Raw genomic sequence first — 55,872 nt, 5'->3', positions numbered from 1 at the left:
GTGGCGGTTTGCCTCGCCTGGCTGCGGCAGGTGGGCATCCACTGGGTCGCGCGGCCGAGCGATGACGAGGTACGTGGTGAATATGACCAGATCGCGTTGCGGGTAGGCGCGCGTAGCATCGAGCAGTTGATTGACCTGCCGCTGATGGAGGACGCGACCTCCCTGGCCACCCTGGATGTCTTGTGCAAGCTGTTCGCCCCGGCTGTGCAAACCAATGCCAACCTGGCCTGCCTGACCATATGCAAGGCTGTAAGTTTGAGCCTCGAGCATGGCAACTGTGATGCTTCGTGCATGCTCTACGCCAATATCGGGCGGGTGTCCCGGCGCTATGGCGACTACCAGACCGGTTACCGATTCGGGCGTCTTGCTTGCGAGCTGGTCGAGCGGCGCGGCCTGCAACGCTTTGAAGCCAGTACTTTCCTGTGTTTCTCGATGTTCGTGGTGCGCTGGACGCGGCCGGTCAGCGAGTGTCGCGAGTTGCTGCGCCGGGCCTTCGTCGCGGCCAACCGGGTTGGTGACCTGCCGTATGCCGCTTATGTAGGCAATGGGCTGATATCCGATCAGTTGTTCACTGGTGAACCGCTGGGCAGCATGCAACCGGAGGCCGAGCAAGGATTGGCCTACGCAGAAAAAGTGCATTTCGGGCTGGTGATCGACTTCATGAACACGCAGCTGGCGCTGATCCGCACGCTGCGCGGGCAAACGCCGGTGTTTGGAAGTCTGAACGACGAGCACTTCAATGAAGCGCGCTTCGAGCAGCACCTGGACGCTGCTCCGGACCTTGCCTTGGCGGCCGGCAAATACTGGGTGCGCAAACTGCAGGCGCGCTACCTGGCAGGCGACTATGCGGCGGCCGAAGCCTGTGCGGCGCGGGCCAAGGCGCTTAAATGGGTGATCACCTCGTTTTTCGAGGAGGCGGAGTACCACTTCTTTGCCGCACTGACGCTGGCGGCCGGGCAGAGCGTTGATGATGTCACGTTGCAGGCGTTGGCCGAGCACCATCACGAGCTGCAGACCTGGGCCCGGCAGTGCGCAGAAACCTTCGCCAGTCGGCAGGTGCTGCTGGAGGCCGAAATCGCGCGCTTGCAGGGGCACGTGGTCGACGCCGAGCACCTCTATGAGCAGGCCATCCAGCTCGCGCGTGACAGCGGCTTTGTGCATGTCGAGGCGCTTGCAAACGAATTGGCATCGCGCTTCTACGGCAGCCGCGGGCTTGCCCGGATTGCCCGCGTCTACCTTCGAGATGCGCGTTATGGCTACCTGCGCTGGGGTGCCGATGGCAAGGTGCGCCAGTTGGACAGCCGTCATCGTTATCTGCGCAGCATCGAGCCAGAGCCAGGCCCCACGGTTACCATCGCCACCCCGGTCGAGCACCTGGACCTCGCGACGGTGCTCAAGGTGTCCCGCGCCGTGTCGGGCGAAGTCGATCTGCAGAAACTGATCACCCAAGTGCTGCGCACGGCGATCGAGCAAGCCGGTGCCGAGCGGGGCGTGTTGGTCCGCGCCCGGGGGAGCGAGCCGCATATTGTCGCGCAGGCAAGTGTGGGGCAGGGTGAAGTGATGATTTGCAACGAACCGGTGAGCAGTACGCTGCTGGCCGAGTCCGTGCTTTACCAGGTACTGCGCACCGGGGAAAGTCTGTGCCTGGACGACGCCATGGGTGACGCTGCGTTCATGGCTGACGACTATATCCGCCGATGCTCGGCTCGGTCGCTGCTATGCCTGCCGCTTAGCAATCAGGCGCGACTGGTTGGGGCGCTGTACCTGGAGAACAATCTCAGTGCCGGCGTGTTCGACCCCGCGCGTATCGCGGTGTTGCGGCTGGTCGCGTCACAGGCCGCCATCTCGCTTGAGAACGCCAGGCTGTATCACGAGGTAGCGGAACGGGAGGCCAAGAATCGCCAGGTACAGGCCGAACTGGCGCATGCCAACCGTGTCGCTACCATGGGCCAGTTGGCCGCTTCGATCGCCCATGAAGTCAATCAGCCGATCGCTGCCACGGTCACCAATGCCAATGCCGCCATCCGCTGGTTGAGCGCAAAGCCACCGGCGCTGGATGAAGTAGGCCTGGGGCTGGGACGGATCATCAAGGACGCCAACCGCGCGGCGCAGGTGCTGGGCCGTATTCGTGAGTTGATCCGCAAAGCCCCGCCGCAGAAGCAGGCGGTGGGCGTCAACGCAGTGGTGCTGGAGATGGTCGACTTTACCCGTGGCGAGGCCGTGAGGGCGAGGGCACAGGTGCATACCGCCCTTGCCGAGGGCTTGCCGCAGGTGCTGATCGACCGCGTGGAGTTGCAGCAGGTACTGCTGAACCTGATCCTCAACGCGCTGGAGGCGATGCTGGAGGTTGAAGGTGCCCGTGAGCTGCAAATAAGCACGGCCCTCGACCAGGAGGGGGTGCGGGTAACCGTGGCGGACAGCGGGCCCGGATTCGTAGCGGAAAACGTAGAGCAGGTTTTCGAGCCTTTTTACACCACCAAGGCGACCGGCCTGGGCATGGGGCTGTCGATATGCCGCTCGATCATCGACAGCCACGGCGGCCGCTTCTGGGCCAGCCCCAAGCAGAGTCCTGGCGCCCAGGTGCAGTTCTCCTTGCCGGCGCTTCTGGTTGATTCAGGTCAATAGTTATCAAGCTGTCAGTTGCATGTTTCTTACAGTTCGTATCAGCTAGATGGCAAAGAGAACCTAAGCGTGACGAGCGACTTATCAGCATGCTGATACAGCGACGACCGCTCATGTCCACCTAAGCCCGTTACAGTCGAGCTGTGCGCACAGGGGAGTCTCATTGAAAACGCCAGTGGTCGACGCAGTCGTTGAGCAAACACCAATCCCTGCGCATTCTGTGGCCTGGCACACCCTGCCAGCCGAGCAGGTGACAAACCTGCTCGAGGTCAATGCGCATGTCGGACTGGAGGTTGCCGAGGTTCAAGCCCGTCTTGACCGCGCTGGTTTCAATCGCCTGCCAGAGGCAGCAAGGCGCCCGGCCTGGTTTCGATTCTTGCTGCAATTTCACAACATCCTGATTTACGTGCTTTTAGGATCCGCTGCGATTACCGCGATGCTGCAACATCTGTGGGATACGGTCGTGATCCTGGCGGTGGTAATTGCAAACGCAATCATTGGCTACGTTCAGGAAGGCAAAGCAGAAAAGGCGATGGATGCTATCCGGCAGATGCTGGCACCGCGCGCCGCAGTGATTCGCGCAGGCGAACGCTTGAGTATTGCGGGTGAGGAACTGGTACCGGGCGATATCGTATTGCTGGAGGCGGGAGACAAAGTCCCTGCTGATTTACGCTTGCTGCACGCGAACAGGCTTCACATTCAGGAAGCCATTCTTACCGGTGAATCCGTACCCGTAGAAAAGCATACCCAATCAGTGCCCCTTGACGCAGCCTTGGGTGATCGTACGTGCATGGCGTTCAGCGGTACGCTCGTGACTTGCGGACAGGCAACAGGCGTTGTAGTGGCTACCGCAGCAGCAGCCGAGATCGGGCGTATCAGCTCTCTGCTTGCAGGTGTAGAAACGCTGACCACCCCGCTGGTGCAGCAAATGAACGTGTTTGCCCGCTGGCTGACGATCCTGATTCTGTTAGTTGGCGGCTTATTGCTCGTGTTCGGCCATTATGTCGGGCACTACGCCTTCACCGAAATCTTCATGGTCGTGGTGGGGATGTCGGTAGCGGCGATACCTGAAGGGCTACCTGCCGTTCTTACCATTACGCTGGCCGTCGGAGTTCGGGCAATGGCCCGACGCAACGCTATCGTGCGCCGTCTGCCTACCATCGAAACGCTAGGCTCGGTCTCCGTCATCTGCACTGACAAAACCGGCACACTGACCCGCAACGAAATGATGGTGGCAACGGTCGTCACGAACGATCTGGTCTTCACGGTCGATGGCGCTGGTTATCAGCCTGTGGGAAGCATCAGTCTTGCTGATCGGTCAATTGACCTGTCGTCTCACCCCGCGCTGTCGGACCTGGGACGAGCAGCAGGTCTTTGCAATGATGCCGTACTGCGTCTGCATGACGATGTATGGACGGTGGAAGGTGATCCGATGGAGGGGGCCTTGCTGGCATTCTCCGGAAAAACCGGAATCGATCGAGATGAAGATCGTCGGGCTTGGCCTCGCACTGATGCCATACCGTTTGACGCTAAACACCGCTTCATGGCGACACTGCATCACAACCATGATGGACAAGCTTTTATCTACGTGAAAGGTGCGCCAGAGCAGCTACTGGCCATGTGCACGCATCAGCTTGCAAGCACTCGCGAGACTGAACCGCTCAATGTGGACTACTGGCACGCAAAGGCGAACGCCATTGCTGCCAAGGGGCAGCGTGTATTGGCGTTTGCAGTAAGGCCGGTTCGGACCGAGCACACCGTGTTGGCGTTCGGGGACGTGCAAGGAAAGTTGACGTTGCTGGGCATGGTCGGTCTGATTGATCCACCTAGACCCGAGACGTTAGAGGCGGTTCAGCAATGCCAAAAAGCGGGCATTGCCGTAAAAATGATCACTGGCGATCATGACGGTACCGCCGCCGCTATCGGTCGCCAGATAGGCCTGCAAAATCCCGACAAGGTGCTGACTGGCGTGGACCTGGACGCCATGAACGATGCCGCCCTCAAGGAGGCGGTAAAGGGCATCAACATTTTTGCTCGCACCAGCCCCGAACATAAGCTCAGGTTGGTAATGCTGCTGCAATCGAATGGCATGACAGTGGCCATGACCGGCGATGGCGTTAACGACGCACCGGCGCTAAAGCGTGCCGACGCCGGTATAGCCATGGGTGGAAAAGGCAGTGAGGCCGCCAAGGAGGCCGCAGACCTGGTGTTGGCCGATGACAACTTCGCCTCCATCGTCGCTGCAGTACGCGAAGGCCGAACAGTCTATGACAACATCAAGAAAGTGTTGAGCTGGACGCTGCCTACCAACGCAGGCGAGACCATGACCATCATTGTCGCGCTGCTCCTCGGCATTACGCTGCCGGTGACGCCGATACAGATTCTGTGGATCAACCTGATAACCGCAGTGACCCTCGGCATCGCGCTCGCGTTCGAGCCCACCGAAGAAAACACCATGCTCAGACTGCCCCGTTCACGTAAGGAACCACTCATAAGCGGAGCCCTGGTCTGGCATATGGTGCTTGTTTCCATTCTTTTCCTCTGTGGTGTTTATGGCATTTTTTCGTATGCACTCGACCGTGGCTACTCTGTTGAGTTGGCCCGCACCCTCGCGGTGAACACGTTAGTCGTGATGGAAATATTCCACCTGTTCTTCATTCGTAACCTCTACAGCACATCGCTTACCTGGAAGGGTATTCGCGGCACCAAGGTCGTGTGGATGACCGTCATGGTGATTACCTTCGCTCAGTTCGCCATCACGTATGCGCCACCGCTGCAAAAGGTATTTGCAACGGAGGCAATCCCCTTCCTTGATGGCCTGCTGATCATCGGGGTTGGCGTTGCGCTATTTGCGGTTATCGAGATAGAAAAACAGATTCGAATCCGCTTGTCCGAGTAGAACGGGTTGAATGCTGGCGGCACCCGGAACGACAAGCACCTTCATGACCTGAAAGAGGATTTGGAACATGCACAAAATACTGGTTGCGGTCGATGGTTCCGAGCATTCGGAACGCGCCGTGCGTTACCTTATTGGGCTTATCCAGGAGGGTGGGTTGCTGGGCGGCAATGTTGAGGTACATCTGTTGAATGTACAGCCACTTTTACCCACTCGAATCGCAAATGGCATGAGCGAGGATGAGCGTGATCGCTACTATGGGGATAGAAGTGCCGAGGATTTACGAAAGGCTGACGTGCTTCTGAAGCAAGAAGGGATTGCATTCGCACTCCATACCCTGCAAGGCGATGCAGCCAGTCAAATTGTGGCGTGTGCGCATTTCCTTGGATGTGACAGCATCATCCTGGGTTCGCATGGCAATGGTTTTTTGGCAGGGATTTTTCTGGGTTCTGTCGCGGCAAAGGTGATTCAGCTCTCGGATTTACCCATCACCTTGGTCAAATAAGAGATTGTGAATGGTGAGCCACCTGCGATTTTATCTCGTGATTATCGCTGGGCTTTGACGCTCGATCGGGCTTTTCTCCAGGAACTGCGAAGACCTCGGTCGAAGGCTTGGCGCAAGGGGGTAAAGTGCACCGCGATGGCAGAATCGTAAGTGTGCCACTGGCCTACAAGGTGCGCAGGATAGACTTCGGCGACGGCGAGAAAGGTGCCATGGCTATTCCTTGGGGTGATGTGTCCACCGCTTACCACACCACTGGAATTCCCAATATCGAAGTATTCATTCCGGGCTCACCAAGCATGATCACCAACGCCAAACGCGCTAACTATTCCGGCCGCTGCTGAGATTAGCCAGGGTGCAAAGGTTGATAAAGGCGCGTATCGCCAAAACGCTGAAAGGCCCTGGCATTGATGTAGCCAATAGCGTCGTCGAGGGAGCGGTAGGTACGCACCGGTAGCAAAGGCCCGAAGATTTCTTCGTGCATGACCCGTGCATCGTTACCAGCCCCCACGATCAGCACCGGAGCCAGTGTCCGCGGTCGCTCTGCCGCGCGCTCTGGTGTCACACCAGTCTCGATCACCTTGGCGCCCCTGGTACGGGCGTCTTCGACCAGCGACTGCAACCGCGTGTAGTGCCTGTCGCTGACGATGGAGGTGTAGTCCGGGCTGGTCGGGCCTTGCGGATAACTACGGGCGACAGCCGCGCGGTACTGGGAGATGAACTCATCCAGGTCATCCTCATGGACCAGCGCGTAGTCCGGTGCCACGCAGGTCTGGCCGGCGTTGGCCAGTTTGCCGAAGACGATGCTGTCGAGGGTGTTGCGTCCGGCATGCCCAGGGGCCACGACCACAGGGCTTTTGCCGCCCAGTTCAAGGGTCAGCGGCACAAGGTTGTCACTCGCCGCCCGCATCACCATCCGGCCAACCTGGGTACTGCCGGTGAACAACAGGTGGTCGAAGGGTAAAGCGCTGAAGCTTGCGCCTATCTCAGGGCCGCCGAGTATCACCGCCACCTCTTCGACGGTAAAACTGCCCGCCAGAATGCGCTGAATCAGCTCACTGGTACGTGGCGTCAGTTCGGAGGGCTTGATCATCACCCGATTGCCAGCCGCCAGTGCGGTGGCCAGGGGGATGAAGGTCAACGCTATTGGGTAGTTCCACGGCGCCATGACGCCGATAACGCCTTTGGGCTGGTACTCCACATGCGCGCGGCCAGTGCGGTGAAACGCCGCGACGTGACGACGCTCGGGTTTCATGAAGCGGCGTAGGTGCCGCAACAAGTAATCGATGGACTGGACCACGCCAAGCAGTTCCATGATGTCTGTCTCATGCCTTGAGCGGTTGCCGAAATCGGCGCTGATCGCTTCTTCCACGTCGCGGCGATGGGCAAGCACCGCCGCGCGCAACTTGATCAAGTTGGCTTTGCGTCGCTCAACGCTGGGTGGCCCGTCATTGAGAAACGCACTCCGCTGCTGTTCCAGCATGGTTGCGGCGTCGATATCTGGGATGGATGTTGCGGCGACAGTCATCTTGCACCTCTCAAGGTCATTGCGATGTAGACACTGTAAACTTGATTTCCGCCGATCATAGGAAGACAATGTGTTCACTGTCAACATGAGGGGAGCAGCCGTATGTCATCCGATGAAATTTGCGAAGCAAAGCCCTACCACCATGGCGATTTGCGTCGCACCATCATCGACACTGCTTTGGCCACCCTGAAAGAACAGCGAGGCTGGCAATTCACCCTGCGCGAAATAGCCCGGCGAGCCGAAGTGAGCCACTCGGCTCCATATCGGCATTTTCCGGACAAGGGGGCGCTGCTCCACGAGTTGGCGCTACTGGGCTTCGAGCGATTGAATGCGGCGATGCAAGACGCGATGGGGCCCGCGATGTCAGCACCAGAGCGCTTGCGGGCGATGGCCTACGCCTACCTGGCGTTTGGCGAGGAGAATCCGGATTTGTACCGGTTGATGTTTTCGACACAGGCGGGAGACCCCGCGCAGATCCATGTCGACCCCCGGGCCCAGGCACCGTTCTCCCTGGTGATCGAGGTGCTGGAGCGGGGTCAGGAGGAGGGTACTATTCGCGCCCGTTCTGCCTTGGGACAGGCTACCGCAAGCTGGGCGCACCTTCACGGGTTGACCCTGCTTTCGATCGATAGCCGGTTGGTGCCGGCGAAGGTCGGCGACCATGCCATCGAGGATGCCTTGACGACCTTGCTTGACGGTTTGGTCAGTGATCAGACGACTCGATGACCTGCGACTCTACAGAGAACTGCTCGCCCGTATGAAGGCGATGCTTGGCCCAACCACCTAGGATCAGGTACTCAGGCATGACCAAACGCATCCTGCACGTCGTTACCAACGTTGCCCATTACAGCGACCCAAGTCATCCCACGGGGTTGTGGTTGAGTGAGCTGACGCATGCCTGGCATGTGTTCGCTGGCAGAGGTTACGAACAGCACTTGGTGAGCCCGCAGGGTGGAAAATCCCCACTCGAGCCGCGTTCGCTCAAGTGGCCATTGCTCGATGGCACGGCCAAAGCCTGGTTGAACGACCCGGCGGCAATGGCACGTCTTGGCAACACCTCAAGTCCGCAAGCGTTAGTGTCATCAGACTTCGACGCCATCTATTTCACCGGTGGCCATGCGGTGATGTGGGACTTCCCTGAAGACGAGGGTTTGCAGCGGCTGACCCGCGAGATCTACGAGCAGGGTGGCGTCGTTTCTTCGGTTTGCCATGGGTATTGCGGGCTGCTCAATACTCGGCTGTCTGATGGCCGTCTCCTGGTAGAGGGGCGTCGTCTGACGGGCTATGCCTGGATCGAAGAAGTGCTGGCGGGCGTTGCGAGCAAGGTCCCATACAATGCCGAGCAAGAAATGAAGCGCCGTGGGGCGCGCTACGAGAAAGCACTCTTGCCATTCACTTCCCATGTGGTCGTCGATGGCCGCTTGGTGACAGGCCAGAACCCACAATCTGCCAAAGCAACTGCCGAGCAGGTAGCTGCACTGCTCCAGCGGAAGGCTGCGTGAGATCCCTCGCTTAACGAGAGGCGCGACGTCTTCGCCATAGAGTGGTACGGCTGACACTTCGGTGATTCGGCACAGGCCGCTGTAGGAGCGGGTTCACCCGCGAAAGGGCCAGGCCTGCCGGCAATTTCCACCAGCCGTTCACTGTTGCCGCCGCCACCCCATGCGGGTAAACCCGCTCCTTGCCGGCGACCGCGCACGCCTTTCAGATGTTGAGCAAGACAGTTGCTCTCACAGCGGGGCGGGTAAGCCTCGCGATGCCAAAGATCACGGTTCAGCAAAGTTCAGTTACAAACATGTAAACTTCGTAAATAAGATTTACTCGCATTTGCGATTCTCTATATTTACCAACCCTGTTGGCCGCCAGACTGAGTGTGCGGGGCCGGTGGGCGAGGGCTCCCGGTTTCCGACAGGGATGTGCCTTTTCGCTCATGAATCGCAGGAGATGTACCCATGCAGTGCAGAACTTCACCCAACAGCCTGGCCCTGGCGTTCGTCGCGCTTGCGTCGCCGTCCATGCTGGCGACCGCGGCAGAGTCCGAGGAGCGACGTGCGGGTGAGGTACTGGAAGTGCCCGTCGCCGACAACGCACTGGTGATCCAGGACACCCTGATCACCGCCGAGCGCGAGGCGCGACAGGCCCTGGGCACGTCGATCATCACCGCCGAAGACATCAAACGCCACCCGCCGGCCAATGACCTTTCCGACATCATCCGCCGCGAGCCCGGGGTTAACCTGACCGGCAACAGTGCCAGTGGCGCACGCGGAAACAACCGCCAGATCGACCTGCGCGGCATGGGCCCGGAAAACACGCTGATCCTCATCGACGGCAAGCCATCCAGCGCGCGCAACGCCGTGCGCTATGGCTGGAACGGTGACCGTGATACTCGGGGTGAAACCAACTGGGTGCCGGCCGAAGCGGTCGAGCGCATCGAGATCTTGCGTGGCCCGGCCGCCGCACGCTACGGCTCCGGCGCCATGGGCGGGGTGGTCAACATCATCACCAAGCGCCCTTCCGACGAGTTGAAAGGCAGCGTCAGCCTGTACACGCAGCTGCCCGAAGACAGCGCAGAAGGCGCCAGCCGCCGAGCCAACTTCAACCTCGGTGGCGGCCTGACCGATAACCTGGGTTTCCGCCTGTACGGTGGCCTGGCCAAGACTGACGCCGACGATCTGGACATCAACGCCGGGCATGCCACCAGCGCCCTGGTAGCGGGGCGGGAGGGGGTGCGCAACAAGGACATCAACGGCCTGCTGAGCTGGAAACTGAACGACGAGCACCGCCTGGAAGCCAGTGCCGGCTACAGCCGTCAGGGCAACATTTTTGCCGGTGATACCATGAACAGCAACGGCGGCGGTGACGTCGACTTCGTCTCCAGCCTCTACGGCCACGAAACCAACGTGATGCAGCGCAGTACTTACGACCTGACCCACCTCGGTGATTTCACCTGGGGTACCAGCAAGACCACGCTGGCCTACGAGTACGTGCGCAACTGGCGCCTGAACGAGGGCCTGGCAGGCCGCACCGAAGGTGCCCCCAACGACGAAGGTGGGGCCATGTCACGTTTGCGCAACACACGTCTGAGCAGTGAAGTGAACCTGCCGTTCGCCATGGGCAGCACAGAACATGTGCTTACCGTGGGTGGCGAGTACCTGTACGAAGCCCTCAACGACCAAGGTTCGTTGCGCCCGCAAAGCTCCGACCCCACCAACAATGACGGCCTTGTCGGCTTCGATCGCAGCAGCTCGAAGATGACCGCACGCAGCTATGCGCTGTTTGTCGAAGACAACATCATCGTTGGCGACACCACCCTTACGCCGGGCCTGCGTTTCGACCACCACGAAACCTTCGGTGACAACTTCAGCCCCAGCCTGAACCTGTCGCACAAGCTGACCGAAGCGCTGTCGGTAAAAGGCGGCATCGCCCGTGCCTACAAGGTTCCGAACCTGTACCAGTCCAACCCCAACTACCTGCTGTACAGCCGCGGTAACGGCTGCAGTGTGCAACAGACCAACAACGGTGGCTGCTACCTGCAGGGCAACGCCGACCTCAAGCCAGAGATCAGCGTCAACAAGGAAATCGGCCTGTTGTACGACCGTGGCACCTGGCGCACCAGTGCCACCTACTTCCGCAACGACTACAAGAACAAGATCATCGGTGATACCGATGTGCTTTACACCATCGGTACCGGCAGCCGCGTGACGCAGTGGGACAACGCCGGCAAAGCGCGGGTGGAAGGTGTCGAAGGCAACTTCTTCATCGAGTTGACTCCGACCCTGGACTGGAACACCAACCTGACCTGGATGCTCGACAACGATAATCGTGAAACGGGTGAGCCGCTCTCGGTGATCCCGGAATACACCGTCAACACCAGCCTCGACTGGCGCGCCACCGAGCAGCTGTCATTCCAGCTGGCAGGTACCTACTTCGGCAAGCAGAAATCACCGACCTACAACTACCGCACCCAGCAGGACTACGACAAGACCGCCCAGCAGGACGTCGAGGCCTATGGCCTGGTGGACGTGAGCGCCGGGTACAGGTTCAATGCCAATTACGATGTGCGTGTAGGTGTGAACAACGTGTTCGACAAGCAGATCCTGCGTGGCGGCAATGCCAGCAGCTCGGGGGCAAACACGTATAACCAGCCGGGCAGGGCGGTGTTTGCTGCGCTGAATATCAGCTTCTGATCCCATGGGCCGCCATGCGGCCCAATCGCCGGTAAATCAGGTCGCGGATGGCAGACGTCATTGTTGCAGCCAAAAGCCCCGCATCGTGCTAAACCATGCACCCCAGCCCGCTGCGAGAAATGCCTGGTGAAAGCCGTCCGCCTGACCCTGATCTGCCATGCCCTGACCCAGGCCCAGAAGACCGGGCGCCTGCACCATTCTGACGATGGCATCCTGCCGCTAGAGCAAGAGTCAGGCGCCGACCGTTCAGGCGCGCAGTTACTGAGTGCGCCAGAGCGGCGGGCCTGCGAGACGGCGGCGTGGTTAACGGGGGCGGTACAGATCGAGCCGGGATTGGCCGATTGTGATCTCGGGCGTTGGCAGGGTTTGTCGCTGAAGCAGCTGCAAGCCGAGCAACCGCAGGCGTTGGCAGAATGGCTGCAGGATCCGGCCAGTGCCGTGCATGGTGGCGAGTCGTTCGCTGCGCTATGCCAGCGCCTGGCCGCCTGGCTGGCGGCCTTCGACAGGCCGGGTGACTGGCTGGCGGTGACTCACCCGATGGTCATACGCGCCATGCTGGTAGAGGTGCTCGGGTGTCCGATGAGTGCCGGGCAGCGTATCGACGTGCTGCCCTTGTCACGCCTGGAACTGAGCTTTACGGGGCAGTGGCGGTTGCGCCTGGGCTAAGGCTCAGAACGCCAGCTTGTAACCGATCAGCAGCAGCATGGCTGCCAGGCAAGGGCGCAGCACGCGGTCGGAGATTCGCCCGGTGAGGTGGCTACCCAGATAGATGCCTGGCAGCGAGCCCAGCAGCAAGTAGCCCAGCAGCGACCAATCCATGTTGCCCATGCCGGCGTGGCCCAGGCCTGCGACCAAGGTCAGTGGCACGGCGTGGGCAATTTCGGTACCGACCAGGCGACGGGTGACCAGGAACGGGTACAGCAGGAACAGCGCCACCGTACCCAGGGCGCCGGCCCCGATGGAGGTGAGGGTGACCATTACCCCAAGCACAACGCCGGTCAGCACTGTGAGGGTGTTCAGGCTGCGGTCGCTGAGGTGGTAGTGATCACCGGCATGGCGGCTGGCGAAGGCCTGCAGGCGCGATTTGAACAGGATGGCCAGCGCGGTCAGGATCAGCACCACCGCCAGGCCTTGCTTGATGATGGCGTTGAGCGCCGAGGTGTCGGCGTGCAGGGTGCTGAGGAACCACAGGGTCAGCGCCGCTGCGGGCACGCTGCCCATGCTGAGCAGGCCGGTGATCTTCCAGTCGATGTTCTTGTTGCGTGCGTGGACCCAGACGCCACTGGCCTTGGTGATGGCTGCATACAGCAGGTCGGTGCCGACAGCGGTCGCTGGGTGGATGCCGAACCATAACAGGATCGGGGTCATCAGCGAGCCGCCACCGACGCCGGTCATACCGACGATGAAGCCCACGAACAGGCCAGCAATGGTGAAACCGAAAGAACCTACATCCATACGCTACTCGACTGCCCAACTTTGCCCGTTATCGGATGCCAGTCAGCATATAGATTTTTTTATAGCCAAATAGACTTGTTCGTTATTAGGTTATAACCGCGCATGCCTGGCAGGCGCACCCGATCAACGATCGGTCATCACCACCATGACATGGGCATCGCCACCGTCATCGCTTTCCGACAGGTAGATGTGCCCCACCTGGCTGTCGAAATACGCCGTCTCCTGCGGTCCGATGCTTACCGCTTCTCCGGTCTCGAACTCGATGCGCACGCGTCCGCTCAGCACCAGAGCGAACTCTTGCCCGGGGTGGCGGATAAAATCGTCGAACTGGCCGCGCTCGCGGGCAATGATGCGGGCATAGGCCGGTGTCATGCGCCGCCCGGGGAAGTCCCCGGCAATCGGGTAGTAGTCATAGGTGCCGGTCGAATAGCCCGCCGCAGCTGGCAGTGAATCGACCACCACGGTCACCGGCACAGGCGCACTGACCGTTCCACTGGCGCGAAACAGCTGGGCAATATCGACATTCAGCGCCCGCGCAGCAGCGGCGAGTTTTTCATAGCTGACCGACACCTGCGCCAGTTCCATCTTCGACAACGTGGACAGCGGCACGCCACTGGCCTCGGACAATTGCTTGAGGGTCATCTGGCGCGCCTTGCGCACCTGGCGCAGGCGCTGGCCCACTACTGCACGGTCAAGCTGGGGTAGAGCTGAGGGCATTCAGGGATCTCGGCATGCGGCGTTGGTCGGGCATCTTACCTTGGACACTTGCGCATTTCTAAATTCTCATATATTAGAATTCTTATAAATGATAATTGTCTGGCAGGAACGTGCATGACCCCGACCTACGACACCCTGATCATCGGTGCTGGCATTGCCGGCGCCTCACTGGGCTATCGCCTGGCCGTGGCCGGCCAGCAGCGTGTGCTGTTGCTCGAGCGTGAATCGCAGCCTGGCTACCACTCCACAGGGCGTTCGGCGGCCATGTTCATGGAGGCTTACGGCACCCCACAGATCCAGGCGCTGACCCGCGCCAGCCGGGCCTTCTACGAAGCGCCACCGCAGGGCTTCTGCGAGCACCCGCTGCTGGAGCCGCGAGGCTGTCTGTATGTGGCCGGCCTGGAGCAGCGTGAACTGCTTGAGCAAACTTACGCGCAGAACCTGGCCAATGGCACAGAAGTCAGCCTGCTTGACCGGGACGCGGCCTTGGCACAGGTACCCAGCTTGCGTGGCGAAGCCCTGGCCGGCGCGGTGCTTGAGCCGGGTGCGATGGACCTTGATGTACATGCCTTGCACCAAGGCTTCTTGCGTGGTTATCGCACTGCTGGCGGTGAACTGCGCTGTAACGCCGAGCTCATCCAGGCCAGGTACCTGGACGGCGTGTGGCAGGTGGAGTTGGCCGATGGCAGCCGGCTGCAGGCCCGCCGCCTGGTCAATGCTGCAGGGGCCTGGGCGGACCGTGTGGCCGAGCAGTGCGGGGTGGCGCGCATCGGCTTGCAACCGTGCCGCCGTAGCGCCTTCACCTTCCCCGGCCCGGCGGAACAGGACTTTACCGGCTGGCCTGCGGTGATTGGCGTCGATGAAAGCTTCTACTTCAAGCCGGATGCCGGCCAACTGTTGGGGTCGCCAGCCAATGCCGACCCGGTTGAACCACAGGATGCCGCGCCCGAGGAGTTGGACGTGGCCTTGGGTATCTACAACATTGAAGCCATGACCACCCTGGCGATCCGCCGACCCAGCCACACCTGGGCCGGGCTGCGTTCGTTCGTTGCCGATGGCGACCTGGTGATCGGTTTCGATGCGCATGTCCCCGCGTTTTTCTGGCTGGCGGCCCAGGGAGGCTATGGCATCCAGTCGGCAGCGGGCGCCTCGCGCCTGGCCGCCGACCTGCTGCTGGGCCAGCCCTTGTGTCCCGACCTTGTCAGCCAGGGAGTGGCGCCCGAGCGCCTGTCCCCGGCCCGTTTCCAGCAACCCTGAAAGGAGCATCCCATGAGCAATGACATTCAGCGTTTCCCCAGTAGCCTGCCGTTCCCGTTTTCCCGCGCGGTAAAGGCCGGTGGCTTTCTGTTCCTTTCCGGACAGGTGCCGATGAGCACCGACGGCGAAGTGGTGCGCGGTGATATCCAGACCCAGACACGTGCTGCCTGCGAGCGTATCGCCGAAAGCCTGGCGGCCTGTGGTGCGCGTTTCGACCAGGTGGTAAAGGTCACGGTCTGGCTGTCGGACATGCGCCATTTCGCCGGCTTCAACGAGGTGTACAAGGCGTTCTTCGGCGCGGCGCTACCAGTGCGCTCCACCGTGGCTTCGGCGTTGGCCCTGGGCGTGGATGTGGAGATCGAGGTGCAGGCGTTCGTCGGCGACGCCTGACCGGGCAAAGAGCCCGTGTAGAGGCGACCGTGTGTCGCGCTGGGCTGCAAGGCCGCCCCTACGACAGGTATGCGACGGCAATGACAAAACAACAATAAATCCAGAGGTTCACATGCAAGAGCAGCTGAAGATTGCCGGCGCATTTGTCGGCGTGATCGTGGGGGCGGGGTTCGCTTCAGGGCGGGAACTGTTGTTGTTCTTTGTCGATTTCGGCGTGTGGGGGTTGGCTGGCGCGTTGGTCAGCGCCGCCTTGTTCACCTTCCTCGGCATGGCGTTGGCGGGGCTGGGCAATCGCCAGCAGGCCACCTCGCACAAGGATGTGATCCTGGCCATCTGCGGCCGCCACCTGGGCATGTTCGTCGACTGGTTGATCACCTTTTTCATGTTCGCCGTCACCGTGGTCATGCTGGCCGGTGGTGGTGCATTGCTGGAGCAGCAGTTCGGCATCCCGGCCCTGACCGGCAGCGTGCTGGTGACGCTGGTGGTGGTCGGCATCGTGTGTCTGGACGTGCGCAGGATGATTCTTGCGATCGGCGCCATCACCCCCTTGCTGATCCTGGTGGCGTCGGCGATAGCGCTGTATGCCGTGATCACCCGCGAGCAGAGCTTTGCTGCGCTCGATCAGGTAGCCAGCCAGCAACAGGCCGGCACCCGCCACTGGTTGCTGGGTGCGTTCCTGTATGTGTCGTATAACATCGTCGCGGGCGCGCCGATCCTGGCCATTCTGGGCGGTTCGGCCAAGGGCGAGAAAGCGGCGGTGTGGGGAGGCCTGCTCGGTGGTGCGGCGCTAGGTGGCCTGATGCTGGTGATGAGTGCCGGGCTGCTGTCGCGCCTGGACAGTGTGGCCGACCAGCCGATGCCAATGCTGTCGATTGCCAACGAAGTGTCACCACTGCTGGGGCTGGTGATGTGCCTGATCATCTTCGGCATGATCGTCAACACCGCGGTGGGCACGCTGTTTTCCTTCCTCTCGCGGCTGTTGCCGGCGGGCACGACGACGTTCCGCTGGGGCTCGGTGGTGACCGGGGTGGTGGCGTTCGGCTGTAGCCTGGTGGGGTTCATCAACCTGGTGGGTGAGGTGTACCCGTTCTTCGGTTACCTGGGTTTTGTGCTGATGACGGCGGTATTGCTGGCCTGGGTACGGCGGGGCAGGGCTGCGAAGGCGGTGGCTGCATAAGGGGCTGGTACAGGCGACAACAGGCATAGGCCGTTGCCGCCTGAACCCGGCGTTTAAATCCTGAAGCTGCCCACCAACTGCTTCAAACGCCCAGCCTGCTGGGCCAGCTGATCGCAATGGCGCAGGGTCTCGTTGAGGTTCTCCACCCCCTGCTGGTTCAGGGCGTTGATCTGGGTGATGTCCAGGTTGAGGCTCTCGACCACGGCGGTCTGTTCTTCGGTCGCTGTCGCCACCGACTGGTTCATGCCATCGATTTCGCCAATGCGCTGGGTCACGCTGGCCAGGCGTTCGCCGGCCTGGTTGGCCACCTGCACGGTCTGCTCGCTGGAGACCTGGCTGGTGTTCATGGTATGCACCGCTTCGCGCGAGCCTACCTGCAGGCTGGTGATCATGCGGTGGATTTCTTCCGCCGACTCCTGGGTACGGTGCGCCAGGTTACGCACCTCGTCGGCTACCACGGCAAAGCCACGGCCGGCTTCACCCGCACGGGCCGCTTCAATGGCCGCGTTCAGTGCCAGCAGGTTGGTCTGCTGAGAAATGCCCTTGATCACGTCGAGGATCTTGCCGATTTCGTCGGTGCTGGCGTTGAGCGTTTCGATCTGCGCGCACGACTCGCTGATCCGTTGCGACAGGGCAGTCATGGCGCTGATGGCTTCTTCAACCACTTCACGGCCACCGTGCGCCTGTTCGCTGGCACCGCTGGCATGTTGCGAAGCATCTGCCGCGTTGCGGGCGATTTCCTGGGTGGCGGCGCCCAGTTCGTTGATGGCCGCAGCGACGCTGTTGGTGCGCATGCTCTGTTCTTCAGAGCCGTTGATCGACGCATTGGACGCGCTGACCACTTTCTCCGAAAGGTCATGTACCAGGCGGGTGGCCGAGGACACTTCGCTGATCGAGGCATGGATGCGCTCGACAAAGCGGTTGAACGAGGTAGCCAGTTCGCCGAACTCGTCCTTGTTCTGCACGGCCAGGCGGCGGGTAAGGTCACCTTCGCCTTCGGCGATGTCGCGCATGGCGCGGCCCATGGTGGTCAGCGGGCTCATCAGCACCGGAATCAGCAGGCCGAGCAGGCCGGCAATGGCGGCCACGGCGATCAGCATGGCAATGATCGCCGAGGTGCGAAACTGGCTGAGCGCGGCATAGGCCTTGTCCCTGTCGATCGACAGGCCGATGTACCATTGCGCCGAAGGCAGGCCGGCCACCGGGGCGAACGAGATGATGCGGTCCTGGCCGTCGAGGGTGACATCCTGCATGCCGGCGGCGACCCGCAGGTTGCTGCCTGGGTAGATGTCCTTGAGGTTCTTCATCACCTGGTCTTTATTGGGGCTGACGATCACCTGGCCATTGGCGTCGGCCAGGAAGGCGTGACCGATGCCACCGAAGTCGACCGAGTTGATGATCTCGACGAGGGTGTCGAGGGTCACGTCACCGCCGACCACACCGATCAGTTCGCCATTGCTCTTGCTCTTCACCGGCGTGGCGATGGTCACCATCAGGCCACCGACTGCACCCTGGTACGGGGCGGTCAGCACGGTCTGCCCGGCGTTGGCGGCAGCGCCATACCAAGGGCGCTGCCGCGGGTCGTAACCGGCGGGCATCTGGGCATCCGGGCGCTGGGTGAATCCGCCGTTGGCCTGGCCCAGATAGGTGAACAGGAAATTACGCGTGTAGGACGGCTGCTCGATCAGCCCTGGCAGCGTGTCACCGGCGCCTTGCTGGCCGATGTCCTGGGCCAGGTTCTCCAGCACCAGAATGCGCCCGCTCATCCAGTTCTGCACGCTGCTGGCGGTCAGCGCACCGGACTGTTGTACCGAGGCTTCGATGTTCTGGCGGATGGTGTTGCGTTGCAGGTAGTCGTTGTAGAGCGTGAACAGGGCAAATGCCAAAACCACGACGCCGCAGGCGCTGAGCAGGATCTTGTGGCGAAATTTCAGGTTCATGTTTCGAGACCTTGAGCCAATGAGGGGAGGGCGCAGCGCGCTCATGACGCGATGCGGGGCCTGTCGACCGAGATATCGGCTCAAGGGGTAAAAGATTGAAGTGCTTAGAGAAAATTCTTACAGACGTTTCGACGGACGGCAGTCACCGGTCAGCCAGCTGTTCGATCAGCAGGCGTGCGGCCTGCTGCAGCGGCTGTTGTTTGCGCCACAGGATATGTACGGGCAGTTGCAACTCGTTGCGCGTATTGCGGAAAGCCAGGCGTACCAGGCGGCCGCTGGCCAGCAGCGGCGCGACCCGCGACAACGGTAGATCACCCCAGCCCAGGCCAGCTTCCACCATCTGCAAAGCCAGGTCGAAGCTGTCGCTGGACCAGTGCGTGGCGCCGATCAGCGGGCGAGGGTCAGCCAGCGGCAGGTCGCGGCTGCGCACCAGAATCTGACGCACCTGGGTCAAGTCCTCGAGGTCGTGGATACGCCCCTCACGCAAGGCCGGGTGGGCCGGCGACAAGGTGGCTACCAGCGACTCCATGCCGATGTGCTGAAAGCCGCGGCGGGCATCGACCTGCAGGCCGGCAAAGGCTACGCAGAGGTCGGCACGGCCACTGTCCAGCAAGTGCAGGGCTTCTTCCTGCGGGGCGCTGAGCAGGGCAATGTCCAGCAACGGGTGGCGCTCGCCGAGGCTGGCGATGGCCGCCAGCAGCGGACGGTGATCAATGTCAGGTACCACAGCCAGGGTCAGGCTGCTCTCGAGCCCTTGGGACAGCTCCAGGGCATGAACCTGCAGCAGCCCCAGTTGTTCGGCAATCAGTCTGGCGTGTGGCTCCAGGGCCATGGCCTGTGCGGTTGGGCGAACTTCTCGCGGGCCACGTTCGAACAGGTTGTAGCCAAGTTCTGCCTCAAGGTTGCCAATGGCCATGCTTACGGCTGAAGGCACCCGCTTGAGGGCGCGCGCCGCGGAAGAAAACGAGCCGTGGTCGAGCACGGCCAGAAACAGCTGGATGTTGTCGCTGGAAAAGTTCATGGCAGCCTCCTGTCAGCAGATCTGATAGCTGCTGACTTTTGCTGTCAAGTACGTTGAAGCATGATCGCCCCCTTCGCTTTTTGTCTTTGGAGGGAACCCTGGGTGCAGGGATTGAAACGCAAGCTGGTCTACGTGACTTTCTATGAACTGATCGGGCTGTGCATGTCGACCCTCGGGCTGGCCTACCTGTCAGATACGCAGGCGTCGCATACCGGGCCGCTGGCGGTGATGATCACCACCATCGCCATGCTCTGGAACCTGATCTACAACACCCTGTTCGAGTACTGGGAGCGCCGCCAGGCCAAGCGTGGACGCAGCGTGGCGCGGCGTGTGGTGCATGCCATCGGCTTCCAGTTGACCCTGGTGGTGTACTTGATTCCGCTGATTGCCTGGTGGCTGGGCATGACATTGCTGGAGGCGCTGCTGGTGGATATGGCGTTCATCATACTGGTGCCGTGCTACACCTTTGCCTACAACTGGGCGTTTGATCGGGTGTTTGGCTTGCCAAGCTCTGCCCTGGCCACAACTTGACACAGCCTTGCGCGGCGAAGAAGCCGGTACAGGTTGCCACTAAGGTGGCAGGCGAATGATCAAAGGCGCCTGCTGCTCTACCTGCTGCTCCACCGGCCGCGGTGCACTGGCCAGCAAGCTGTCCTCAACCTGTCCCGACAGGTAATAGACCCCGGCCATGGTCCCGCTCTGGCGGTTCTCCATCAACTCCTGCCATTCCTGGTTCAACGCCACGTTGAGGATCACCCGCAGCTGTTCGACCATCTGCGGGTGGTCACGGTCATGGGTCATCATCCCGTAACCGGCCGTAGCAATTGAAATCATCGCCCCTGCCACCTTGCCCACTGCCGATGCCACCGCACTGGCGATACCGCGTGGGGCCAGGCTGGCGCCGAGCTTTTCGCTGGCCTGGGTGGCCACCGAGTTCAGTCCGACATCGGTCCTGCCAGGGCCTTTGCTGGCCTGCTGATGCAAGTGCTGGCGCATCGCTTGCCAAGCCGGTTGCTGGTCCAGTGACTTGGCCCGCAGCAGCTGATACAGGCTGGCATTGCGCGTATCCGGTGGCCCCAGGGCGATGGCGGGGATACGGTTGAGACGCTGGCTGAATTGTTCCGGCGGCGCGTTGTAGCGGCGGATGATGGCCGGCAGTTGCTGGCCGAGCAGTTGCAGGTACAGCTCGCAGGCGCGGTCGCGGATGCCCTCGGGGTTGATCTGCTCGGCCACCGGCTCGATCACCCGCGCGCGATACTGCTCCTGCAGGTACAGGGCCAGGCGTTTTTCTGCCGGTTCCCGACCCTTGCCGCTGTCGAGCTTGTACCAGGCCACCTTGAGGGTGAGCCATTGCTGGGTCCAGTAGCCCGTGAACCAGGGAATGAAGTCGCGCTCGGTGCGTTGTTGCACCTGCTCCTTCCAGACCCGCATGGAACGACGGGCATAGTCGTTGGCCGAGCCGGCTGCGCCGGCCGAGGCGTCGATCAGTTCCTGATCGATGCGTTGCCAGGCCGCAGGGGTGAGTATTGTGGGCGGCGGTGGGGCAGGGGGGCGCTTGCTGGCACAACCGCCGAGGGCCAGCAGAAGGCATAGCAGCAGGAGGATTCGAGAGCTCACGCGACCGCCTCCCTGGTAGAGGCTGGGCTGGTTCTCGCAGTATAGGGTGGGGTTATCGGGGCTGCTGTGCAGCCCATCGCCCGCCCAGCACCGCTGCAAAGGGTTGCGTGAGCGCGGCCTGGGTGGGAGCGATCGCGTCAGCCTGGTCGGGTTATTCCAGGTCCAGCTTTTCTTCCAGGCGGTCAAGGTGCCTGTGCATCAATCCCAAGGCCGCCTCGGCATCACCTTGCTCCACGGCATCGATGATCGCCGCATGCTCTTCCCACGCACAATGATCGCAGCACGGCGATTCGTAGCGAGCGATGATCAGCGAGGTCATCGGCACCAGCCCATTGAGAAACCGCGCCAGCGGCGCATTGGCCGCCACCTGCGCCAGTTTCAGGTGGAACTCGCCGCCCAGGCGGATCGCCGCGCAGCGTTCGCCACGCTCATGGTGCTGGCGCTCGCGCTCCACCAGTTGCCGTAGCTGGCGTACCTGCACCGGCCGGGCGCGTTGCGCGGCCAGGGTGATCAGCGTGGTTTCGGCCAGACGCCGGGCACTCAGCACCTGGCGTGCCTGGTCTGGGTCAGGCGCGGCCAGATGTGCGGTGTGACTGGGGCGCTGTACCACCACCTGCTGGTCGGACAGGCGCCCGAGCACGCGGCGGATCACCGTGCGGCTGACACCAAATGCATGGCCCAGCGCCTGTTCGGGCAACAGGCTGCCCGGTGGCAGGCGCTGTTCGAGAATGGCGTCGAACAGCCGCGGGTAAATCTGCTCGGCCGACAGACGGGTTTCGCCGGCCGCGAGCAGGGCAGGCAAGTGGGGGACGGCGTTCATGGTCACTCTCCTGAGGTCATGGATGCGGATGTTCGTCCGGGATATTCAGCGCAATGCCCATGCGCAGCCCTTCGGCCACGATGTGCTGACGCATCTGGGCACTGGCCTGGGCGCTGTTGCGTTCGCGAATGGCGCGCACCACCGCTTCGTTCTCCTTCAGTCGCGCGGCCAGGTGCTCTGGCGAGTTGCGCAGCATGTCGGCGCTTTGCTTCAGCGCATTCCCGGTCTGCTGCACCACGCTCTGGAAGATCGGGTTGGTGGTCAGGGCAAACAGCGCTTCATGGAAGGCAATGTAGGCTTTGACCCCGGCTTCGCTGTCATCGGCCTCCAGCGCTTCGCGCATGTCCATCAGGGTCAGGCGCAGCTGACCGATGTCCTGGCTGTTGGCCGACTGCGCCACCAGGCCGACGATGAACGGTTCGAGTGTGTAGCGCAGCTCCAGCACGTCGGCCAGGCTGGCCGCAGCGCTGGTTTCCACACCCGACGCCTGGACATCGGCATCCAGCACCAATACGCCCTTGCCTGGCAACGAGCGCACCAGGCCCAGTGTTTCCAGCACGGTTACCGCTTCGCGCAGGCTGGGGCGGCTGATGCCCAGTTGTTCGGCCAGTTCGCGCTGGCCTGGCAGCATGTCGCCGGTGCGCCATTGGCCGCGGGCCAGGGCCTGGCGGAGCTTTTCGACCACTGAGTTGACGACGGTTGATGAGCTGATCACGTTTCGCTCCTGGAAGGGCCGGCGTCAACGCCGGCCACGTTCGCTCAGAATTCCTGTTGATGGGCGGTGGGTTGCTTGCGGGGTGTGTGGGCAAAGCCAGGCTTGCCGTCGAGCACGTTCTGCGCGCGCTCCAGGTCAATGTCCTTCTCCCAACGGGCAATGGCCACGGTGGCCACGCAGTTGCCGATCAGGTTGGTCAACGCCCGGCCGATACCCATGAACCAGTCCACCGCCAGCACCAGTACCAGGCCTACCACAGGGATCGCCGGTACCGCAGTCAGGGTGGCGGCAAGAATCACCAGTGCCGAGCCTGGGATGCCGTGAGCCCCCTTGGAAGTCACCAGCGACACCAGCAGGATGGTCAGCAGGTCGGTCATTTCCAGTGGCGTGCCGGTGGCGTTGGCGATGAACACGATCGCCAGGGTCAGGTAGATGGAGAAACCATCGAGGTTGAACGAGTAACCTGTGGGGATCACCAGGCCGACCGTGGAACTGCCGATGCCCAGGTGCTCAAGCTTGCGCATGATCTGTGGCAGTACGGCGTCGGAAGAGGCGGTGCCCAGGACGATGGTCAGCTCTTCACGCAGATACTTGATCAACGGCAGCAGTTTAAGGCCCGACAAGCGCATGACGGTGCCCAGCACGATCAGCACGAAGCCGGCACAGGTGAGGTAGAACAGCGCCACCAGCCCGCCCAGGTGCTGCAGCGACTCCAGGCCATACTTGCTGGTGGTGAAGGCGATGGCGCCGAACACGCCGATCGGCGCCAGGCGCACGATCATGCCCATGATGCGGAAGATCACATGGCTCAGTTCGTTGATCAGCCGCGAGATGCCGGCGGCCGAGTCACCCACCAGGTTCAGCGCGCTGCCGAACAGCACCGAGAACAGTAGCACCTGAAGAATGTTGTTGTCGGCGAACGCACCGATTACCGAGCTGGGGATCAGGTCCATGAAGAACGCCGTGGCGCCATGGATGTGCTGGCCGCGCTCGGCCAAGCCGTTGGCATCGGCGGCGGAGAGTTGGTCCAGATGAATATTGGCACCGCTGCCAATGCCACTGCTGAAGGCGAACACCAGGCCGATCACCAGCGCCAGGGTCGTCAGCACTTCGAAGTAGATCACCGACTTCAGGCCGATGCGCCCGACCTTTTTCAGATCGCCCGCACCCGAAATGCCGCTGACCACCACGCAGAACACGATCAGGCCGATGAGCATCTTGATCAGCTTGATGAAGCCGTCGCCGAGGGGTTTGAGTTGCAGGGAGAGGTCGGGGAAGCTCAGACCGCAGGCGATGCCGAGGGCAAGGCCGAGTACGACTTGCAGGAAAATCGAACGCGAGCACCATTTGAGCATGGGAGGAGTCTCTGATCGGTGTCCTTGCTTCGGTAGCCGCACGGGGCGAAAGAGCGCAGGACTTAATTATTGTGGTCTTACCGGTTTGTTCAGCGCGAGGCCATAAAAGCGCGAAAAATCCCTGATTGCAAGGATTTTTGGCCTTACCGGTCTGACCAGTTGTGGGGCAATCCGGCCTGCCATGCTCTAGTTCGGTGCGTGCCGTGAAGGCGGGCGCGTGAAATAGCTCAGGGCTTGGCCAGTGCCTGGTCCACTGCTGCAATCAACTTGCCAAGATCTTTGGGTGGGGCGTTGTGGATGACGCCGAACAGGTAGGCGCGCTGCTCCTCTTCGTCGTCCGGTTCAGCGAAGAAGTCCTTGGTCTTGACGCCCAGCACCTGGGCAAACGCCATGATTGCATCGATGCTGGGGGTGTAGGTGCTGGTTTCGAAACGGCTGATGGTCTTGGGGTCGAAGCCGGTCCGTTCGGCCAGTTGTGCCTGGGTCAGGCCCGCCAGCTTGCGGTAGCGGCGCAGGGCGATACCCAAAGCTGATCTCGTCATCGCTTAATTCCCATTTAGAATCAAGAACTTAACGATATCTATCCATGTGGCGCAACGCCATGATCGATCACCTTTGTTTTATTTATGTGATGAATTTCGTAGAATTCATGGCTTGACCGGTCAGTCATCGTCATCTTCCTTGTACCGTTCGGCCTCGTGCTGCAACGGCAGGAAGCGCTTTTGCCCATTGGAGCGGATCGCCATGAATCGGTTCCGATGGCCGTCGATGAACTGGGTGCCGGCTTGTCATTGAATGGAGTCTCATCGTGCGCCTCAACTTGCCGGTAACCCCGGTCGAGCAACGTTTCCCCCCCCATCAGCGGCTGATTTCTGCTACCGATACCGCCAGCCTGATCACCTACTGCAACCCAGAGTTTGCCGCCATCAGTGGCTACAGCGAGGCCGAACTGATCGGCAGCCCGCATAATCTGGTGCGCCACCCGGATATGCCGCCGGCGGTATACGAGTTGATGTGGCGCTACCTGAAAGCCGGCAAAAGCTGGATGGGTATCGTCAAGAACCGCTGCCGTAACGGCGACTATTACTGGGTCAATGCTTACGTCACGCCCATCCTCGAAGGTGGGCGGGTTGTGGGTTACGAGTCGGTGCGCGTATGCCCTACGCGCGAGCAAGTAGCCCGTGCAGAAGCCCTGTATGCGCGGCTGCGCAACGGCCAGGCGGCATTGCCTGCGTCGCGCCGGCTGAGCTTGCTGATGCAGGCCTTGGCCTTGCCACTGGCCGGCGGGCTGCTGGCGGTGGGTGCCAACCAGTTGTGGCCCGGCCTGGTGGGGCAGGGGCTGACCCTGGGGCTGTTCGTGGGCTGTGGCCTGTGGGCGCGCAACGCCCTCGGGCGGCAGCTACAGCAAATTGTACAGGGCGCCGAAGGTGCCTTCGCCGACCCGGTTGCAGCCTTGACCTACAGCGACCTGACGGGGGCTGCCGGGCAGTTGCAACTGATGCTGATCAGCGAAGAGGCGCGCCTGAAAACTGCCTTGACGCGGCTGAGCGACTTGGCCGGGCAAATGGCCGTGGCTGCTCGCGATGCCGGGCAGTTGTCGCGCAGCACCGAGGCGGCATTGCTGGAGCAACGTGCCGAGACCGACCTGAGCGCCACTGCAATGAATCAGATGGCCGCCTCCATCGGCGAAGTGGCCAACCACGTGCAGTTGACCGCCGCCGAGGCACACACGGCGCATCTGCTGGCCGAGCAAGGTAGCCAGGTGGCCGATGCCAGTGGTGCGGCCATTCGGACCTTGGCCAGTACTGTGAGGCAGATCAATCAGGCAGTCAGCCACCTGGCTGGCCAGACCGGCGCCATTGCCGAGGCCGCCGGGATGATCCGCGGCATTGCCGAGCAGACCAACCTGCTGGCCCTCAACGCCGCCATCGAGGCTGCCCGTGCGGGCGAGCAAGGCCGCGGCTTTGCCGTGGTCGCCGACGAGGTGCGTGCACTGGCCGACAAGACCCGCCAGTCCACCCTGCACATCCAGGCCATCATCGATACCCTGCGCAGTGGCGCCGAGGAAGCCGTGGCGATCGCCAGTCAAGGCATCGACGGTGCCGAGCAGGGCGTTGCCCAAGTGCAGGAAGCCCGGCAGGCGCTGCATGGCATTCGTGACGCGGTTCAGCGCATCAGCGACATGAGCCAGCAGATGGCCACCGCTTCGCAGCAGCAGTCGGCGGTGGCAGAAGACGTTTCGCGGCAGATCAACGGCGTAGCCGGTATTGCCCAGCACAGCGCCCACAGCGCCAACGCCGCCGCCTCGCGCGGTACCGAACTGGAACATGTATGCGCCGGATTGCGCGCCCTGGTGGAGCGCTTCAACCGCTAAGGCAGGATGCTTTATGGATGATAACTATCGCGCGGCCGTGGACGCGGCCGCGATCTTTTCGGAAACCGACCTGCGTGGGAACATTACCTACGTCAATCAGCAGTTCTGCAGCATCTCGGGCTACAGCCGCGAGGAACTGCTGGGGGCCAATCACCGCATCCTCAATTCCGGCCTGCATGAGCCGACGTTCTTTGTCGGCATGTGGCGGGCTTTGGTCGCCGGGCGGGTGTGGAAGGGTGAAATCTGCAACCGCTCCAAGGACGGTTCGTTGTATTGGGTCGACAGCACCATGGTGCCACTGGTCGATCCGCTTTCAGGCCAGGTGCGCAAGTATGTGTCGATCCGCTTTGACGTCACCGAGAAGCGCCAGCTGCTGCATACCTTGCAGTGGCGGGTGGGCCACGATGTGCTCACCGGCCTGCCCAACCGCGCCTATCTGTCCGACCTGCTGAATCAGGCCCTGGCCTACTCGCGTCGTGAAGGTATCTCGCTGGCGGTGTGCATGCTCGACCTGGATGGTTTCAAGGCGGTCAACGACGGCTACGGGCATGCCGTGGGTGACCTGCTGCTGGTGGAAGTGGCGCAGCGCTTGAAGAGCATCCTGCGCGGTGGTGATGCCGTGGCCCGGCTGTCGGGCGACGAGTTCGTGCTGATCCTGCGCGACGTCGACGATGAGTGTCAGTTGCATGCAGCCCTGCAGCGGGTACTGCGGGCATTGGCGGCGCCTTGTGTGGTGCGTGAGCATACGCTGTCGCTCAGTGCCAGTATCGGCGTGACCCTGTACCCGCAGGATGATGAAGATGCCGACACCCTGGTGCGCCACGCCGATCAGGCCATGTATGTGGCCAAGCAGCGCGGGCGCAACCGTTACCATCTGTTCGATGTGTCGCAGGAGCAGGAGCTCAAGGCCACCCACCAGACTGTGGCGCGCGTGCGCCGGGCGCTGCGCAACCGTGAGCTGTGTCTTTATTACCAACCCAAGGTCAACCTGCGCAGTGGCAAGGTACTGGGCTTCGAGGGCTTATTGCGCTGGCAACGGCCTGGCCGTGGCGTGGTGCCGCCCGGCGATTTCCTGCCTTGGGTAGAACAGACCGACCTGATCGTCGAAATCGGCGAGTGGGTGATCGGGCAGGCGTTGAGCCAGTTGCAGGTCTGGCAGTTGCAAGGGCGGCCTTGGTCGTTGAGCGTGAATATCGCCGCGCGGCATTTGCAGCGCAGTGACTTTGCCGAGCGCTTGCAGCAGCTGCTGGCAGCGTACCCGGCGGTGGACCCGGCGCTGCTGGATCTGGAAATCGTCGAGTCAGTGGCCATCGACAACCTGCAGCACGTCAGCCGCTGCCTGGATGCCTGCCGTGCGCTGGGTGTGCGTTTCTCGCTGGACGATTTCGGCACTGGTTATTCGTCGTTGAGTTACCTGAAGCGCTTGCCGACCCAGACAATCAAGATCGACCAGTCATTCGTGCGGGACATCCTTCATGACCAGGACGACCTGGCGCTGACGGAGGCGGTGATCGGCCTGGCCCGGGCGTTTGGCCGCGAGGTGATTGCCGAGGGGCTGGAGAGTGTCGAGCACGGGCGGGTACTGATGGGCCTGGGCTGTGAGCTGGCGCAGGGTTACTGCATTGCCCGGCCGATGCCAGCCAGTGAAGTGCAAGCTTGGGCGCAGGCCTACCGGCAGCCAGTGGAGTGGCGTGACCCTTGAAGGCCATCAGCGGGCGGTGGTCTTGACCCGCACCATCAATCACGGGCAAAAAAACGGCACCTGCAAGAGGTGCCGTTTTTGCATCACGCGGTATTACTTGTGCAGTTCTTCTGCTGCATACAGCGTGTTCTCCAGCAGGCACGCCCGGGTCATCGGCCCGACGCCGCCCGGCACCGGTGTGATCCAGCCGGCGCGTGGCAAGGCAGTCTCGTAGACCACGTCGCCGACCAGCTTGCCGTCTTCCTGGCGGTTGATGCCCACGTCGATGACGATGGCGCCTTCCTTGACCCACTCACCCTTGACCAGGCCCGGCTTGCCGGCAGCCACGACCACCAGGTCGGCACGCCCGACATGGCCGGCCAGGTCCTTGGTGAAGCGGTGGCAGACGGTCACGGTGCAGCCGGCCAGCAGCAGCTCCATGGCCATCGGGCGGCCAACGATGTTGGACGCGCCGACGATCACCGCGTTCATGCCGTACAGGTCCTGGCCGGTGCTTTCCAGCAGGGTCATGATGCCTTTCGGTGTGCACGGGCGCAGCAGCGGAATACGCTGGGCCAGGCGGCCGATGTTGTACGGATGGAAGCCGTCCACATCCTTGTCCGGGCGAATGCGCTCGAGCAGCAGCGAGGCGTCCAGGTGCGCCGGCAGCGGCAGTTGCAGCAGGATGCCGTCGACGGCCGGATCGTCATTGAGACGGTCGATCAGCTCGGTCAGGGCTTGTTGCGTGGTCTCGCTGGGCAGGTCGAACGCCTGCGAAATGAAGCCGACCTCTTCGCAGTCCTTGCGCTTGTGCGAGACATAGACTTGGGAGGCGGGGTCGGTGCCGACCAGGATCACTGCCAGGCCAGGCGTGCGCAGGCCTTGCTGGCGACGCTCCACGACACGTTGAGCGATCTGCTGGCGCAGGCTGGCGGCGATAGCCTTGCCATCGATTAGGTGTGCAGTCATAGACGCGTGATTAACCATCGAGAAGGAACAATAAAGAGCGCGCATTCTCGCACGACATGGGCCAAGGGCAAAGGCGGGTGGTCGGGCAAATCCCCTAAGCCCTTAAATAATTTAAATTTTTTCGAAAAAGGTGTTGACGACTTTCGGGGTCGACTATAAGATTCGCCGCACTTGTCGGGCACAGCCTAGCACTGGTTGGCTAAGTCGGGCAGAATGAGTGGTTTAACAGTTCCTTGTTAGCGTCTCGTTCGGTTAGGCTTCAAGCTTAAGCGCCCGTAGCTCAGCTGGATAGAGCATCCGCCTTCTAAGCGGATGGTCGCAGGTTCGAGTCCTGCCGGGTGCGCCATTAGGCAGCTTTGGCAAGCAAGTAGGCGGTAATGCAATATGGTGGGCGTAGCTCAGTTGGTAGAGCGCTGGATTGTGATTCCAGTTGTCGTGGGTTCGATTCCCATCGTCCACCCCATATTCTTCAAGGGCGCCTCGATAGCATCTGGCGCCTTTGTTTTAAGCGTTACGCGGACGTGGTGAAATTGGTAGACACACTGGATTTAGGTTCCAGCGGCGCAAGCTGTAAGAGTTCGAGTCTCTTCGTCCGCACCATGCTTCTGTAAAGTTGTACCGCAAGACCGCAATATGGTGGGCGTAGCTCAGTTGGTAGAGCGCTGGATTGTGATTCCAGTTGTCGTGGGTTCGATTCCCATCGTCCACCCCATATTCCTGAAAGGCGCCTTGATCGTGAGATCGGGCGCCTTTTTGTTTTGGGTCCGCGTGGCGGTGGTGAGTCGCGTCCCGACCAAAACACCTCCTGCCCCCTTGTAATCCTCTGGTGGCACCCCAATAAAAGCTGTTAGATTTCAGCCGGTTGAAACACCGGTCCGTTTGGCCGGCAAAGGACACCACCATGATTGCGAAAGAAGCCCGTCAGGCCCTGGCGCTGCAGCGCTTTGCCGAAGCCAGTCCGCAGTTGCTCGAGGAGATCCGCGAGCTGGATGCGCGCGAGCAGGCTCAGCAGATCGAATGGGCGTTCGAGGATGCAGCCGCGGAGCAGGGTATCGAGCCTTGGGAGCTGGCGCTGCAATTGATTGCCGAGTCCCCGGAGCAGCTGCAGGCCATGCGCCTGGAAACGCACCGTGAAGTGGCCGAGGCGCTGGGGCTGGAATGGGAGGAATACTGCCAGTTCAACGAAATCGATCCTGAATAAAGGAAGCGAATGCGTTGCTGGTAGTTGTTTGACAAGGTATTTCGGCTGCAGGCCGCCCCGGGCGTCGTGCAGCCCCGATTGGAAGCAGGCTCGGCGGTGCGCCGTGCGGGCCTTTAAGTTAATCGACCGGCGTTGTTTCCCGTCGTCCCGTGTGGGGTGACTTCTGCTGCGTGACTCACTAGAATGTTTGCCCTTGATTCTGGAGTCGGGCTAACGCCGGCTAACGTCTGTGCAACGAGGAATATCCATGCAAGTTTCTGTTGAAAACACTTCCGCTCTCGAGCGCCGCATGACCATCGCCGTTCCGGCCGAGCGCGTCGAGAACGAAGTCAACAAGCGTCTGCAGCAGACTGCCAAGCGCGCCAAGATCGCGGGCTTCCGTCCTGGTAAGGTACCGATGACCGTGATCCGTCAGCGTTTCGAGGCGGACGCCCGTCAAGAGGCTTTCGGTGACCTGGTGCAGGCCTCCTTCTACGAAGCCATCGTCGAGCAGAAGCTGAACCCGGCTGGTTCCCCGGCCGTAGAGCCGAAGTCCTTCGAAAAGGGCAAGGATCTGGAATTCGTCGCCATCTTCGAAGTGTTCCCCGAGTTCACGGTTGCAGGCCTGGAGTCGATCAAGGTCGAACGCCTGAGCGCCGAAGTGGCTGACAGCGACCTGGACAACATGCTGGAAGTGCTGCGCAAGCAGAACACCCGCTTCGAGGCCGTCGAGCGCGCTGCGCAGAACGACGACCAGGTCAACATCGACTTCGTCGGCAAGGTCGACGGTGAAGTGTTTGCCGGTGGTTCGGCCAAGGGCACCCTGCTGGTGCTGGGTTCCGGCCGCATGATCCCAGGCTTCGAAGAAGGTCTGGTTGGCGCCAAGGCTGGCGAAGAGCGCGTTGTCAACGTGACCTTCCCAGAGGACTACCAGAACCTGGACCTGGCTGGCAAAGCCGCTGAGTTCACCATCACCGTCAACAGCGTTTCGGCACCTGTACTGCCAGAACTGAACGAAGAGTTCTTCGCCCAGTTCGGCATCAAGGAATCGACGCTGGAAGGCTTCCGCGCCGAAGTCCGCAAGAACATGGAGCGTGAGCTGCGTCAGGCGATCAAGACCAAGGTCAAGAACCAGGTCATGGACGGTCTGCTGGCCGCCAACCCGATCGAAGTGCCAAAAGCCCTGCTGGAAAACGAAGTCAACCGTCTGCGCGTGCAGGCTGTTCAGCAGTTCGGTGGCAACATCAAACCTGAGCAGTTGCCAGTCGAGCTGTTCGAAGAGCAAGCCAAGCGCCGCGTTGTGCTGGGCCTGATCGTGGCCGAAGTGGTCAAGCAGTTCGAGCTGAAGCCAGACGACGCCAAGGTTCGCGAGATGATCGAAGAAATGGCTTCGGCTTATCAGGAGCCTGAGCAGGTCATCGCCTGGTACTACAAGAACGACCAGCAACTGAACGAAGTGCGTTCGGTTGTGCTGGAAGAACAAGTTGTAGATACTGTTCTGCAGAAAGCGACTGTGACCGACAAGTCGGTCTCGTACGAAGAAGCCGTTAAACCAGCTGAGGCTCCTGCCGCTGCTGAGTAACAGGCTTCTCTCGTAGGAAACCTCCACAAGCCAGCCTTCGAGCTGGCTTGTGCGTATTCAAGCCATGACTATTTGGGAGTGAGCGCAGGACATGTCCCGCAATTCTTATATTCAGCAGAGCTCTGACATCCAGGCCGCAGGCGGCCTGGTCCCGATGGTTATCGAGCAGTCCGCCCGTGGCGAACGCGCTTACGACATCTACTCGCGCCTGTTGAAGGAGCGTGTGATTTTCCTGGTTGGCCCGGTAGAGGACTACATGGCCAATCTCGTCGTTGCGCAACTGCTGTTCCTTGAGGCGGAAAACCCGGACAAGGATATCCATCTGTACATCAACTCGCCGGGCGGTTCCGTCACTGCCGGCATGTCGATCTACGACACCATGCAGTTCATCAAGCCGGACGTTTCGACCATCTGCATCGGCCAGGCCTGCAGCATGGGCGCCTTCCTGCTGGCGGCAGGTGCCAAGGGCAAGCGTCATTGCCTGCCGAACTCGCGCGTGATGATCCACCAGCCGCTGGGCGGCTTCCAGGGTCAGGCCACCGATATCGAGATCCACGCCCAGGAAATCCTCAATATCAAGGCCCGTCTGAACGAACTGCTGGCCTATCACACCGGCCAGGACCTCGAGACCATCAAGCGTGACACCGAACGTGACAACTTCATGAGCGCCTCGCGCGCAGCCGAGTACGGCCTGATCGACTCGGTCTATGACAAGCGGCAACTGGCCTCCTGAACCGGGGGGTCAGAGCAGGTGGGCGTCGAAAGCGCCTACCTGCGGACTTGAAAAAGCCCGCAATTGCCTTCATCTTGTGTTGCAAGCCTACCGGATTGGATCGATCGAATGACTGACACCCGTAACGGCGAGGACAGCGGCAAATTGCTTTATTGCTCCTTCTGCGGCAAAAGCCAGCACGAAGTGCGCAAACTGATTGCCGGGCCCTCGGTATTTATCTGCGACGAGTGCGTCGACCTGTGCAACGACATCATCCGTGAGGAGGTGCAGGAAGCCCAGGCCGAGAGCAGCGCGCACAAATTGCCTTCGCCGAAAGAAATCAGCGGCATCCTGGACCAGTACGTCATTGGTCAGGAGCGCGCAAAGAAGGTGCTGGCCGTAGCGGTGTACAACCACTACAAGCGCCTGAACCAGCGTGACAAGAAGGGTGACGAAGTCGAACTGGGCAAGAGCAACATCCTGCTCATCGGGCCGACTGGCTCGGGCAAGACCCTGCTCGCCGAAACCCTGGCACGTCTGTTGAACGTACCGTTCACTATTGCTGACGCCACCACCCTGACCGAGGCCGGTTATGTGGGTGAGGACGTCGAGAACATCATCCAGAAGCTGTTGCAGAAGTGCGACTACGACGTTGAGAAGGCCCAGATGGGCATTGTCTACATCGACGAAATCGACAAGATCTCGCGCAAGTCGGACAACCCGTCCATCACCCGTGATGTTTCCGGTGAGGGCGTGCAGCAGGCACTGCTGAAACTGATCGAGGGCACCGTGGCCTCGGTTCCGCCGCAGGGTGGCCGTAAGCACCCGCAACAGGAGTTCCTGCAGGTTGATACCCGCAACATCCTGTTCATCTGTGGTGGTGCGTTCTCGGGCCTGGAAAAGGTCATCCAGAACCGTTCCACCAAGGGTGGCATCGGTTTTGGAGCTGAAGTGCGCAGCAAGGAAGAGGGCAAGAAGGTTGGCGAATCCCTGCGTGAGGTCGAGCCGGACGATCTGGTCAAGTTTGGCCTGATTCCGGAATTCGTCGGCCGTCTGCCGGTACTGGCTACCCTTGACGAGCTGGATGAGGCTGCGTTGATGCAGATTCTCACTGAGCCGAAGAATGCCTTGACCAAGCAGTATGCCAAGCTGTTCGAGATGGAAAGCGTTGACCTCGAGTTCCGTAGCGATGCGCTCAAGGCCGTTGCACGCAAGGCCCTGGAGCGCAAGACTGGCGCTCGTGGCCTGCGTTCGATCCTCGAAGGCGTGCTGCTCGATACCATGTACGAGATTCCTTCGAAAAAGGATGTCAGCAAGGTAGTTATCGACGAGAGCGTCATTGAGGGCACCTCGCAGCCGCTGATGATTTACGAAAACAGCGAACCGCAAGCCAAGGCCGCGCCAGACGCCTGATTCAGGCAAAGGCCGGTTCTCGGTTGCAAGCAAGAGGGGGGCCTACGGGCCCCTTTCTGCTTTTCCTGAGCAAGCGCTTGTAATTTCCCAAGCGTGCCCCCACATTAGGTCCAAGCATCATTTCCACCGGTTTCCGGCCATAAGGCCGCTGTAGAGGCGAAATCATGAAGACCACCCTCGACTTGCCTCTTTTGCCATTGCGCGATGTCGTTGTTTACCCGCACATGGTTATCCCGCTGTTCGTGGGGCGTGAAAAGTCCATCGAAGCCCTCGAGGCGGCGATGACGGGCGAAAAGCAGATCCTTCTGCTGGCCCAGAAGAATCCAGCCGACGACGACCCGGGTGAGGACGCCCTGTACCGCGTCGGTACCGTTGCCACCGTGCTGCAACTGCTGAAGCTGCCTGATGGCACCGTCAAGGTGCTGGTCGAAGGCGAGCAGCGTGGTGCGGTCGAGCGCTTCTCCGAAGTTGAAGGGCACATCCGTGCCGAAGTCTCCCTCATCGACGAAACCGACACTGCCGAACGCGAGTCGGAAGTCTTCGTGCGCACGCTGCTGTCGCAGTTCGAGCAGTATGTTCAGCTGGGCAAGAAAGTGCCTGCCGAAGTGCTGTCTTCGCTGAACAGCATCGAAGAGCCAGGGCGCCTGGTCGACACCATGGCCGCGCACATGGCCCTGAAGATCGAGCAGAAGCAGGAAATTCTTGAAATCGTCGACTTGACTACCCGTGTCGAGCACGTACTGGCACTGCTGGATGCCGAAATCGACCTGCTGCAGGTCGAAAAGCGCATTCGCGGCCGGGTCAAGAAGCAGATGGAGCGCAGCCAGCGCGAGTACTACCTGAATGAGCAGATGAAGGCCATTCAGAAAGAGCTTGGCGATGGTGACGAAGGCCACAATGAAGTCGAAGAGCTGAAAAAGCGCATCGAAGCCGCAGGTCTGCCTAAAGATGCCTTGGCCAAGGCCCAGGCGGAGCTGAACAAGCTCAAGCAAATGTCTCCGATGTCGGCCGAAGCTACCGTGGTGCGCTCGTACCTCGACTGGCTGGTGCAGGTGCCGTGGAAGGCACAGAGCAAGGTGCGTCTGGACCTGACCAAGGCCGAGGAAATCCTCGATGCCGACCATTATGGCCTGGAAGAGGTCAAGGAACGCATCCTCGAGTACCTTGCCGTGCAGAAGCGCGTCAAGAAAATCCGCGGCCCGGTGCTGTGCCTGGTCGGCCCACCCGGCGTCGGCAAGACCTCGCTGGCCGAGTCGATCGCTGCCGCCACCAACCGCAAGTTCGTGCGCATGGCCCTGGGGGGCGTGCGTGACGAGGCCGAGATCCGTGGCCACCGCCGTACCTATATCGGTTCCATGCCGGGTCGCCTGATCCAGAAGATGACCAAGGTGGGCGTGCGCAACCCGTTGTTCCTGCTCGACGAGATCGACAAGATGGGCAGCGACATGCGCGGTGACCCGGCCTCGGCGCTGCTGGAAGTGCTCGACCCTGAGCAGAACCACAACTTCAACGACCACTACCTGGAGGTCGACTATGACCTCTCGGACGTGATGTTCCTGTGCACCTCGAACTCGATGAACATCCCGCCGGCGCTGCTGGACCGGATGGAAATCATCCGCCTGCCTGGTTACACCGAGGACGAGAAGATCAACATCGCGGTCAAGTACCTGGTGCCCAAGCAGGTCAAGGCCAACGGCTTGAAGAAGGAAGAGCTGGAAGTCGACGTCTCGGCGATTCGCGACATCATCCGCTACTACACCCGTGAAGCCGGTGTACGGGGCCTGGAGCGGCAAATTGCCAAGGTCTGCCGCAAGGTGGTCAAGGAACATACCGGGCAGAAGCAGGTCAAGGTCAAGGTGGCCAGCGAGCAGCTGGAGCACCTGCTGGGCGTGCGCAAGTTCCGTTATGGCCTTGCCGAGCAGCAGGACCAGATCGGCCAGGTTACCGGCCTGGCCTGGACCCAGGTGGGCGGCGAGTTGCTGACCATCGAGGCCGTGGTCATCCCCGGCAAGGGCCAGTTGATCAAGACCGGCTCGCTGGGCGATGTCATGGTCGAGTCGATTACTGCCGCGCAGACCGTGGTGCGCAGCCGCGCCCGCAGCCTGGGGATTGCCGCCGACTTCCACGAGAAGCACGACGTGCACATCCACATGCCTGAGGGCGCCACGCCGAAGGACGGCCCTAGTGCCGGTATCGGCATGTGCACCGCATTGGTGTCGGCGCTGACGCAGATTCCGGTACGTGCCGACGTGGCCATGACCGGCGAAATCACCTTGCGTGGCCAGGTATTGGCCATTGGCGGGTTGAAGGAAAAACTGCTGGCGGCACACCGTGGCGGGATCAAGACGGTGATCATTCCCGAGGAGAATGTTCGCGATCTCAAGGAGATTCCTGAAAATATCAAACAGGATCTTCAGATCAAACCGGTCAAATGGATTGACGAAGTCCTGCAAATTGCGCTGCAATACGCCCCGGAGCCCTTGCCAGATGTGGCTCCGGAGATTGTCGCGAAAGATGAAAAGCGCGACGGCGATGCCAAGGAAAGAATTAGCACGCATTAGTAGTTTTCGGCTGGGGGGCTTTCCTTGACAGTTTTTTCGAGGCCTTGCTATAAAGCGGCACGCTATTGTCGTCAGGCCGCCCAGCACACGTTTCATAAGCTTTTCATTACATACTTAGAAACAAACTCAATAGAGAAATAAGGGGACTTAGAGTGAACAAGTCGGAACTGATTGACGCTATCGCCGCATCTGCTGACATCCCGAAAGCTGTAGCCGGCCGTGCGCTGGACGCAGTCATCGAATCCGTCACCGGCGCCCTGAAGCAAGGTGACGATGTGGTACTGGTTGGCTTTGGTACTTTCTCGGTCAAGGAGCGCGCCGAGCGTACCGGCCGCAACCCGCAAACCGGCAAGGCCATCAAGATCGAAGCCGCCAAGGTTCCAGGTTTCAAGGCAGGCAAAGGCCTGAAAGACGCCGTCAACTAAGTCGTCTTTCAGCCGGGCCCGGCCTGGCCTGGTCCGAGCACGGTGATGGCGGGGCGCAAACGTTCCCGCCTGACACGTTTGCTAAGAAAAGGCGCATCCTCGGATGCGCCTTTCTTTTATCAGGATTCTACCCACGCTCCGCGGTTGTCGACGCAGTGGTACAGCCGTTTCTGGGGGACGCATGCTGCAAAATATCAGGGACAATTCACAAGGTTGGATTGCCAAGACCATCATCGGCCTTATCGTCGTGTTGATGGCATTGACCGGTTTCGAAGCCATTTTTCAGGCCGCCACTCATAGCCAGGACGCCGCCAAGGTGAACGGCCAGACCATCAGCCAGAACGAACTGAGCCAGGCGGCCGAGATGCAGCGCCGTCAACTGATGCAACAGTTGGGCAAGGATTTCGACCCGGCGCTGCTGGATGACAAGTTGCTGCGTGAAGAAGCACTCAAGGGGCTGATCAGCCGCAAGCTGCTGCTACAAGGCGCTGAAGATGCCAAGTTCGCTTTCTCTGACGCCGCACTGGATCAGGTGATCTTGCAGACCCCTGAATTCCAGGTGGACGGCAAGTTCAGCGCTGAGCGTTTCGATCAGGTGATCCGCCAGATGGGCTACGGCCGCATGCAGTTCCGCGAGATGCTTGGCGAGGAAATGCTCATCGGCCAACTGCGCACCGGCCTGGCCGGTAGCAGCTTCGTCACCGATCAGCAGGTCGATGCCTTTGCTCGCCTGGAAAAGCAGACCCGCGACTTCGCCTCCCTGACCTTCAAGGCCGACCCGGCCGCAGTCAAGGTCAGCGACGAAGAGGTCAAGGCGCACTACGACCAGCACGCCAAGGAGTTCATGTCGCCTGACCAGGTCGTGATCGACTACATAGAGCTGAAGAAGTCGGCCTTCTTCGACCAGGTCAAAGTGACCGACGAAGAGCTCAAGGCCCAGTACGAGAAGGAAATCGCCAACCTGGCTGAACAGCGTCATGCCGCGCACATTCTCATCGAGGTCAACGACAAGGTCACCGACGCCCAGGCCAAGGCCCGCGCCGAAGAGATCGAGCAGCGTCTGGCCAAGGGTGAGGACTTTGCCGCACTGGCCAAGGAGTTCTCCCAGGACCCAGGCTCCGCCAACAGCGGTGGTGACCTCGGCTTCGCCGGCCCGGGCGTCTACGACCCGGCCTTCGAAGAGGCGCTGTACAAGCTTCAGGATGGCCAGGTATCTGCTCCGGTGCGCACCGAGTTTGGCTACCATCTGATCAAGCTGCTGGGCGTGCAGGCGCCAGAAGTACCGAGCTTCGCCAGCTTGAAGGACAAGCTGACCCGTGATCTGAAGATGCCGCTGGTCGAGCAGCGTTATGTCGACGCCAGCAAGCAGTTGCAGGATGCTGCCTACGAGGCTTCCGACCTGGCTCAGCCGGCCCAGGACCTGAACCTCAAGGTACACACCTCCGCCGCCTTCGGCCGCGAGGGTGGTGAAGGCATTACGGCGAACCGTTCGGTGGTGCAGGCTGCGTTCTCTGAAGAAGTGCTGGATGAGGGTGCCAACAGCAACGCCATCGAGCTCGACCCTGAGACCACCGTGGTGCTGCGCGTCAAGGAGCACCGCAAGCCAGAGCAACTGCCGCTGGAAGCTGTGGCCAAGAACATCAGGGAGCACCTGGCCAAAGAGAAGGCGACTGCCGAGCTCAAGGCCAAGGCGGACAAGCTGATTGCCGGCCTGCGCGACGGTTCCATCGCAGCAGGCAGCGTGCACGAAGGGCAAGGCTGGAAAGCCTATGAAGCCGTCACCCGTGGTGAGGACGGTATTGATCCGGTCGAACTGCAGGCACTGTTCCGTCTGGGCAAGCCGCAAGCCAAGGGCAAGCCTGTTTACGGCAGTGTAGTGCTGCGTGACGGTAGCCTGGTGGTGTTGCAGCTCAAGGGTGTGAACGAAGGCGCTACCGCCACCGACGAAGAGAAGCAGCAGATTCGCCGCTACCTCGCGTCACGTGCTGGCCAGCAGGACTTTGCCGCTTACCGCAAACAGCTGGAAGCCAATGCAGACATCACTCGTTACTAAGGTGTTCGTTGCATGAAGAAACAGGCCGCTTCGTGCGGCCTGTTTCGTTTTCGCCAGCCGCGCGGACGGTGATTGTCGAAGACCACACCGCCTCAGGGGCGGCGCCGACCAGGCTCTACCGCTTCACCCCTTCATAACTATCCAGCGTATCGCGTGCAATCTCTCGCCCCAGGGCGATCAGCTCCGGCGCCTTGTAGAACTCGAAAAACCGGCACACCCGCTTGGGCACGTTGATCAGCACATCCGGTGGATAGCCGGCAATCTTGTACTGTGCCAACGAAGTCTGCATGACCTCGAAGCTCTGGTTGATCAAGTCCAGCAGCGAGGCCGGCCCCACGTTGTCGATGATGAAAGAACCGGTGGCCGACTTAGGCGCGCCCTCGCGCTCCGGGGCCGCCGCTGATTGCTGGCTTTCCGGGTCGGCGCTGTCGGTCAGCCACGGGCTTGGTGGTGCCAACCCTTCGGCGACGATTTCCTTTTCGATGCGGATCAGCTCTTCCGCCGGTTTACGCCGGAATGGCAAGCGTGAGCCCAGCGAGCTCAGCAAGGCGTCAAAACGCATCTTGAAGGCCGCCGGACGCTCGATCACCGGCAACTGGTACTGCTTCTGGTTGGTGGCGTTAAGGTTGACTGCGATGATCAGGTCGCAATGGCTGGACACCACAGGCACGATTGGCAGCGGGTTGAGAATGCCGCCGTCGACAAGCATACGGTTGCCTTGCATCACCGGCGTGAACAGGCTGGGAATGGCCGCCGAGGCACGCATGGCCTGGTGCAGGCAACCCTCCTGGAACCAGATTTCCTGCTGGTTGGTTAGGTCGGCGGCCACTGCGGTGTAGGGGATGCGCAGTTGCTCGATGTTTATCTCGCCGACGATCTTGCGGATCTGCCCGAACACCTTGTCGCCGCGAATCGCACCGAGGCGAAAGCTGACGTCGACCAGGCGCAGCACATCCAGGTAGTCGAGGCTCTCGATCCAGTTGCGATAGTCGTCCAGCTTGCCAGCGGCATAGATACCGCCAATCACCGCACCCATGGAACACCCCGCAACGCAGGCTATGTCGTAGCCGCGGCGCTCGATTTCCTCTATTACGCCGATGTGCGCATACCCTCGGGCTCCGCCCGACCCCAGTACCAGTGCCACACGTTTACTCATGAACATTCCCCGGCCAGTGCCATCATGGTCCTACAATGCACCCATCGCTGCCTGTGCTTCAATGTAGATCGTGCTGAGCTACTGTAATAAAACTGGCCAGGCAACGCCGGCCGGGCATGGCACTTTCCAGCTGTCGGCGCGTCGAACAGCCACCGTTCTTCCATAGAGGTATTACTGATGAAAGCCTGGATTTGCCTTCCACTGATTGCCTTGGCCCTTGCTGGCTGCGCGGGCAAGACGGCCTACCGTGACAGCTGCGCGACCCAGCTGGATGCCGCCTGGAAGGAGCTGGATCTGGCCAAGGCCGAAGGCTTCGCCGGTGCCGTCAGTTACTCCAAAGCCTTGTCTTTGCTGACGGGGGCCAAGACCCAGCAGCAGTTCGAAGGCTTTGAAAGCTGTACCCGCAAAGCCGAAAAGGCCCGCTTCTACATTCGTGAATCTCGCGCCGGGCGCTGATCAGGGAGCATCGTATGTCTGCCATGCTCGACCATGTAGTTGTCCAGATACTGACCTTGCAGGTGCGGTTGCTGGCCTGTCGTGAACGCCTGGCTGCCAATACCGACAGCGAAGCCTTGCACGACCTGCGTGTCACCTTGCGGCGCCTGCGCAGTCTGTTGAGGCCGCTGCGTGGGCTGCCCGGCGTGGAGCAGCTCGAGGATGCTGCAAGGTCGCTGGGTACCCTTACCACGCCCTTGCGTGATCGCGAGGTAGTGGCGGCCGAGCTGATCGGACGCGGTCATGCGGCAGCCGGGCAGCGGCGTCTGCAGGGGCGTGACAGGACCTTCGCCAGCGTCGCTGCCAGCCCACAGCTGGCAAGGGTATTGGCGATTCTCGACGCCTTTCCATTGTTCCTGCGGGCGGCGGGCCGGGAGGGGTTGGTCAAGTCGCTGGGCAAGCGCATCGACAAGCGTCTGGTCAAGCAGTGGCGCAAGTTGTACGAAGCGTTGCAGGACCCGGCCCACGATCGCCACCGCCTGCGTTTGCTGATCAAGCGTGCGCGGTATGGTGATGAGGCCTACCCGCAACTCGATCACGCTGGGAAAAAACTGCAACGTCTGCTGAAAAAGGCACAGGGCGACCTGGGCGATTGGCACGACCGCCTGCAATGGCTGCTGCAAGCGCGTGACCAGGCCGACCTGCTCCCCTGCAGGGCCGATTGGGAGCAGGAACTGCATGAGGCGGAGCGTCAGTCAGATATGACGCTGGACGCCCTGCAACAGGCACTGACGCGGCGCTATCACGGAAAATGACCGATATGCGGGCTGATTCCCCGGGGTTTGCTGGCTAGGATGAGCGGACCTTTTCCTTTGCAGGCAGGAGCCGGCCAATGAATTTCAACCAACTGCTCGACGCCGTGCGGGCCAACCCGGATTCCGTCAGCATCCCGCCCAGTTGGGCCCAGGGGCGCGCTGCTTTTGGCGGCTTGATGGCGGCCATGGTGTATGAATCCATGCGCCTCAAGATCTGCGACAACCGCCCGGTACGCTCATTGGCCATCAGCTTTGTGGCACCCGCGGCGGCGGATGTACCCATCCGCTTCGAGGTGGAGGTTTTGCGCGAAGGCAAGGCGGTTAGCACGCTGCTGGGCCGCGCCGTTCAGGCTGGCCAGGTGGTGACCTTGGTGCAGGGCAATTTCGGTGCGGGCCGGCCTTCGGTGGTGGAAGTGCCGGCGTTACCGGCCATAGAAATGCCTGCGCTCGACGAGGCGGCCCCGGAGTTGCCCTATATCAAAGGCGTTACCCCTGAGTTCATGCGGCATGTTGCCCTGCGCTGGGCAGTGGGCGGGTTGCCGTTCAGTGGCAATCAGTCGCGCAGGATGGGCGGTTGGGTACGCTTGCGGGATGTGCTGGAAGAACCGGTGAGCGAGGCGCACGTGCTGGCGTTGGTCGATGCCTGGCCGCCCAGCCTTATGCCGTTTCTCAAGCAGCCCGCTGCGGGCAGTACGCTGACCTGGACCATCGAGTTCATCCAGCCAACAGCGAAGCTGTCGACCCTGGATTGGTGTCGGTACTGCGTGGAGACCGAGCATGCGCGGGATGGCTATGGGCACGCTGCTGCGGCGTTGTGGACGGCGCAGGGCGAGTTGTTGGCGTTGAGCCGGCAGACCGTCACCGTTTTCGCCTGACCCTTGCAAGGCTGCTCACAAGGAGTGCTCCGGCAACTGACTCAGTGTCGGTGCTTGTGCCGCTCCCGCCAGGCCTTCCACCAGGCCCCGCTCAGCACGAAGCGCGGAAAGGTGATGAACTGCTCGGTCAGTAAGCGCTGCACGGCATCCTGGCGGTTGGCGAACGGCTCGGGCTGCTCGGCTTCAAGGCGGTGCCCTTGGCGCTGCAGGCCCAGCGCGGCGACCAGGGCAATTACACCCACCGCGATCTGGCCGAGGTCGAAACCGAACAGGCCGGACAGCACCAGTAGTGTCCCCAGAATGAACAGCGGAACAGCAATCAGGTGCAGTACCAGGTTGGCCGGGTGGCGGTGATTGTGGTGATAGCCGCGCCATTGCCAGGCGGGAAGATTGGGCAGGCGTTTGCTCATGGGGATTTCCTCTCGGTCATGCCCAAAGCTTAGTGCGGCCCCCGAGTGGGGGCCAATCGAGGCTAGCTATGCTGACTATAGCTTGAGCTGGCCAATGGCCTTGTTAAGCTCGCCGGCCAGGGTCGCCAGTTCGCTGCTGGTAGTCGCCGAACCGACCGTCTGCTGCACGGTCCGCTCGGTGACATCGCGGATGCTGACCACCGCGCGGTTCATTTCCTCGGCTACCTGGCTTTGCTGCTCGGCCGCTACAGCGATCTGGGTATTGCTTTCGCGCATCTGCGCCACGGCACCGGTAATTTCAGCCAGCGCCTCACCGGCTTCCTGTGCCTGACGCACGCAGTCGTCGGCCTTGTACGAGCTTTCCTGCATGAACTCCACCGCATCGCGGGTACCCGACTGCAGGGCCGAAACCATGGTAGTGATTTCATCCGTGGAGGTTTGCACGCGTTTGGCCAGGTTGCGCACTTCATCGGCCACCACGGCAAAGCCTCGGCCGAGGTCGCCGGCGCGCGCGGCTTCGATGGCAGCATTGAGCGCCAGCAAGTTGGTCTGTTCGGCAATACTGTGGATCACACTGACTACACCGTTGATCTTCTGACTGTCTTCGGCTAGCTGTCGAATCATCTCGGCAGTTTGCTGCACGCCGCTGGAAAGCCCGGAAATCGAATCCTGCACTCGGCTGACCACCGCTTGGCCGCTGCCGGCCAAGGTGTCGGCGGTTTGTGACAAATCGCGGGTGGCACCGGCGTGCTGGGCGATGTGGTGCACGGTCGCCGACATTTCGTTGATGGCAGTGGCGGCCTGGTCGGTTTCACTCTGCTGGCCGAGCATGCCATGGCGTACGTCGCTCATGCTGGCGGCCAGGCGTGCAGCGCCCGAGTCCAGTTGTGCTGCGCTGTGGGCGACGGTGCTGACCACGCGGTGATAGGTGGACTGCATGGCGTTGAAGGCCCCGGCCATCTGGCCGACCTCGTCGCCACTGGCCAGTGGTACGCGGGCCGACAGGTCGCCGGTTTTTTCCACGTGCAGCATCACGTCCTTGAGGGTGTTGAGCTGGCTGAGCAGGAAGCGGATCAGCAGTTGGGAGGCGCCGAGCATGGCCAGCATCAGGATCAGTACACACACCGCGTAATTGCTGAAGCGATCGAAGAAAACCTGACGCAGACTGGGGGACTGAGCCAGCACAGCCAACTGCTGGTCGCCGTTGCGCAGCACCTGTGCGCCACGCAGCGGGTTTTCACCGAGGATCCAGGCGCTCGGCAGTTCTACCCAGCCTTGGGTGTTGCGCAGGGCATCGAGCGCCTCCCCGGCGTAGGTTGGCGTTTGCCCTGTTGACCAACTGATGACGTTGGCCGGGCGTGGCAGTGCTTGCCCGGCTGGCCAGGCGGCCAGCAACTGAGCTTGTGCGGCCGCCTGGCTCTGAGCCGCCTCGGCACGTGCGCGTTGCTCCAGGTGCACGGCGTACAGCACCAGCAGCAAGGTGGTGACAAAGGCCACTGCGTTGACGGCCCAGAATTTGTACTTCAGGGAAACATTGCTAAGCCAGGCACCCATGGGCAGGTCTTCTCTGAGTTGAGCGGAAACAATATTGGCAAGGTGCCATCATTGTGCCCGCATCCTCGACGGGATTTGTTGATGCATATCAACGGCGTTCACCCGCTCCGCAGAAACCCGCAAGAATCAGGGGAGCTGGAAAAAGTCGCGCGCCGTTGCCGTGGTATGCGCCGCCGTGTGCTCGGCTGACTCACCGCGATGCGAGGCCACCTCGCGCAGTACCTCCGGCAAGAACGCCGGCTCGTTGCGCCCACTTTTGGGCTTGGGCCGCAAGCTGCGCGGCAGCAGATAGGGTGCGTCGCTTTCCAGCATCAGCCGGCCTTGAGGGATGTTGCCCACCAGCGGGTGCAGGTGAGTACCGCGGCGTTCGTCGCAGATCCAGCCGGTAATGCCGATGTGCAGGTCCAGGTCCAGGTAGGCGAACAGCGCCTCGCGCTCACCGGTAAAGCAGTGCACCACCGCGCCGGCCAGGTGGTCGCGGTAGTCCTTGAGAATCGCCAGCAAGCGCTCGCTGGCATCGCGCTCGTGCAGGAACACCGGCAGGCGCAGCTCCGCAGCCAGTGTCAGCTGGGCTTCCAGGGCTTTTTCCTGCAGCGGGCGAGGGGAAAAGTCGCGGTTGAAGTCCAGGCCACATTCGCCCACAGCGCGTACGCGCGGTTCACTCAACAACAGTCGCAACTGGCGCTCGCTGTCGGCATCCCAGGCCTTGGCATCGTGAGGGTGCACGCCGGCCGTGGCGAAGAGGTGCGCGCCGCTGGCATCCAGTTGTTGGCACAGCTCCAGCGCTTGTTCGCTGACCGCCAGGCTGGTGCCTGTCAGCAGCATTTGCGTAACGCCGGCCTCCAGTGCGCGCTCGACGATTGCTGCCTGTTGGTCATGGAAACTGCTGTTGGTCAGGTTGACGCCGATATCGATCAGTTGCATGGTGCTGTCTCGTGCCGCGGGACGGCCAGCATAGCAAATGCCGCGTTTTTCTGAAAAAACCAAGAACTTCATGCTGTTGCCGTGGTCATTTGCCGTCGTTCATCACTTGGCGGTGCACCCCATGGATGCCGCTCACCGACCACGGACACGTTTTCGCATGCTGCGATGCTGGCTCATTTTTCTGCTGACGCTCGGGTTGATCTTTACCGGCCCCGCCCAGGCGCGTACGCCGGGGCCACAGCAGAACATACCGCCTGCCAAGGTGCGTGACCTGCTGCAGATTCGCACCAGCAAAGTACTGCGAGTGCTGGTCAACCAGAGCCGCAACAGCTCGGGGGAGGTCAAGGGCGAGCCAGTTGGCATCGAGTATTATCGCCTGCGTGCCTTGGAGCATTTCCTCAATGCTCGTACCGCCGACGACCAGCAGATTCAGCTAAAGCTCATCCCGCGAGCCAAGGAGCAGTTGTTGGGCGCCCTGGCCCGCGGCGAGGGTGACCTGGCCGCGCCAGGCGAGCTGCTTGACCCCACGACGGTGGGCGCTGTCAGCAGCAGTGCGCCGATACTCGACCAGGTGCCGCTGACGCTGGTCGGGCGCAAAGGCGAGCGAAGTTTCAGCAAGGTCGAACAGCTGTCAGGGCGTACCGTCGCCTTGACCAGCGCCAGTGCCGCCGGGCCGCTGATCCAGCAGGTCAACCAGCAACTGGCACTGCGCAAGCGGCCGCTGATCAAAGTGGAGTGGGTCGATTCGACACTGGCGGTGGAGGATGTGCTGGAGATGGTACAGGCGGGTATCTACCACCTGACCGTGGTCGAGCAGCCCATTGCCCGGCGTTGGGCCCGGGTTATGCCGCGCTTGCGCCTGGACAGCCGGGTGCGCCTGGGGCCGCCGCAAGCCATGCGCTGGTATGTAGGGCGTGATGCGCCGCAACTGTTGGCAACAGTCGATCACTTTCTGCAAGGTTACCGCGCGCCAGACAACCAGGATGCGGCGTTCGAGCGTATCTACCGCCGCCAGTACCGGGTACACAACCCGTTGGCCAGCAAGGGCCGCCAGCGTCTGGCCTCGGTACGGGCAGTGTTGCAGAAACACGGCCAGGCGCAACAGATCGACTGGCTCAACCTGGCTGCACTGGCCTTCAAGGAGTCGACGCTCAACCCGGCTGCACGCGGCACTGGCGGTGCCCATGGCCTGATGCAGATTACCCCCGCGGCGGCCCAGCGGGTAGGGGTGAGCAATACCGCGACGGTAGATGGCAATGTCCTGGCCAGTGCCCGTTATCTGGCGCTTATCCGGCGCAAGTTTTTTGCCAGTGCCAAGATCAATGAGCGTGAGCGCATGGCCTTTGTGCTGGCAGCCTACAACCTTGGCCCCGAGCGGGTTCAGGCCATGCGCGCAGAGGCCCGACGGCGAGGGCTCAACGGTAACCAGTGGTTCTTCCAGACCGAGCGTATCGCCATGGAGCAGGTGGGGATGGGACCGGTCAATTTCGTCAATAGCATCAACAAGTACTACCTGGCGTTCAACCGCGAACGCACAGCACTGGAGCGCGTAGCGAAGCGTTAACAATCGATTATATCGATTGTTATGTTGGGTTTTTTGCGATTTTCATATCTATTGAATTGATTATGATGGCGCCCATCCCAACACAACTGCTTCGCTTCAAGGACGCTTCCACATGAACAACACTACCCTCAACGCACTGTTCTCTACTCGTGCTGGCGCAGGCCTAAGCGTTATCCGCATCCTGGTCGGCATTATCTTCATGGCCCATGGTGCGCAAAAACTCTTCGGCCTGTTCGGCGGCTACGGCCTGGAAGGCACCGGCCAATGGATGGAAAGCATCGGCCTGGCGCCGGGTTATCTGATGGCCTTGCTGTCCGGCAGTGCCGAATTCTTCGGTGGCCTGGCCTTGGTGGTCGGCCTGCTGGCTCGCCCGGCGGCCCTGGCGCTGACGGTGACCTTGATAGTGGAGATCGTTTCGGTGCACATCGGCAACGGCCTGTTCATGTCCAACAACGGCTATGAGTTCGCCCTGGCGCTGTTGGCCGGCACTGTTGCAGTCATGATCGAAGGCGCCGGCTGCTTTTCGCTCGACCGCCTGATCGCCCGCTAATCACCCCTATGCTGCGAGCAACGAGCCGCAGGCAAGCGCGGGCCAATACTCGGCTTGTTCTTGCTTGCGGCTTGTAGCTTGCAACTTGGGGCTCATCGCTCTAGCATACCGCCTGCGCCGATTTAAACAGCTACTTGCGGGGCGCAGGAAAGCCCCACCTCCGGGTCGTCCGAAATACCGCTAAAGCGCTGGTTCGGTGACGCCTCCCACCGCTGCCCAGCGGGATTCGCGAGGCGGAGAGAAACTCCATGAGTTGCCCACGTACCAGTGTCTGTTTGAGCCCTTTGCCTGCCAGCCAGGCGTCCCGTACACCGCGCATCCTGCTCGGCGGTCGGCATCAGCCCACCCTTTTGCGTCATCTTGAAGGCCTGTCACGGCGCAAGGGGCAGGCACGTGCCTTTCTGATCCAGTTTGCCGATAGCGGCTGCCACCTCGCGCAGTATGGCAATGACCGTTTCGATCTGGCTGTGATCCAGGCGCCGGTGCCGGATGAGGCCGCCGAAGTCATAGGCCATCTTACCCGCATCGCGCGTCAAGGCCTGATTACCCGCCGCTGAGGAATGCGCTATTGAGCACCAATATCATTACCACAGAAGGCCATGAGGCACTGAAGAAAGAGCTGGACCACCTGTGGCGGGTTTATCGTCCGGAAATCACCCAAAAGGTTGCCTGGGCGGCGTCGTTGGGTGACCGAAGCGAGAACGCGGACTACCAGTACAACAAGAAGCTGCTGCGCGAAATCGACCGCAGGGTGCGGTACCTGCGCAAGCGTCTTGAAGATGTGAAAGTGGTGGCCTATTCGCCTGAGCAGGAAGGTAAAGTATTTTTCGGTGCCTGGGTTGAGATCGAGAACGACGAGGGCGAGACCATGAAGTTTCGCATTGTCGGCTATGACGAGATCTACGGGCGCAACGATTACATTTCGATCGATTCGCCCATGGCTCGCGCCTTGTTGAAGAAGGAGGAGGGTGATGAGGTGGTGGTGCATACACCTACCGGTGAAGCGACCTGGTATGTGAGCAGCATCAGTTACGGCCAGGGCGTCTCGACGGACTGACTGGGCCCGTTTTGCGCCGCCCTGAGGCATGTGCTGTCCTTTTAAGGAATCGCCCAGCCCTCAGGGTCGCTCCTGCAGAAGCTCTGACAGCCAGGACTCAAGCCTCGCGCAACACCGCCAGCGGGCTGGCATTCAGCGCCCGCCGCGTTCCCAGCACCCCCGCACCACCCACCAGCAGCGCCCCCGCCAGCGGCAACACCAGCAACCACGGGTGCGGGCTCCACTGCAAGTCGAAGGCATAGCGATACAGTACCCAGGTAATCAGTTCGCAGCCCACGGCCGCCAATAGCCCGCTGGCCGCACCCAGCAGGCCGAACTCGATACGCCGTGCCTTGACCAGCAACGGCCGCGCCGCACCCAATGCCCGCAGCAGTGCGCCTTGGCGAATGCGCTCGTCCAGCGTGGCCTGCAAGCCAGCGAACAGCACGGCCAGCCCGGCGGCCAGCACGAAAAGCAGCACATATTCCACCGCCAGGGTGACCTGGGCGAGGATGCTGCGCAGCTGGTCGAGCAAGGCATCCACCTGCAGGATGGTCACCGCCGGAAACGCCCGTGACAGTGCCACTACATCCAGGTCATGCCCCGGTGCCAAATAGAAGCTGGTCAGGTAAGTGGTCGGCAGCCCCTGCAGCGTACCGGGCTGGAAGATCATGTAGAAGTTCGGCTGGAAGCTGTCCCAATGCACGCTGCGCAAGCTGCTCACGCGGGCTTGGCGTTGCTGCCCGCCAATATCGAACGTCAGCAGGTCGCCCATCTGCAGTTTCAGGCTGCTGGCCAGTTCCGCTTCCACCGAAACCCCGGGGATGTCGTTGTCGGCTGGCAAGGCTTGCCACCAGCTGCCGGCGCTCAACACATTGCCTTCGGGTAACTCGGCGGCCCAGGTCAGGCTAAGGTCGCGCTGCACCGCGCGCTCGCCTGCCGAGTCCTTGCTGACCATCTGCTGTACCGGTTTTTCGTTGATTTGCACCAGGCGTCCGGGTGTTACTGGGTAGAGCGGTGCCGAAGCGGCATTGACCTGGTGCAGGCGTTGAGCGAACAGCTCACGGTCATCTGGCAGGATGTTCAGGGCGAAGTGGTTAGGCGCATCCTTGGGTAACTGTGCTTGCCAGGTGTCGAGCAGCTCTGCGCGCAGCAGGGCGACCAAGGCCATGGCCAGCAGTATCAGGCCGAAGGCCAGGGCCTGGCCAGCCGCAGCCATGGGGTGGCGTAATAGCTGGCCCAGCCCCAGACGCCAGGTGAGTGGCGCTCCGGCCAGCAGTTGGCGCAGGCTGCGTAAACCGAGCAACAGCAGCCCGCCGAGCAGAAGTGCAGCGACCAGGCCGCCACCGAGCAGGGCGAAGGTGAGCAGCAGGTCGAGGCTCAGGCGCCACATGATGAGGCTCAGGGCGAGGAGGGCGGCGCCGTACACCAACCAACTGCGCGCAGGTATCGGCAGCAGGTCACGGCGCAGCACGCGCAGTGGCGGCACCTGGCCCAGCGCTGCAATCGGCGGCAGGGCGAAGCCAGCCAGTGCCACCAACCCGGTACCGATACCTGCCAGCGCTGGAATGATGCCGCCGGCGGGCACCACGCTCGGCAGCAAGCCGTGCAGCAGGCGGAACAGGCCCAGCTGAGCCAGCCAGCCGAGCAGGGCGCCGGCCAGGGCAGCGACCAGTCCGAGCATGGCCAGTTGCAGGCAATACAGGCCCAACGCCTGGTGGCGCGACAGGCCCAGGCAGCGCAGCAGGGCGCTGGCGTCCAGCCGGCGTGCAGCATAGCGGCTGGCCGACAGAGCCACGGCTACGCCTGCCAGCAGCACAGCCACCAGGCTGGCCATGTTCAGGTAGCGCTCGGCTTTGCCCAGGGCACCGCCGATCTGCTGGTTGCCATCGCGGGTGTCACGCAGGCGCTGGTTGGCGGCCAGGTCTTTTTCCACGGCCTGACGGTACTGCGCCAGCGCCTCGGCATCGCCGCGCCACAGGTCGCGGTAGGTGACCCGGCTACCCGGCTGGATCACACCGGTGGCTTCCAGGTCGGCCAGGTTCATCATCACGCGCGGGGTAAGGCTGTAGAAGTTGTTGGCGCGGTCCGGTTCGTAGGTAAGCACACGGCTCATGCGCAGGGATTTCATGCCCACGTCGATGCTGTCGCCGATCGCCAGCCCCAGTGCCGCCAACAGGCGCGGTTCTACCCACACCTCGCCACGGGCAGGGCCGCCGCCGGGTGTTTCTTCGGCATAGGGTGCCGGAGCGCTGCGTACTTGCCCGCGCAATGGGTAGGCGCCGTCGGCGGCCTTGACGCTGGACAGCTGGATGCCATTGTCACCGCCGACCACGCTGGTGAACTCGACCACGTGTGCATGGCGCAAGCCCAGTGCCTTGCCGGCATCGAGCTGTTGTCCGCGGGCCGGGGCGCTGCCCTGCAGTACCAGGTCGGCGCCAAGGAACTCGCTGGCACGCAGCTGCATGGCGCCGTTGAGGCGGGCGCCGAAATAGCCGATGGCGGTGCTGGCGGCTACCGCCACCAACAGGGCAAAGAACAGCACGCGCACTTCACTGGCGCGAACATCGCGCAGCAACTGGCGCAGTGCCAGGCGACACAAGCGGGACAGCGGCATATGGCTCACCGGGCCTCCATCGGCGCCACAAGGCGGCCCGCGTCCAGGCGGATCTGGCGCCGGCAGCGGCGGGCCAGGCGTTCGTCATGGGTGACCAGCACCAAGGTAGTGCCGCGCTCCTTGTTCAGCTCGAACAACAAGTCGCTGATGCGCTCGCCGGTGTGGCTGTCGAGGTTGCCGGTGGGCTCATCGGCAAACAGCACCGCAGGCTGCGCGGCGAAGGCGCGGGCGATTGCCACGCGTTGCTGCTCGCCGCCCGACAACTGCCGAGGTGTGTGGCTCAGGCGCTTGCCCAGGCCGACCCGTTCCAGCAAGGTGCGAGCCTGTTCGCGGGCATCGCGGCGGCCGTCCAGTTCCAGTGGCAGCATGACATTTTCAAGGGCATTGAGGCTGTCGAGCAGCTGGAACGACTGGAACACGAAGCCCACATGTTCGGCACGCACACGGGCACGCTGGTCTTCATCCAGTGGCCCCAGGTCGTGGCCGGCGAGCATGACTTTGCCGGCGCTGGGCCGGTCGAGGCCGGCGAGCAGGCCGAGCAGGGTCGATTTGCCGGAGCCCGAGGCGCCGACGATGGCCAGGCTGTCGCCTTGGGCCAGGTCGAGAGAAAGCGCGTGGAGGATGGTGAGGTCACCTTCCGCGCTGGGGACCACTTTGCTAAGGTTCTGCGCAACGAGAATGCTGGGGCTCATGGAGAATCCGATGCGAGTGTGGTGGTTGAGTGCCGGTCTGGCCCTGTATTGCCTGGCCCAGAGCGCAGCGGCAGGAACACTGCTGATTGTTGGCGATAGTATCAGCGCCGGTTTTGGCCTGGATAGCCGCCAGGGCTGGGTGTCTCTCTTGCAGGCCCGCCTCAGGGAGGAAGGTTTTGACGATAAAGTGGTCAATGCGTCGATCAGTGGCGACACCAGCGCAGGCGGCCAGGCGCGGCTGCCGGCGCTGCTTGCAGCACATAAACCAAGCCTGGTGGTGCTGGAGCTGGGCGGCAACGATGGTCTGCGCGGGCAGCCGCCTGCTCAATTGCAACAAAATCTTGCCTCGATGATCGAGCACTCGCGCGAGGCAGGTGCCAAGGTGCTGCTCTTGGGCATGCGCCTGCCGCCCAATTATGGTGTGCGTTACACCACTGCATTTGCCAAGGTGTATGAACAGCTGGCGGTGGACAAACAGGTTCCTTTGGTGCCGTTTTTCCTCGAAGGGGTAGGGGGTGTACCTGAGTTGATGCAGGCTGATGGCATCCATCCGGCCCAGGGTGCTCAGCAGCGGCTGCTGGAAAATGCCTGGCCAGCGATAAAACCCTTGCTGTGACGCTTTAAACGGGGACGCCTTTCGGCTAATGTTGCGCCCCCCGTTTCGAGTGCTCCAAATGCCGCGCCCTGCCTGGTCCCTGTATGCCTATCAACTGATCGAGCCCGATGAGCAGCTCGACCTGTTCGCCTGCCAGGAAATCCGCGTCCACCTCGTGGCCCGCCAGCTTGAGCTGGGCGTGCCGGTCGACCGTACTTTGTGCGGCGGCCTGCTGCCAGCCCAGCCGCGTTGGTCGGGGGTGCCGCGATCGATCTATCGCGATGGCCGCCTGTGTGAGCTGTGCCGTGCCATCCTCGATGCCCAGCGACGTGGCATGCGCCCGGTGTGGCCAGAGCTGCACGGCAGCTGAACGACAAGCGCCTTTCATCATCTGAAACGTTTGCAACGTGCCAATGCCTCCCGCTTGCATCGGCGCGGGTGTACAATCGATCCTCTTGACCCACCTTTCGAAGGATTTACCGGATGTTGCCGCGCTTTCCTGCCGTCACCCGTAGCCTGTCCCTGGCCGCCCTGTTGGTAGCGGGCCCCGCTGCTGCGCTGGAGCTGCCACTGCCACCGCCCGGTGAAGACATCGTCGGCCAGGTGCATGTGATCAAGGCAAAGTACGAGGACACGTTCGCCGATATCGGCACCGCAAACGACCTTGGCTACCTGGAAATGATCGCCGCCAACCCGGGCGTGGACCCTTGGCTGCCGGGCGCCGGCACCGAGATCATCCTGCCCACCCGTTTCGTCCTGCCGCCGGGCCCGCGTGAAGGCATCGTCATCAACCTGGCCGAGTACCGCTTGTACTACTTCCCTAAGGGGCAGAGCGTGGTGTACACCTTCCCGCTGGGTATTGGTCGCGAGGGTTGGGGGTCGCCGATCGCCAACACCAGGATCACCGCCAAGACGCCCAACCCGACCTGGACGCCGCCCGCTTCGATTCGCAAAGAGCACGCAGCTGACGGTGACATCCTGCCGACCGTCGTGCCGGCTGGCCCGGACAACCCGCTTGGGCCGTTCAAGTTCACCTTGGGCGTGCCGGGCTACCTGATCCATGGTTCGAACAAGAAGTTCGGCATTGGCATGCGCACCAGTCACGGCTGCTTCCGCATGTTCAACAATAACGTGCTTGAACTGTCGAAGATGGTGCCGGTAGGGACTCCGGTGCGCATCATCAACGAGCCTTACAAGTTCGGTATCAGTGGCGGCAAGGTCTATCTTGAGGCACACACGCCGCTGGATGACCACGGCAACCCGTCGGTGGTCGACAAACACACCGCCGTTATCAATACCTTGCTCAAGCGCGAAGACCTGGCCAATAACCTACGCATGAACTGGGACATGGTGCGTGATGTGGTGGCCGCTGAAGATGGTATGCCGGTAGAAATTGCCGTGCCGGTGGATAACCAGGCGGGCGCACCGATGGTGACGAGCATTCCGCCCGAACTGCAGTAAGGTAATTTCGACACACCCAGGCCTGCCTTAGTGCAGGCCTTTTCGTACCTGCTGGCCGCGTTTGCCGGTTTCAAAGGCAATAAAAAAGCCGACCCACAAGTGGGTCGGCTTCTTAACAATCCGTGAGGATTATTACTTGCGGCTGGCTTTGTCCAGCATACGCAGAGCGCGCTCGTTGGCTTCGTCAGCGGTCTGCTGAGCCTTCTGAGCGGCTGCCATTGCGTCGTCAGCCTTACGGTAGGCTTCGTCAGCACGAGCTTGAGCGCGAGCTGCTGCGTCTTCAGTCGCAGTCAGACGAGCTTCGGTTTCTTTGGATACGCTGCTGCAACCGGTAGCCAGAACTGCGGCCAGAGCCAGAGCAGAGAATTTCAGAACGTTGTTCATCGTGTTCCCCTTCAAGGACTTTCTATTAAATAGCCATCTCTCAGGAAAGAGAAACTGGCCGGCGTACATAGTACCCATTACTTGTAGTAAGTAAACTGACAGAGCGCAAGAACTGCAAAAAAAATGTTGCTTGACCCTGCGCCGACAAGATTTGCGACGTGTCTGTGAAAAAAATGTGCAGGGTTCGCAAGCGATTGTGGTACTGGAACTTTTTTGTTGAACTAAGGGTGACTTTAACTGTCGATCAGCGTCTTAAGCCCTAGAACATCCGGTGGCTGTTGGGCGGGCTTGGGAAAGTCGCCCGGGCGGCGTTTTGAGCATTTTTAACCGCCACCACCTTGAGCAATCCCGCTTGCGGTGCCTACTATCTTGTGAGTGCCAGAGGATCCGAACGATTACAATCGTCCAATCGTCGAAGCGGCAACAGGTGGCGTAGAGGATTCTGTGCCGGATAAACCACCATCGGTTAAGGTATGGGTCTGCCGAGAAGACCTGCGAGGAGTAGTGATGAGCGAAGCGCTGACCATCCACCATGACCAGGCCGGTCATCAGTTCGAGACCAACGTGGACGGTCATCGTGCCTATCTGACGTACATGGATCTGGGCAAGCAGACGCTGGACATCTATCGCACCTTCGTGCCCAACGCCCTGCGCGGCCGCGGGATTGCTGCCGCCCTGACCGAGCGTGCCCTGGAGTACGCCGAGCAGATGGGCTACACGGTGATCCCGTCTTGCTCGTATGTGGAACGTTACATGGAGCGCCAACAGCGGCATTCGAGCAAGGCCTGAGCTGACGACAGGTACCAGACACAACAAAAAACGCCGGGCAGTGCCCGGCGTTTTTTGTTCGCGCAATATTCAACTGCGCTTACGCTGCGGCAGCACATCCTTGAGCTTGGCATGCATGCTGCGCAGGGTTTTCTCGGTGGCCGACCAGTCGATGCAGGCGTCCGTGATCGACACCCCATACTGCAGATCGTCCAGGTTTTTCGGAATCGACTGGCAGCCCCAGTTCAGGTGGCTTTCGACCATGAGGCCGATGATCGACTGGTTGCCTTCGAGGATCTGGTTGGCGACGTTCTCCATCACCAGCGGTTGCAAGGCCGGGTCCTTGTTGGAGTTGGCATGGCTGCAGTCGACCATGATGTTGGCCTTGATCTTGGCCTTGGCCAGGTCCTGTTCGCACAGGGCGACGCTGACCGAGTCGTAGTTCGGCTTGCCATTGCCGCCGCGCAGTACCACGTGGCCGTATGGGTTGCCCTTGGTGGTGACGATCGACACGCCGCCTTCCTGGTTGATGCCCAGGAAGCGGTGCGGCTTGGACACCGACTGCAGGGCATTGATGGCAACGGTCAGGCCGCCGTCGGTGCCGTTCTTGAAGCCCACCGCCGAGGACAGGCCCGAGGCCATCTCGCGGTGTGTTTGCGACTCGGTGGTGCGGGCGCCGATGGCCGACCAGCTGATCAGGTCTTGCAGGTACTGTGGGGAAATCGGGTCGAGCGCTTCGGTGGCAGTCGGCAGGCCCATTTCGGCCAGGTCCAGCAGCAACTTGCGGCCGATGTGCAGGCCGTCCTGGATCTTGAACGAGTCATCCAGGTACGGGTCGTTGATCAGCCCTTTCCAGCCGACGGTGGTGCGCGGCTTTTCGAAGTACA

50 protein-coding genes, 4 tRNA genes and 3 pseudogenes (2 of these 57 running past the window's edge) are annotated in these 55,872 nt (G+C 61.5%); 37 read left to right on the top strand and 20 right to left on the bottom strand.

What is annotated here, in order from left to right; all coding sequences use genetic code 11:
• The 4 genes from ACF8EF_RS02140 to ACF8EF_RS02125 form a co-directional block, all read left to right on the top strand.
• Positions 1-2,625, top strand: partial view of an AAA family ATPase gene (locus ACF8EF_RS02140; RefSeq protein WP_392460397.1) — the 3' portion only. The gene continues 2,472 nt to the left of window position 1, outside the view; 2,625 of the gene's 5,097 nt are visible here — the last part of the coding sequence; its start codon lies off the left edge, out of view; its stop codon occupies positions 2,623-2,625.
• Between the two features lie 160 nt (positions 2,626-2,785).
• Positions 2,786-5,521 (top strand): cation-transporting P-type ATPase, encoded by a 2,736-nt coding sequence (locus ACF8EF_RS02135; protein WP_392460396.1) that lies wholly within the window; start codon positions 2,786-2,788, stop codon positions 5,519-5,521.
• 67 nt (positions 5,522-5,588) lie between these two features.
• A complete protein-coding gene (locus ACF8EF_RS02130) occupies positions 5,589-6,023 on the top strand; it encodes a universal stress protein (RefSeq protein WP_392460395.1) in 435 nt (144 codons plus the stop codon).
• Positions 6,024-6,175: 152 nt separating this feature from the next.
• On the top strand, positions 6,176-6,364 hold the full coding sequence (locus ACF8EF_RS02125; RefSeq protein WP_218115671.1) for a hypothetical protein: 189 nt from the start codon (positions 6,176-6,178) through the stop codon (positions 6,362-6,364).
• Between the two features lie 2 nt (positions 6,365-6,366).
• Here ACF8EF_RS02125 and ACF8EF_RS02120 read toward each other — a convergent pair whose 3' ends face one another.
• Positions 6,367-7,548 (bottom strand): aldehyde dehydrogenase family protein, encoded by a 1,182-nt coding sequence (locus tag ACF8EF_RS02120; RefSeq protein ID WP_392528992.1) that lies wholly within the window; start codon positions 7,546-7,548, stop codon positions 6,367-6,369.
• Positions 7,549-7,650: 102 nt separating this feature from the next.
• Between ACF8EF_RS02120 and ACF8EF_RS02115 the strand changes: the two genes are divergently transcribed.
• From ACF8EF_RS02115 to ACF8EF_RS02100, 4 genes are all read left to right on the top strand, one after another.
• Positions 7,651-8,274, top strand: a complete 624-nt coding sequence (locus ACF8EF_RS02115; protein WP_176683973.1) for a TetR/AcrR family transcriptional regulator — start codon at positions 7,651-7,653, stop codon at positions 8,272-8,274.
• A gap of 77 nt (positions 8,275-8,351) precedes the next feature.
• Positions 8,352-9,050, top strand: coding sequence for a type 1 glutamine amidotransferase domain-containing protein (locus ACF8EF_RS02110; RefSeq protein WP_176683972.1), 699 nt, complete (start codon positions 8,352-8,354; stop codon positions 9,048-9,050).
• 450 nt (positions 9,051-9,500) lie between these two features.
• Positions 9,501-11,735, top strand: coding sequence for a TonB-dependent siderophore receptor (locus ACF8EF_RS02105; protein ID WP_392460393.1), 2,235 nt, complete (start codon positions 9,501-9,503; stop codon positions 11,733-11,735).
• 126 nt (positions 11,736-11,861) lie between these two features.
• On the top strand, positions 11,862-12,401 hold the full coding sequence (locus ACF8EF_RS02100) for a histidine phosphatase family protein (RefSeq protein WP_392460392.1): 540 nt from the start codon (positions 11,862-11,864) through the stop codon (positions 12,399-12,401).
• A 3-nt stretch (positions 12,402-12,404) separates the two neighbouring features.
• Here ACF8EF_RS02100 and ACF8EF_RS02095 read toward each other — a convergent pair whose 3' ends face one another.
• Both ACF8EF_RS02095 and ACF8EF_RS02090 read right to left on the bottom strand, forming a co-directional pair.
• Complete coding sequence (locus tag ACF8EF_RS02095) at positions 12,405-13,190, bottom strand: sulfite exporter TauE/SafE family protein (protein WP_176683969.1); 786 nt, start codon at positions 13,188-13,190, stop codon at positions 12,405-12,407.
• Between the two features lie 123 nt (positions 13,191-13,313).
• Entirely contained in the window at positions 13,314-13,907 is a 594-nt protein-coding gene (locus tag ACF8EF_RS02090) for a helix-turn-helix domain-containing protein (protein WP_176683968.1), read from the bottom strand.
• A 114-nt stretch (positions 13,908-14,021) separates the two neighbouring features.
• On the opposite strand from ACF8EF_RS02090, the gene ACF8EF_RS02085 reads away from it, so the two are divergent.
• The 3 genes from ACF8EF_RS02085 (at position 14,022) to ACF8EF_RS02075 (ending at position 16,731) form a co-directional block, all read left to right on the top strand.
• The gene (locus tag ACF8EF_RS02085) at positions 14,022-15,164 is read left to right on the top strand and encodes an FAD-binding oxidoreductase (protein WP_176683967.1); all 1,143 of its coding nucleotides are present in this window, start codon (positions 14,022-14,024) and stop codon (positions 15,162-15,164) included.
• A 12-nt stretch (positions 15,165-15,176) separates the two neighbouring features.
• Positions 15,177-15,554, top strand: a complete 378-nt coding sequence (locus tag ACF8EF_RS02080; RefSeq protein ID WP_176683966.1) for a RidA family protein — start codon at positions 15,177-15,179, stop codon at positions 15,552-15,554.
• Between the two features lie 112 nt (positions 15,555-15,666).
• Positions 15,667-16,731, top strand: a complete 1,065-nt coding sequence (locus ACF8EF_RS02075) for a hypothetical protein (protein WP_176683965.1) — start codon at positions 15,667-15,669, stop codon at positions 16,729-16,731.
• A gap of 53 nt (positions 16,732-16,784) precedes the next feature.
• Here the strand turns inward: ACF8EF_RS02075 and mcpA (ACF8EF_RS02070) are convergent.
• From mcpA (ACF8EF_RS02070) to ACF8EF_RS02060, 3 genes and pseudogenes are all read right to left on the bottom strand, one after another.
• Positions 16,785-17,381, bottom strand: a pseudogene (gene mcpA / locus ACF8EF_RS02070) (methyl-accepting chemotaxis protein McpA); the annotation flags it as partial.
• 258 nt (positions 17,382-17,639) lie between these two features.
• Positions 17,640-18,671: pseudogene (mcpA, locus tag ACF8EF_RS02065) on the bottom strand (methyl-accepting chemotaxis protein McpA); the annotation flags it as partial.
• A gap of 142 nt (positions 18,672-18,813) precedes the next feature.
• Positions 18,814-19,692 carry a LysR family transcriptional regulator gene (locus ACF8EF_RS02060; protein WP_176683963.1) on the bottom strand — a complete coding sequence of 293 codons (879 nt, stop codon included), beginning with the start codon at positions 19,690-19,692 and terminating at the stop codon, positions 18,814-18,816.
• Positions 19,693-19,794: 102 nt separating this feature from the next.
• On the opposite strand from ACF8EF_RS02060, the gene ACF8EF_RS02055 reads away from it, so the two are divergent.
• On the top strand, positions 19,795-20,223 hold the full coding sequence (locus tag ACF8EF_RS02055; protein ID WP_176683962.1) for a PACE efflux transporter: 429 nt from the start codon (positions 19,795-19,797) through the stop codon (positions 20,221-20,223).
• Positions 20,224-20,262: 39 nt separating this feature from the next.
• Here the strand turns inward: ACF8EF_RS02055 and ACF8EF_RS02050 are convergent, their stop codons facing one another.
• From ACF8EF_RS02050 to ACF8EF_RS02030, 5 genes are all read right to left on the bottom strand, one after another.
• Positions 20,263-21,309 carry a hypothetical protein gene (locus ACF8EF_RS02050; RefSeq protein ID WP_176683961.1) on the bottom strand — a complete coding sequence of 349 codons (1,047 nt, stop codon included), beginning with the start codon at positions 21,307-21,309 and terminating at the stop codon, positions 20,263-20,265.
• Between the two features lie 151 nt (positions 21,310-21,460).
• Positions 21,461-22,129: a GntR family transcriptional regulator gene (locus tag ACF8EF_RS02045; protein WP_176683960.1), complete on the bottom strand. Its 669-nt coding sequence runs from the start codon at positions 22,127-22,129 to the stop codon at positions 21,461-21,463.
• Between the two features lie 16 nt (positions 22,130-22,145).
• Complete coding sequence (locus ACF8EF_RS02040) at positions 22,146-22,844, bottom strand: FadR/GntR family transcriptional regulator (RefSeq protein ID WP_176683959.1); 699 nt, start codon at positions 22,842-22,844, stop codon at positions 22,146-22,148.
• Between the two features lie 44 nt (positions 22,845-22,888).
• Positions 22,889-24,199, bottom strand: coding sequence for a C4-dicarboxylate transporter DctA (locus tag ACF8EF_RS02035; RefSeq protein ID WP_176683958.1), 1,311 nt, complete (start codon positions 24,197-24,199; stop codon positions 22,889-22,891).
• 227 nt (positions 24,200-24,426) lie between these two features.
• Positions 24,427-24,741, bottom strand: a complete 315-nt coding sequence (locus ACF8EF_RS02030; RefSeq protein WP_010953232.1) for a helix-turn-helix domain-containing protein — start codon at positions 24,739-24,741, stop codon at positions 24,427-24,429.
• A 266-nt stretch (positions 24,742-25,007) separates the two neighbouring features.
• Between ACF8EF_RS02030 and ACF8EF_RS02025 the strand changes: the two are divergent.
• The 3 genes and pseudogenes from ACF8EF_RS02025 to ACF8EF_RS02015 all read left to right on the top strand — a co-directional run.
• A pseudogene (locus ACF8EF_RS02025) lies at positions 25,008-25,337 on the top strand (PAS domain-containing protein); the annotation flags it as partial.
• Between the two features lie 117 nt (positions 25,338-25,454).
• Positions 25,455-26,573 carry a methyl-accepting chemotaxis protein gene (locus tag ACF8EF_RS02020; protein ID WP_370844330.1) on the top strand — a complete coding sequence of 373 codons (1,119 nt, stop codon included), beginning with the start codon at positions 25,455-25,457 and terminating at the stop codon, positions 26,571-26,573.
• 13 nt (positions 26,574-26,586) lie between these two features.
• Complete coding sequence (locus ACF8EF_RS02015; protein ID WP_176683956.1) at positions 26,587-28,275, top strand: bifunctional diguanylate cyclase/phosphodiesterase; 1,689 nt, start codon at positions 26,587-26,589, stop codon at positions 28,273-28,275.
• Between the two features lie 93 nt (positions 28,276-28,368).
• Here the strand turns inward: ACF8EF_RS02015 and folD are convergent, their stop codons facing one another.
• Positions 28,369-29,223 carry a bifunctional methylenetetrahydrofolate dehydrogenase/methenyltetrahydrofolate cyclohydrolase FolD gene (gene folD, locus ACF8EF_RS02010; protein ID WP_003250234.1) on the bottom strand — a complete coding sequence of 285 codons (855 nt, stop codon included), beginning with the start codon at positions 29,221-29,223 and terminating at the stop codon, positions 28,369-28,371.
• 269 nt (positions 29,224-29,492) lie between these two features.
• On the opposite strand from folD, the gene ACF8EF_RS02005 reads away from it, so the two are divergent.
• The 11 genes from ACF8EF_RS02005 to ACF8EF_RS01955 all read left to right on the top strand — a co-directional run bounded on the left by ACF8EF_RS02005 (position 29,493) and on the right by ACF8EF_RS01955 (position 39,149).
• Positions 29,493-29,569, top strand: a tRNA-Arg gene (locus ACF8EF_RS02005).
• Between the two features lie 41 nt (positions 29,570-29,610).
• Positions 29,611-29,686 (top strand) — tRNA-His (locus tag ACF8EF_RS02000).
• Between the two features lie 52 nt (positions 29,687-29,738).
• A tRNA-Leu gene (locus ACF8EF_RS01995) sits at positions 29,739-29,823 on the top strand.
• Positions 29,824-29,859: 36 nt separating this feature from the next.
• Positions 29,860-29,935: transfer RNA gene (locus ACF8EF_RS01990), tRNA-His, on the top strand.
• Positions 29,936-30,124: 189 nt separating this feature from the next.
• Positions 30,125-30,424 (top strand): DUF6388 family protein, encoded by a 300-nt coding sequence (locus ACF8EF_RS01985; RefSeq protein ID WP_176683955.1) that lies wholly within the window; start codon positions 30,125-30,127, stop codon positions 30,422-30,424.
• 247 nt (positions 30,425-30,671) lie between these two features.
• A complete protein-coding gene (tig, locus tag ACF8EF_RS01980) occupies positions 30,672-31,985 on the top strand; it encodes a trigger factor (protein WP_103444061.1) in 1,314 nt (437 codons plus the stop codon).
• Between the two features lie 91 nt (positions 31,986-32,076).
• On the top strand, positions 32,077-32,718 hold the full coding sequence (gene clpP / locus ACF8EF_RS01975; RefSeq protein ID WP_003259400.1) for an ATP-dependent Clp endopeptidase proteolytic subunit ClpP: 642 nt from the start codon (positions 32,077-32,079) through the stop codon (positions 32,716-32,718).
• A gap of 108 nt (positions 32,719-32,826) precedes the next feature.
• Positions 32,827-34,110 carry an ATP-dependent Clp protease ATP-binding subunit ClpX gene (clpX, locus tag ACF8EF_RS01970; protein ID WP_003250242.1) on the top strand — a complete coding sequence of 428 codons (1,284 nt, stop codon included), beginning with the start codon at positions 32,827-32,829 and terminating at the stop codon, positions 34,108-34,110.
• 164 nt (positions 34,111-34,274) lie between these two features.
• The gene (gene lon, locus ACF8EF_RS01965) at positions 34,275-36,671 is read left to right on the top strand and encodes an endopeptidase La (RefSeq protein ID WP_176683954.1); all 2,397 of its coding nucleotides are present in this window, start codon (positions 34,275-34,277) and stop codon (positions 36,669-36,671) included.
• Positions 36,672-36,823: 152 nt separating this feature from the next.
• Positions 36,824-37,096 carry a nucleoid-associated protein HU-beta gene (gene hupB, locus ACF8EF_RS01960; RefSeq protein WP_003250246.1) on the top strand — a complete coding sequence of 91 codons (273 nt, stop codon included), beginning with the start codon at positions 36,824-36,826 and terminating at the stop codon, positions 37,094-37,096.
• A 181-nt stretch (positions 37,097-37,277) separates the two neighbouring features.
• Positions 37,278-39,149 carry a SurA N-terminal domain-containing protein gene (locus tag ACF8EF_RS01955; RefSeq protein ID WP_209964870.1) on the top strand — a complete coding sequence of 624 codons (1,872 nt, stop codon included), beginning with the start codon at positions 37,278-37,280 and terminating at the stop codon, positions 39,147-39,149.
• Between the two features lie 115 nt (positions 39,150-39,264).
• Here the strand turns inward: ACF8EF_RS01955 and ACF8EF_RS01950 are convergent, their stop codons facing one another.
• Positions 39,265-40,305 (bottom strand): patatin-like phospholipase family protein, encoded by a 1,041-nt coding sequence (locus tag ACF8EF_RS01950; RefSeq protein ID WP_176683952.1) that lies wholly within the window; start codon positions 40,303-40,305, stop codon positions 39,265-39,267.
• 177 nt (positions 40,306-40,482) lie between these two features.
• Here ACF8EF_RS01950 and ACF8EF_RS01945 point away from each other — a divergent pair, with 177 nt between their 5' ends.
• The 3 genes from ACF8EF_RS01945 (at position 40,483) to ACF8EF_RS01935 (ending at position 42,430) form a co-directional block, all read left to right on the top strand.
• Positions 40,483-40,761 carry a hypothetical protein gene (locus ACF8EF_RS01945; RefSeq protein WP_176683951.1) on the top strand — a complete coding sequence of 93 codons (279 nt, stop codon included), beginning with the start codon at positions 40,483-40,485 and terminating at the stop codon, positions 40,759-40,761.
• Between the two features lie 14 nt (positions 40,762-40,775).
• Positions 40,776-41,555, top strand: coding sequence for a CHAD domain-containing protein (locus ACF8EF_RS01940; protein WP_176683950.1), 780 nt, complete (start codon positions 40,776-40,778; stop codon positions 41,553-41,555).
• Positions 41,556-41,632: 77 nt separating this feature from the next.
• Complete coding sequence (locus tag ACF8EF_RS01935) at positions 41,633-42,430, top strand: acyl-CoA thioesterase II (protein ID WP_209964873.1); 798 nt, start codon at positions 41,633-41,635, stop codon at positions 42,428-42,430.
• A 41-nt stretch (positions 42,431-42,471) separates the two neighbouring features.
• Here ACF8EF_RS01935 and ACF8EF_RS01930 read toward each other — a convergent pair whose 3' ends face one another.
• The 3 genes from ACF8EF_RS01930 to ACF8EF_RS01920 form a co-directional block, all read right to left on the bottom strand.
• Positions 42,472-42,840, bottom strand: a complete 369-nt coding sequence (locus tag ACF8EF_RS01930; RefSeq protein WP_176683948.1) for an Mpo1-like protein — start codon at positions 42,838-42,840, stop codon at positions 42,472-42,474.
• Between the two features lie 75 nt (positions 42,841-42,915).
• Positions 42,916-44,394: a methyl-accepting chemotaxis protein gene (locus tag ACF8EF_RS01925; RefSeq protein WP_176683947.1), complete on the bottom strand. Its 1,479-nt coding sequence runs from the start codon at positions 44,392-44,394 to the stop codon at positions 42,916-42,918.
• A gap of 126 nt (positions 44,395-44,520) precedes the next feature.
• A complete protein-coding gene (locus ACF8EF_RS01920) occupies positions 44,521-45,318 on the bottom strand; it encodes a TatD family hydrolase (protein ID WP_176683946.1) in 798 nt (265 codons plus the stop codon).
• A gap of 157 nt (positions 45,319-45,475) precedes the next feature.
• Here ACF8EF_RS01920 and ACF8EF_RS01915 point away from each other — a divergent pair, with 157 nt between their 5' ends.
• The 4 genes from ACF8EF_RS01915 (at position 45,476) to greB (ending at position 48,489) form a co-directional block, all read left to right on the top strand.
• On the top strand, positions 45,476-46,882 hold the full coding sequence (locus ACF8EF_RS01915; protein ID WP_176683945.1) for a transglycosylase SLT domain-containing protein: 1,407 nt from the start codon (positions 45,476-45,478) through the stop codon (positions 46,880-46,882).
• 112 nt (positions 46,883-46,994) lie between these two features.
• The gene (locus ACF8EF_RS01910) at positions 46,995-47,432 is read left to right on the top strand and encodes a DoxX family protein (RefSeq protein WP_392528991.1); all 438 of its coding nucleotides are present in this window, start codon (positions 46,995-46,997) and stop codon (positions 47,430-47,432) included.
• Positions 47,433-47,680: 248 nt separating this feature from the next.
• Positions 47,681-47,989 carry a hypothetical protein gene (locus ACF8EF_RS01905; protein ID WP_176683944.1) on the top strand — a complete coding sequence of 103 codons (309 nt, stop codon included), beginning with the start codon at positions 47,681-47,683 and terminating at the stop codon, positions 47,987-47,989.
• 11 nt (positions 47,990-48,000) lie between these two features.
• Entirely contained in the window at positions 48,001-48,489 is a 489-nt protein-coding gene (gene greB / locus ACF8EF_RS01900; protein ID WP_209964877.1) for a transcription elongation factor GreB, read from the top strand.
• Positions 48,490-48,586: 97 nt separating this feature from the next.
• Here greB and ACF8EF_RS01895 read toward each other — a convergent pair whose 3' ends face one another.
• The gene (locus ACF8EF_RS01895; protein WP_392460390.1) at positions 48,587-51,094 is read right to left on the bottom strand and encodes an ABC transporter permease; all 2,508 of its coding nucleotides are present in this window, start codon (positions 51,092-51,094) and stop codon (positions 48,587-48,589) included.
• Complete coding sequence (locus ACF8EF_RS01890) at positions 51,091-51,777, bottom strand: ABC transporter ATP-binding protein (protein WP_021782890.1); 687 nt, start codon at positions 51,775-51,777, stop codon at positions 51,091-51,093. Before ACF8EF_RS01890 ends, ACF8EF_RS01895 begins: the two co-directional genes overlap by 4 nt.
• Before the next feature lie 10 nt (positions 51,778-51,787).
• Between ACF8EF_RS01890 and ACF8EF_RS01885 the strand changes: the two genes are divergently transcribed.
• From ACF8EF_RS01885 to ACF8EF_RS01875, 3 genes are all read left to right on the top strand, one after another.
• Entirely contained in the window at positions 51,788-52,393 is a 606-nt protein-coding gene (locus ACF8EF_RS01885; RefSeq protein ID WP_176683941.1) for an arylesterase, read from the top strand.
• Between the two features lie 58 nt (positions 52,394-52,451).
• A complete protein-coding gene (locus tag ACF8EF_RS01880; protein ID WP_003250283.1) occupies positions 52,452-52,742 on the top strand; it encodes a hypothetical protein in 291 nt (96 codons plus the stop codon).
• A gap of 113 nt (positions 52,743-52,855) precedes the next feature.
• Positions 52,856-53,833 (top strand): L,D-transpeptidase family protein, encoded by a 978-nt coding sequence (locus ACF8EF_RS01875; protein WP_176683940.1) that lies wholly within the window; start codon positions 52,856-52,858, stop codon positions 53,831-53,833.
• A gap of 132 nt (positions 53,834-53,965) precedes the next feature.
• Here ACF8EF_RS01875 and ACF8EF_RS01870 read toward each other — a convergent pair whose 3' ends face one another.
• A complete protein-coding gene (locus tag ACF8EF_RS01870) occupies positions 53,966-54,217 on the bottom strand; it encodes an Lpp/OprI family alanine-zipper lipoprotein (protein WP_003250288.1) in 252 nt (83 codons plus the stop codon).
• Between the two features lie 507 nt (positions 54,218-54,724).
• On the opposite strand from ACF8EF_RS01870, the gene ACF8EF_RS01865 reads away from it, so the two are divergent.
• A complete protein-coding gene (locus ACF8EF_RS01865) occupies positions 54,725-55,006 on the top strand; it encodes a GNAT family N-acetyltransferase (RefSeq protein ID WP_003250290.1) in 282 nt (93 codons plus the stop codon).
• 69 nt (positions 55,007-55,075) lie between these two features.
• On the opposite strand, the gene ACF8EF_RS01860 is transcribed toward ACF8EF_RS01865, so the two are convergent.
• Positions 55,076-55,872, bottom strand: partial view of a 3-deoxy-7-phosphoheptulonate synthase gene (locus ACF8EF_RS01860; protein WP_176683939.1) — the 3' portion only. It continues 280 nt past the right edge of the window; the window shows 797 of its 1,077 coding nt (coding positions 281-1,077); its start codon lies beyond the right edge, outside the window — the gene reads right to left on this strand; the stop codon is at positions 55,076-55,078.

Source organism: Pseudomonas sp. zjy_15, assembly GCF_043101865.1.
GTDB lineage: Bacteria > Pseudomonadota > Gammaproteobacteria > Pseudomonadales > Pseudomonadaceae > Aquipseudomonas > Aquipseudomonas putida_Y.
This window is presented reverse-complemented; position numbering and strand designations above follow the sequence as displayed.

Excerpts from the sequence above, each read along its gene's own strand:
- ACF8EF_RS02130 (WP_392460395.1), top strand. The coding sequence starts at position 5,589 with ATGCACAAAATACTGGTTGCGGTCGATGGTTCCGAGCATTCGGAACGC.
- ACF8EF_RS02120 (WP_392528992.1), bottom strand. The coding sequence starts at position 7,548 with ATGACTGTCGCCGCAACATCCATCCCAGATATCGACGCCGCAACCATG.
- ACF8EF_RS02115 (WP_176683973.1), top strand. The coding sequence starts at position 7,651 with ATGTCATCCGATGAAATTTGCGAAGCAAAGCCCTACCACCATGGCGAT.
- ACF8EF_RS02110 (WP_176683972.1), top strand. The coding sequence starts at position 8,352 with ATGACCAAACGCATCCTGCACGTCGTTACCAACGTTGCCCATTACAGC.
- ACF8EF_RS02105 (WP_392460393.1), top strand. The coding sequence starts at position 9,501 with ATGCAGTGCAGAACTTCACCCAACAGCCTGGCCCTGGCGTTCGTCGCG.
- ACF8EF_RS02095 (WP_176683969.1), bottom strand. The coding sequence starts at position 13,190 with ATGGATGTAGGTTCTTTCGGTTTCACCATTGCTGGCCTGTTCGTGGGC.
- ACF8EF_RS02090 (WP_176683968.1), bottom strand. The coding sequence starts at position 13,907 with ATGCCCTCAGCTCTACCCCAGCTTGACCGTGCAGTAGTGGGCCAGCGC.
- ACF8EF_RS02085 (WP_176683967.1), top strand. The coding sequence starts at position 14,022 with ATGACCCCGACCTACGACACCCTGATCATCGGTGCTGGCATTGCCGGC.
- ACF8EF_RS02080 (WP_176683966.1), top strand. The coding sequence starts at position 15,177 with ATGAGCAATGACATTCAGCGTTTCCCCAGTAGCCTGCCGTTCCCGTTT.
- ACF8EF_RS02075 (WP_176683965.1), top strand. The coding sequence starts at position 15,667 with ATGCAAGAGCAGCTGAAGATTGCCGGCGCATTTGTCGGCGTGATCGTG.
- ACF8EF_RS02060 (WP_176683963.1), bottom strand. The coding sequence starts at position 19,692 with ATGAACTTTTCCAGCGACAACATCCAGCTGTTTCTGGCCGTGCTCGAC.
- ACF8EF_RS02045 (WP_176683960.1), bottom strand. The coding sequence starts at position 22,129 with ATGAACGCCGTCCCCCACTTGCCTGCCCTGCTCGCGGCCGGCGAAACC.
- ACF8EF_RS02035 (WP_176683958.1), bottom strand. The coding sequence starts at position 24,199 with ATGCTCAAATGGTGCTCGCGTTCGATTTTCCTGCAAGTCGTACTCGGC.
- ACF8EF_RS02030 (WP_010953232.1), bottom strand. The coding sequence starts at position 24,741 with ATGACGAGATCAGCTTTGGGTATCGCCCTGCGCCGCTACCGCAAGCTG.
- ACF8EF_RS02020 (WP_370844330.1), top strand. The coding sequence starts at position 25,455 with ATGCAGGCCTTGGCCTTGCCACTGGCCGGCGGGCTGCTGGCGGTGGGT.
- ACF8EF_RS02015 (WP_176683956.1), top strand. The coding sequence starts at position 26,587 with ATGGATGATAACTATCGCGCGGCCGTGGACGCGGCCGCGATCTTTTCG.
- folD (WP_003250234.1), bottom strand. The coding sequence starts at position 29,223 with ATGACTGCACACCTAATCGATGGCAAGGCTATCGCCGCCAGCCTGCGC.
- ACF8EF_RS01985 (WP_176683955.1), top strand. The coding sequence starts at position 30,125 with ATGATTGCGAAAGAAGCCCGTCAGGCCCTGGCGCTGCAGCGCTTTGCC.
- tig (WP_103444061.1), top strand. The coding sequence starts at position 30,672 with ATGCAAGTTTCTGTTGAAAACACTTCCGCTCTCGAGCGCCGCATGACC.
- clpP (WP_003259400.1), top strand. The coding sequence starts at position 32,077 with ATGTCCCGCAATTCTTATATTCAGCAGAGCTCTGACATCCAGGCCGCA.
- clpX (WP_003250242.1), top strand. The coding sequence starts at position 32,827 with ATGACTGACACCCGTAACGGCGAGGACAGCGGCAAATTGCTTTATTGC.
- lon (WP_176683954.1), top strand. The coding sequence starts at position 34,275 with ATGAAGACCACCCTCGACTTGCCTCTTTTGCCATTGCGCGATGTCGTT.
- ACF8EF_RS01955 (WP_209964870.1), top strand. The coding sequence starts at position 37,278 with ATGCTGCAAAATATCAGGGACAATTCACAAGGTTGGATTGCCAAGACC.
- ACF8EF_RS01950 (WP_176683952.1), bottom strand. The coding sequence starts at position 40,305 with ATGAGTAAACGTGTGGCACTGGTACTGGGGTCGGGCGGAGCCCGAGGG.
- ACF8EF_RS01945 (WP_176683951.1), top strand. The coding sequence starts at position 40,483 with ATGAAAGCCTGGATTTGCCTTCCACTGATTGCCTTGGCCCTTGCTGGC.
- ACF8EF_RS01940 (WP_176683950.1), top strand. The coding sequence starts at position 40,776 with ATGTCTGCCATGCTCGACCATGTAGTTGTCCAGATACTGACCTTGCAG.
- ACF8EF_RS01935 (WP_209964873.1), top strand. The coding sequence starts at position 41,633 with ATGAATTTCAACCAACTGCTCGACGCCGTGCGGGCCAACCCGGATTCC.
- ACF8EF_RS01930 (WP_176683948.1), bottom strand. The coding sequence starts at position 42,840 with ATGAGCAAACGCCTGCCCAATCTTCCCGCCTGGCAATGGCGCGGCTAT.
- ACF8EF_RS01925 (WP_176683947.1), bottom strand. The coding sequence starts at position 44,394 with ATGGGTGCCTGGCTTAGCAATGTTTCCCTGAAGTACAAATTCTGGGCC.
- ACF8EF_RS01920 (WP_176683946.1), bottom strand. The coding sequence starts at position 45,318 with ATGCAACTGATCGATATCGGCGTCAACCTGACCAACAGCAGTTTCCAT.
- ACF8EF_RS01915 (WP_176683945.1), top strand. The coding sequence starts at position 45,476 with ATGCTGCGATGCTGGCTCATTTTTCTGCTGACGCTCGGGTTGATCTTT.
- ACF8EF_RS01910 (WP_392528991.1), top strand. The coding sequence starts at position 46,995 with ATGAACAACACTACCCTCAACGCACTGTTCTCTACTCGTGCTGGCGCA.
- ACF8EF_RS01905 (WP_176683944.1), top strand. The coding sequence starts at position 47,681 with ATGAGTTGCCCACGTACCAGTGTCTGTTTGAGCCCTTTGCCTGCCAGC.
- ACF8EF_RS01890 (WP_021782890.1), bottom strand. The coding sequence starts at position 51,777 with ATGAGCCCCAGCATTCTCGTTGCGCAGAACCTTAGCAAAGTGGTCCCC.
- ACF8EF_RS01885 (WP_176683941.1), top strand. The coding sequence starts at position 51,788 with ATGCGAGTGTGGTGGTTGAGTGCCGGTCTGGCCCTGTATTGCCTGGCC.
- ACF8EF_RS01880 (WP_003250283.1), top strand. The coding sequence starts at position 52,452 with ATGCCGCGCCCTGCCTGGTCCCTGTATGCCTATCAACTGATCGAGCCC.
- ACF8EF_RS01875 (WP_176683940.1), top strand. The coding sequence starts at position 52,856 with ATGTTGCCGCGCTTTCCTGCCGTCACCCGTAGCCTGTCCCTGGCCGCC.
- ACF8EF_RS01870 (WP_003250288.1), bottom strand. The coding sequence starts at position 54,217 with ATGAACAACGTTCTGAAATTCTCTGCTCTGGCTCTGGCCGCAGTTCTG.
- ACF8EF_RS01865 (WP_003250290.1), top strand. The coding sequence starts at position 54,725 with ATGAGCGAAGCGCTGACCATCCACCATGACCAGGCCGGTCATCAGTTC.